Source organism: Streptomyces sp. WAC05374 (assembly GCF_004353505.1).
GTDB lineage: Bacteria > Actinomycetota > Actinomycetes > Streptomycetales > Streptomycetaceae > Streptomyces.
Map to the genome: position 1 here is coordinate 1 of NZ_SMNQ01000027.1, position 57,671 is coordinate 57,671.

Consider the following 57,671-nt stretch of genomic DNA (forward strand, 5'->3'; position numbering starts at 1 on the left):
CCCCTCCCGGCGCTTTTCCGGGCGGGCGCGGGGGGGGCCGGGGTGGGCAGGGCCGGGGGCTTGGGGGGCGCGGCGGGGGTGGCCATGGGCGGCGTGGCGCGGGTGGGCGCGGGCGGGGCCGCCGGTGACGGCGGCGCGGCCGGGGCCTCGCGCACGGGCCGCAGCCGGGCCGTGCTCTCGGCGCTCTCAGCGCTTTCGGCCCCGGGCTCCCGGCGGGTGCCGGCGGGCCGGGGGGCGGGCGACGAGGCGCCTGGCCCCGGAACCTCGGGGGCCGGGGCGGCGGGCCTGGGGACTGCGGGCTCCGGCCGGGTGTCCTGCGCGGGGGCCGGGACCCGTGTGCCGGACTTCGGGGCCGGGGCGGGGGTCGTGGGAGCCGGGCCGGGGGCGGTGTTGACGGCCGGCGGTATCGCGGGGGGCGGCGGGGTGCGGGCGGTGTCCGGGACGCGGGAGGAAGGGTGTCGTGCCTCGGTGCTCATCCGCCCCCCTCGGTGTCGTCCGGATCGCCTTGCGGGGCAGGCCCGTTCGTCAGCGCGTGCGGGTAACTCTACGGGCTGCGGACACCGGGACGGGAACGAGGCCGCAGGTCGGGGCGGATCTGACCGGAACATCCCCCTACCCCCGGGTAGACAGGTCTGGCAGGCTCTGGCCATGACTCCGCGTGCCGCTGACCGGGCCCGGTACGACCGGGCCACCGCCCACCTCGACGCGCCCGTCGCCGTCGTCGACCTGGAGGCGTTCGACGCGAACGCCGACGACCTGGTCCGCCGCGCCGGCGGGAAGCCGGTACGGGTGGCGAGCAAGTCCGTACGCTGCCGGGCGCTGCTGGAGCGGGTGCTGGCGCGGGACGGGTTCGCGGGGATCATGTCGTACACCCTCGACGAGTCGCTGTGGCTGGCGCGCGCCGGGTTCGAGGACGTCCTGCTGGCGTACCCCTCGGCCGACCGGGCCGGTTTCGGGGAGCTGGCGCGGGACGCCAAGCTCGCGGGCGCGGTGACCGTGATGGTCGACGACCCGGCGCAGCTCGACCTGATCGACCGGGCCCGGGACGGCGGCACGGAGGAGGTCCGGGTCTGCCTGGAGCTCGATACGTCGCTGCACCTGCTGGGCGGCCGGGTACGGGTCGGGGCCCGGCGTTCGCCGCTGCGGACCCCGGCGCAGGTGGCGGAGGTGGCACGGTCGGTGGTGCGGCGGCCGGGGTTCCGGCTCGTCGGGCTGATGGCGTACGAGGGCCATGTCGCCGGGGTCGGTGACGCGATCGCGGGGCGGCCGGTGCGGTCGCGGGCGGTGCGGTTGATGCAGGCGGCGGCCCGCCGGGAGCTGGCGGCGCGGCGGGCGGCCGTGGTGGCGGCGGTGCGGGCGGTGGCACCCGGCCTGGAGTTCGTCAACGGGGGCGGGACGGGCAGCGTCCAGCACACGGCCGCCGAGGACGCGGTCACCGAGATAGCGGCCGGGTCGGGGCTGTTCGTCCCGCGGCTGTTCGACAACTACACGTCGTTCACGGGCCGTCCGGCGGCGCTGTTCGCGCAGCCCGTGGTCCGGCGGCCGGGTGTGGGCGTGGTGACCGTGCTGGGCGGCGGCTACCCGGCGTCGGGTGCGGCGGGCCGGGACCGGCTGCCGGTCCCGTACCTGCCGGAGGGCCTGCGCTACGACCCGCAGGAGGGCGCCGGCGAGGTGCAGACCCCGCTGCTGGGTTCCCCCGCCGACGACCTGCTGATCGGGGACAAGGTGTGGTTCCGGCACGCGAAGGCGGGTGAGCTGTGCGAGCGGTTCGACGCGCTGCACCTGATCGAGGGTGACCGGGTCACGGCGACCGTACCGACGTACCGGGGCGAGGGCCGCACGTTCCTGTAGGGGCCCTCCGGCCGTCACGGCCCGATGGTGCTGCCCACTCCCCCGCCGGTCGAGCTGCCGATGGGCCGGATGCCCTTCGTGATCTCGTCCATGACGGACGGCGGCGGCGCGCCGGGCCCGGCGGAGAGGACGAACCGCACGATGACCGGCGACTCGCTGCCCAGGGAGGACGGGAAGACGAGGGACTGGACGTAGCCGCCGGGGCCCTGGTTGGTGGTGACCCGCCAGCGGACCAGGTGCCCGGTGCGTCCGGCGACGACGGCGGGCCGGTCGGCGACCACGGTGTGGGAGCGGATGCCGCCGTGGGGCCGGACGCCGAGGGCGTCCTCCTCGAAGGCGCTGTCGGCGGCCTTTCCGATGTCCTTCCGGGCGATGGCCTTCGGGTCGCTGTCGCCGGTCGCCGTGGCGGTGAGCGAGACGACCGAGCCGTGCTCGCAGGAGCGGCTGGGCGCGGCCGGGCACGGGTCGGCGGCGACCGTCGACACGGTCGGGAGGTCGCCGCTGGTGAACTCCGGGTTCTCCCAGCCTTCGAGGATGGGGAGGGTGATGCCGTTGAGCTGGTCGGTGACGACCGTGGGGTCCTCCTCGCCGGGCGACGGGGACGCGGGCGGGGAGCTCGCGGGCGCGGGGCCGGCGGCCGGGGGCGCGGACGTGTGCCCGGTGGCAGCGGGGGGCTCGTCGCCGGAGTCCAGGGCGACCACCGCCGTGGCGGCCACGGCCACGGCCGCGACGACCGCCGCCGCGACGGCGATCGGCCGGCCGGACCGCCTCGCCGGAGGCGGGGCGGCGACGACCGTCGCGGGGGAGGCGAACCGGGTGTGCCCGGTCCAGGCGGTGCCGTCCCACCAGTGCTCGACGGCGGGGTTGCCCGGAGCGGGGTACCAGCCTGCGGGTCCCCCCGCGCCGCCGGGCGCGGAGGGAGGGGGCGTCATGCTCATGCGGCCACTCTAGGGGGCGTGCACGGTGTCCCACTGGTCCGGTACGACGCTGCCGTCGCCCCGCAGCACGGGGCCGCGGCTGCCGTCGGCGGCGGTGTGACCGGAGGTGGCGCACGGGTACGGGGTGACCTTGCGCGGCTTGGGCTGGAGGAACATGGGGTTGACGATCCAGCGGCCGTCGGCGTTGTCGTACGCCCGGCACATCACCTCGTCCTTGTTGCGGTTGACGACCAGGCGCAGGGCGGTCGCGTCGCGCAGGAAGGAGACGTCGGTGTCGGAGTCGCCGGCGGCGAACACCTGCCTGCGGTGGGCGGGCTGGACCTGTTCGGCCGCCGGGCCGCGTACGCCGAGGATCTCCCGGTTGATCCAGCAGCGTTTGCCGTCGATGTACGTGATCATCGTGTCCTCGCCGTCGCGGACGGTGCCGCAGCCCTGGAGCCGGGCGGTGAGGCGGCCTCCTCGCGTCACGTTGCGGATGCCGATGGCGCGGGAGGGCGTGACGCCGACGCCCTTGGCCCAGACGTCGACGACCGGTTCGGGCGAGGCGGAGACGATCCACACGTCGAACCCGGCCTTGTGGAGCGTGGCGATGAGGTCGCGCTGCTGGTCGTAGTGGCGTATCCAGCCGGTGGCCGTGCCGCTGCCGACGCGCTGCGCGGCACCGATCGGCGCGGCGAGGTTCTCGCCGCGGGCGGCGGCGGCGAACGCCTCGGCCTGGCGGGTGGTCCAGCCGTTGAGGAGCTGGGCGAGCCAGGCGTACCGCGGCTCCGTGCGCCGGTGGTCGAACCCGGTGAAGGCCGGCTCGCCGCGGGTGGTCTCGCCGTCCTCGTACACGCTTCTGATCTCGTCGGCGCAGTCGGTGTCGGTGGCGGTGGGGAGGGTGTGTACGCCGGTGGGGCAGGCGGCGGCGAGGGAGGTGGCGGCCGCGTCGGTGAGGTGGCGGCTGGTGGTGTGCCAGTCGCCGGCGCGGGGCGGGCGGATGCGGCTGTTGCGGAGGAGCCAGTACATGGTGGCGTCGCCGACGTCGTTCTTGATGACGGTGTTGTCCCAGTCGAAGACGGCCAGGGGCCGTGCGCCGTCCGTACGGTTGCCTCCGCACCGGCCGTGACGGTCGATCAGTTCCTGGAGGCGGGCCCCGTTGTCGCCGTGCCAGCCGTCGGTGGCGGTGAGCACCGGGCAGCGCGGGGCGTCGGCCCGCGCGGTCGCCGAGGCGGCGGTGAGGCCGGTGACGGTCAGGGTGAGGGCGGCCGCGGCGGCGGCCCAGCGGCGTATGTCTGTCACGTACACGCTCCTGGTCTACGCAGGACAGCCGGGCGTCGTGCGACGCCCGGCTGTCGGGAGGGTGGATGCGGGGTGAACGGCGGGGGCTACAGGGGGGTGACGTACGCGCCGGAGATGCCGCCGTCGACGAGGAAGTCGGTGGCGTTGATGAACGAGGAGTCGTCGCTGGCCAGGAACGCGACGGCGGCGGCGATCTCCTCGGCCTCGGCGAAGCGGCCGGCCGGGATGTGGACCAGGCGGCGGGCGGCGCGCTCGGGGTCCTTGGCGAACAGTTCCTGGAGGAGCGGGGTGTTCACCGGCCCGGGGCACAGGGCGTTGACGCGGATGCCCTCGCGGGCGAACTGCACGCCCAGTTCGCGGGACATGGCGAGGACGCCGCCCTTGGAGGCGGTGTACGAGATCTGGCTGGTGGCGGCGCCCATGATGGCCACGAAGGAGGCCGTGTTGATGATGGAGCCCCTGCCCTGGCGCTGCATGTAGGGGATGGCGGCCTTGCAGCACAGGTAGACGGAGGTGAGGTTGACTTCCTGGACGCGCTTCCAGGCCTCCAGGCCGGTGGTGAGGATGGAGTCGTCGTCGGGCGGCGAGATGCCCGCGTTGTTGAAGGCGATGTCCACGCTGCCGTAGGTGTCGTACGCGGTCTTGAAGAGCGCCTCGACCTGCTCGGCGTCCGTGACGTCGACGCGGACGAAGGTGCCGCCGACCTCGTCGGCCGCCGCCTTGCCGGCCATCTCGTCGATGTCGCCGCAGACGACGTGCGCGCCCTCGGAGGCGAGGCGGCGGGCGGTGGCGAGGCCGATGCCGCTGCCGGCGCCGGTGATGACGGCGGTACGGCCCACGAGGCGGCGGCACACAGGGGTTTCGGTCATGGTGGTCAGGCCTCCGTGCTGATGAAGACGTTCTTGGTTTCGGTGAAGGCGGTGAGGGCGTCGGGGCCGAGTTCGCGGCCGAGGCCGGACTGCTTGTAGCCGCCGAACGGGGTCCAGTAGCGGACGCTGGAGTGGGAGTTGACGGAGAGGTTCCCGGCCCGGACGGCGCCGGAGACGCGCAGGGCTCGGCCGACGTCACGGGTCCAGATGGAGCCGGACAGACCGTACTCGGTGGCGTTGGCGAGGCGTACGGCGTCCTCCTCGTCGTCGAAGGGCAGGACGACGGCGACGGGGCCGAAGACCTCCTCGACGGCGGCGGGCGCGTCGGGCGGGAGGCCGGTGAGGACGGTGGGCGGGAACCAGAAGCCGGGGCCCTCGGGGGCCTTGCCTCGGATGCCGGCGGCGTCCTCGGGGACGTACGAGCGGACCCGTTCGAGCTGTACCCGGGAGATCAGCGGGCCCATCTGCGTCTTCTCGTCGGACGGGTCGCCGACGACGATCTCCTCGATGGCGGGGGTGAGGAGTTCCAGGAACCGGTCGTAGGCGCCGCGCTGGACGAGGATGCGGGTGCGGGCGCAGCAGTCCTGGCCGGCGTTGTCCAGGAAGGACAGGGGGGCGGCGGCCGCCGCGGCCTCGATGTCGGCGTCGGCGAAGACGATGTTGGGGCTCTTGCCGCCGAGTTCGAGCGTCACGCGCTTCACGCGGTCGGCGCAGGTGGCCATGATGCGCTTGCCGACGCGGGTGGAGCCGGTGAAGACGATCTTCGCGACTCCGGGGTGCTCGACGAGGGCGTTGCCGGCGACCGCGCCCTCGCCCGGCAGGACCTGGAACAGCCCTTCGGGGAGTCCGGCCTCCAGAGCGAGTCCGGCGAGCCGGAGGGCGGTGAGCGGGGTCGTCTCGGCGGGCTTGAGGATGACCGCGTTGCCGGCCGCGAGGGCGGGGGCGGTGCCCCACGCGGCGATCGGCATGGGGAAGTTCCATGGGGCGATCACGCCGATGACGCCGAGCGGTTCCAGGAGGGTGACGTCCAGGCCGCCGGGTACGGGGATCTGGCGGCCGTTGAGGCGTTCGACTCCCCCGGCCGCGTAGTCGAGCAGGTCGCGGACGTTGCCGGCCTCCCAGCGGGCGTTGCCGAGGGTGTGGCCGGCCTCGCGGACCTCCAGCCGGGCCAGTTCCTCGACGTGCTCGTCGACGACGGTGGCGAAGCGGCGCAGCAGGCGGGCGCGGTCGGCGGGTGCGGCGGCCGCCCAGCCGCGCTGGGCCTCGGCGGCACGGGTGACGGCGGCGTCGACGTCGGCGGGGGTGGCGGCCGGGACGGTCGCGACGACCTCTTCGGTGGCCGGGTTGAGTACGAGGTGCTCGGTGGTCAAGACAGGGGCCTCACATGCGTTCGAAGGAGCGGCGCAGCTCCCAGTCGGTCACCGCGGCGTCGAACGCTTCGAGCTCGACGCGCGCCATGTTGCGGTAGTGGGCGACGACCTCGTCCCCGAAGGCGGCCTTGGCGATGGGGCTGGTCTCCCACAGCTCGGCGGCCTCGCGCAGGGTGGTGGGGACGTGGGCGTAGTCGGCGGTGTACGCGTTGCCGTCGCACGGCTCGGGGAGCTCCAGCTCCTGTTCGATGCCGTACAGGCCGGCCGCGATCAGGCCCGCGACGGCGAGGTACGGGTTGACGTCGCCGCCGGGGAGGCGGTTCTCGAAGCGCATCGAGCGGCCGTGGCCGACGACCCGCAGGGAGCAGGTGCGGTTGTCGTAGCCCCAGGCGACGGCGGTCGGTGCGAAGGAGCCGGGCTGGAAGCGCTTGTAGGAGTTGATGTTGGGCGCGTAGAGGAGGGAGAAGTCGCGGAGGGCGGCGAGCTGTCCGGCGAGGAAGTGCCGCATGACCGGCGACATGCCGCCCGGCCCGTCCCCCGCCATGACGTTGCGGCCGTCGGCGTCCTGCAGCGACAGGTGGATGTGACAGGAGTTGCCCTCGCGCTCGTTGTACTTCGCCATGAAGGTGAGCGAGACGCCCTCCTGGGAGGCGATCTCCTTGGCGCCGGTCTTGTAGATGGCGTGCTGGTCGCAGGTGACCAGGGCCTCGTCGTACTTGAACGCGATCTCGTGCTGGCCGGGGTTGCACTCGCCCTTGGCGGACTCGACGGTCAGCCCGGCGGCGGCCATCTCGTTGCGGATGCGGCGCAGGAGCGGCTCGATGCGGCCGGTGCCGAGGATCGAATAGTCGATGTTGTACTGGTTGGCCGGGGTCAGGTCGCGGTAGTCCGCGTTCCAGGCCTGTTCGTAGGTGTCCTTGAAGACGATGAACTCGAGCTCGGTGCCGACGTGGGCGGTGTAGCCGTGCGCGGCGAGCCGCTCGAGCTGGCGGCGCAGGATCTGGCGCGGCGCGGCGACGACGGGTGAGCCGTCGTTCCAGGTCAGGTCGGCGACGAGCATGGCCGTGCCCTCGTTCCAGGGGACGCGGCGCAGGGTCGACAGGTCGGGGCGCATGGCGAAGTCGCCGTAGCCCTTGGCCCACGAGGACATGTCGTAGCCGTCGACGGTGTTGAGCTCCACGTCGACGGCGAGGAGGTAGTTGCAGCCCTCCGTGCCGTGCTCCAGTACCTCGTCGAGGAAGAACGGTGCGGCGAACCGCTTGCCCTGGAGCCGCCCTTGCATATCGGGGAAGGCCAGGACCACTGTGTCGATCTCACCGCTCGCGACGAGGGCACGCAGCTCCTCGACACCGAGCGGGGGTTTGCGGTCTGCCACGGGATTGCTCCTCCTTCGGTCAGCCGGAAGCCATAAGGTATTGCGGAAGACCATTGCTTGGGAAGGGGAAACCGCGAGGTGGCGAAGAAGAGCCCGGGACGTGAGCCCGGGGACCGGCTGGCGCCCGTGCTGCGCCCCGTGCGGGCGGGCAACGGCTTCGAGGAGGCGCTGGAGCAGATCCTCCAGGTCGTCCGGCTCGGCCTGGTGCCCGGCGGCGAGCGGCTGCCGGCGGAGCGGGAGCTGGCGGACCGGATGGGCATCAGCCGCGTGACGCTGCGCGAGGTGCTCAAGGTGCTCCAGGAGCAGGGCCTGGTGGAGAGCCGGCGCGGCCGCTACGGCGGAACGTTTGTGCTGCACCGGGACCGCACGGCCGGTGACAGCGGCGAGGAGGAGCTGCGGCGCCGGATCGCGTCCGTGGACGTGGAGGACACGCTGCGCTTCCGCGAGGTCCTGGAGGTGGGCGCGGCGGGGCTGTGCGCGGCGCACGGGCTGTCCGAGGAGGGTGCCGAGCGGCTGCGCGCGGCGCTGCGGGCGACGCACGACGCACCGCTGGAGGACTACCGCCGCCACGACACGCTGCTGCACCTGACGCTGGCGGAACTGTCCGGCTCCCCCACGCTGACCGCGCAGTACGCGGCGGTGCGGGCGTCGGTGAACGACCTGCTGGACTGCATCCCCCTGCTCGTACGCAACCTGGAGCACTCGCAGCACCAGCACACCGCGCTGGTGGAGGCGGTTCTCGAGGGGGACGCGGACGCGGCGCGCGAGGTGATGCGGGAGCACTGCGCGGGGACGGCGGCGCTGCTGCGCGGCTTCCTGACGTAGCGCGGCCGGGCCGGCGGCGTAACCCGAAAGTAACGCAAGGGCCTTGCGTTCCCGGCCACCCACCGCAAAGGTATGGGTCCATTCCATTGGGTCCCGACCGACGCGGGAGCACTGCTGCCATGACGCTGGAAGAAACCAAGGACACATCCCTCGCCGCGGACGACTACCTCAAGCGCCGGGCCCTGCGGCAGGGCAGCGCCGGCTGGCTGCTCCTCACCGGGCTCGGCGTCGGGTACGTCGTCTCGGGCGACTTCTCCGGCTGGAACATCGGCCTCGCCGAGGGCGGTTTCGGCGGGCTGGCGATCGCCACCCTCCTGATGGGCGTGATGTACGCCTGTCTCGTCCACGCCCTCGCCGAACTGTCCGCCATCCTGCCCGCGGCGGGCGGCGGCTACGGCTTCGCGCGCCGCGCGCTCGGCACCTGGGGCGGGTTCCTGACGGGGACGGCCATCCTCATCGAGTACATCCTCGCCCCGGCCGCCATCTCCATCTTCATCGGCGACTACGTCGAATCCCTGGGCCTGTTCGGCCTGGAGTCGGGCTGGCCCGTCTACCTGGCCTGCTTCGTCGTCTTCATCGGCATCCACCTGTGGGGCGTCGGCGAGGCCCTGCGCTTCAGCCTGATCGTGACGGCCATCGCGGTGGCGGCGCTGCTCATCTTCGCGGCCGGCGCGTTCACGGATTTCCACGTGGACGGGCTCGACGACATCCCGGCCGACCCGGCGGCGTTCGGGTCGAACTCCTGGCTGCCGTACGGCCTGCTGGGCATCTGGGCCGCGTTCCCCTTCGGGATGTGGTTCTTCCTGGGCGTGGAGGGCGTGCCGCTGGCCGCCGAGGAGGCGAAGGACCCGGTGCGGTCCATGCCGCGGGCGCTGTCGCTGTCGATGCTGATCCTGGTGCTGCTCGCCGTGGTGACGTTCTTCGCCTCGACGGGCGTACGCGGGTCGGCCGCCATCCAGGACGCCGGCAACCCCCTGGTGGTGGCCCTCCAGGGGGACGGCGACCCGACCGCGCTGAGCCGGTTCGTCAACTACGCGGGGCTCGCGGGCCTGGTGGCGTCGTTCTTCTCGCTGATCTACGCGGGCTCCCGCCAGCTCTTCGCCCTGTCCCGGGCGGGGTACCTGCCCCGCGTGCTGTCGCTGACCAGCCGCCGCAAGTCCCCGTACCTGGGCCTGCTGATCCCCGGGGCGATCGGCTTCGCGCTGGCCGCGGGGACCGGGAACGGCGGGCGGATGCTGAACATCGCGGTGTTCGGCGCCACCATCAGTTACGCCCTGATGGCCCTGTCCCACATCGTGCTGCGGCGCCGGGAGCCGGACCTGCCGCGCCCGTACCGCACGCCCGGCGGGGTCGTGACGTCCTCGGTCGCCCTCGTCCTGGCCCTGTCCGCGCTGGTGGCGACGTTCCTGGTGGACAAGGACGCGGCGTTCATCGCGCTCGGGGTCTATGTGGTCGCCCTCGCCTACTTCGCCTTCTACAGTCGTCACCGTCTCGTCGCGAGCGCGCCCGAGGAGGAGTTCGCGGCGCTGGCCGCGGCCGAGGCCGAGCTCGAACGCAACTGAGAGGAACCGCCGTGCCGAAGCCGCTCATCGGCGTCACCACCTACCTGGACCCCGCGAAGTGGGGCGTGTGGGAGATGCCCGCCGCCCTCCTCCCGGAGGCGTACCCCCGCCTGGTCCAGGCGTCGGGCGGCCTCGCCGCGATGCTCCCGCCGGACGCGCCGTCGGTCGCCGCCGAGGTGGTCGCCCGCCTCGACGGCCTGGTCGTCGCCGGCGGGGCGGACGTCGACCCGTCCCGGTACGGCGCCGACCGCGACCCCCGTACGGGCCCGGCGGCGACGGCACGGGACGACTGGGAGCTCGCCCTGATCGGGGCCGCCCTGGAGAAGGGCACCCCCGTGCTGGGCATCTGCCGCGGCATGCAGCTCCTGAACGTGGCGCTCGGCGGCACCCTGCTCCAGCACCTGGACGGACACACCGGCGGCGTCGGCGTCCTGGGCGCCCACACCGTGAAGCCGGTCCCCGGCACCCGGTACGCCTCCCTGGTCGGCGAGGCCACCACGGTCCCCACCTACCACCACCAGGCCGTGGACCGCCTGGGCGAGGGCCTGGTGGAGTGCGCCCACGCCGAGGACGGCACCGTGGAGGCCCTCGAACTCCCCGGCGCCCCCTGGGCCCTGGGCGTCCAGTGGCACCCGGAGATGGGCGACGACCTCCGCGTCATGCGGGGCCTGGTGGCTGCCTCCTCCTGACCCCCCGAAAGGCCCGGCTCACCGGAAGGTGCGCCGGGCCTTTCACGCGCCTGAGGCGGCCGGGAGGCGGGGCGGTTCCTTCACCCGTACGGACAAGCACATGATCGACGTTCCGGACGGGAACGGACTCGGCGCGCCCGTAACACGTCAAAGGGTGACTCCGGACGCGGAGTTGAGGCACCCACCCGGGCGGCTCAGCCCCGTGCCAGGGAGAGGAGGTCGCGGGCCGGGCCGGTGGGGAGGGGGCCGGTGGGCCAGACCGCGCGGAGGGCGCGGTGGAGCTGGACGCCCTCCACGGGGACCTCGACGAGGCGGCGGGAGGTGAGTTCCTCGGTGACCGCGAGTTCGCTGAGCACCGCCGGGCCCGCGCCCGTCACCGCGGCCGCCTTCACGGCCGTCGTGGAGGCGAGCTCCAGCAGCGGGTCGGCGAGGCCCCCGTGCTCGGCCAGCGCCGCGTCCAGCACCTGGCGGGTGCCCGAGCCGTACTCGCGCAGCACCAGGGGGGTGGCGGCCAGCTCGGCGGGGGTCAGCGGGGCGCGGCGGCGCGCCCAGCGGTGGGAGGGCGCCGCGACCACCACCAGCCGGTCGTGGGCCACGACCACCGCGTCCAGGCCCTCCGGGACGGTGAGACCCTCGACGTACCCCAGGTCCGCCTCCCCGGCGAGCAGGCTGGCCGCGACGGCGGTCGAGTTGCCCGCCCGGAGCGAGACGGCCGTGTCGGGGCGCTCGGCGCGCAGCGCGATGAGCCAGCCGGGCAGCAGGTACTCGGCGATGGTCATGGACGCGGCGACGCGCAGCCGGGAGTCGCGCCGGTCGCGCAGCGCCTGGGCGCCCGCGTCGAACGCCTCGGCCGCCTCGACCACGCGCCGCGCCCAGTCCGTGACCAGCGCGCCCGCGTCGGTGAGGCGGGAGCCGCGCGGGGAGCGGTCCACCAGGGCGACCCCCAGTTGCCGCTCCATGGACCGGATGCGGCTGCTGGCGGCGGGCTGGGTGATGCCGACCTCGCGCGCGGCCCGGCCCAGGCTGCCGTGCCGGGCGACGGCGAGGAGCAGTTCCAGGGCCCCGAGATCGGGCACACGATGCGAGACGCTCATAAGTTCAGTTTATGGGGTCATAGGGACATGATCTCTGGTGGGGGGCATCCGCGCAGGTCAGGCTGGGGCCCATGGCCCTTCTCGCGCAGCACCCACCACTCCCCCGCGTCCGCCGTACCCCGGGCGTCCGGCACCTCGGACCCAACTGGTACGCGACGGTGATGGGTACCGCGATCGTCGCCAACGCGGGCGCCACCCTGCCCCTGCGGGTACCCGGTCTGCGCGCCGTGTGCGCCGCCGTGTGGGCGCTGTCGCTGGTGATGCTGCTCGCCCTGCTCGCGGCGCGGGCGCTGCACTGGACGCTCCACCGCGACCAGGCGCGGGCCCACCTCCTGGACCCGGCCGTCGCCCCGTTCTACGGGTGCCTGGCCATGGCGCTGGTCTCGGTAGGCGGCGGTGCCCTCATCGTCGGCGGGGACCTGATCGGGGCGGACGCTGCGGTCGCCCTCGACACGGTGCTGTTCGTGGCGGGGACGGCCGTCGGCCTGACGGTGGCGGTGACGATCCCGTACCTGATGGTGGTCAACCACCGGGCCGACTCCGCCTCACCGGTGTGGCTGCTGCCCGTCGTGGCGCCCATGGTGTCCGCGGCGCTCGGCCCGCTCCTCGTGCCGCACCTGCCGCCGGGCCAGTGGCAGCGGACGCTGCTGATCGCCTGCTACGCGATGTTCGGGCTGAGCCTGTTCGCGACGCTGGTGATGCTGCCGCTGGTCTTCGGCCGGCTGATGACCGGCGGGCCGCTGCCGCTCGCCCTGACGCCGACGCTGCTGCTGGTGCTGGGGCCGCTGGGGCAGTCCACGACGGCCGCCACCAAGTTCGCCGACGCGGCACCGGGCGTGGCGTACGCCGGGGAGATCGCCGTCCTGTACGGGGTGCCCGTCATGGGCTTCGCCATGATGTGGCTGGCGCTGGCCGGGGCGATGGTGCTGCGGGCCCGGCGGCGGGGCATGGGCTTCGCGATGACGTGGTGGGCCTTCACCTTCCCGGTGGGGACGTGCGTGACCGGTGCGGCGGGGCTGGCCCAGCACACCGGGCTGGCGGCGCTGCGGTGGCTGGCGGTGGTGCTGTACGCGCTGCTGGTGGCGGCCTGGCTGACGGCGGCCGTCAGGACGGCCCGGGGGCTGCTCGGCGGAGCGCTGCTCGCAGCGCCTCCGGTGCCGTCGCGAGGGACGGTCCGTACCAGGTGAGGTACCGCCCGTCGACGAGGGCGGCGGGCAGCCCGTCGAACGCCTCGGGTCCGTCGTCGGCGGTGAAGCGGTACGGCTCGTCCGGCAGGACGACGAGGTCGGCGCCGCACGCGCGCAGCTCCTCCAGCGGGACGCGCGGGTAGCGCTCGGCGTGCCCGGCGTACGCGTTGCCGACGCCGAGGCGGGCCAGCAGGTCGCCCGCGAAGGTGTCGCGGCCCAGCACCATCCAGGGGCGGCGCCAGACGGGCACGACGGCGCGGCGGTACGGGTCCGGTGTCACCGCCGCCCAGGCCGCCCGCGCCTCCTCCAGCCACGGCGGCCGGGCGCCGACCCCGCAGGCGCGCAGCACCCGGTCCAGTTCGGCGAGCGCCTGGTCGAGGTTGCGGATGTCGGTGACCAGGACGTCCAGCCCGGCGGCGCGCAGGGCGGCGAGGTCCGGGGCGCGGTTCTCCTCCTCGTTGGCGATCACCAGGTCGGGGCGGAGGGCGACGATCGCGGGAACGTCGGGGTTCTTGGTGCCGCCGATACGGGTGACGTCGAGCCCGGCCGGGTGGGTGCACCAGTTCGTGGCACCGACCAGCAGGCCGGGGGCCGTGACGGCGACGGCCTCGGTGAGGGAGGGGACGAGCGAGACGACCCGCATCAGGTGGAGATCTCGATGTGCTCGGCGACCGAGACGACGAGGAGGCGGGTGTGCGGGTCGCCGGCCCGCCAGCGGTGGCGCACCCCGCCGGACAGGTACAGGGTGTCGCCGCGCTCCAGCCGGTACGCCCGGCCCTCGGCCTCCACCTGGGCGGCGCCGTCGGCGACGTACAGCATGGCGTCGTTGCGCAGTACCAGCTCCCGTCCGGCGTCGTGCTCGCCGGTGAACTCCTCGGCGTGCATCTGGTGCTGGCCGCGCACCAGCGCCCGGGCGCCGGGCCGGCCGGGGTCGTCGGCGGCGCGTACGACGTCGACGGTGCGCGCCGGGTCGGCGGCGTCGAGCAGCGCCACGGTCGTGGTCTCCAGCGCGTCGGCGATCTGCTGGAGCGAGCGCTCGCTGGGGCGGGCGCGCTCGTTCTCGATCTGGCTCAGGAAGGGCACGGACAGTCCGCTGCGCTCGGCCACCGCGGCGAGGGTGAGCGCCATGGCTCTTCGCCGCCTGCGGACGGCCACGCCGACCCGAAGCGTTTCCTTGTCGTCCATCTCCTCGGCTCCCTCCCTCTGCGACCACCTTACGCAGCGGCGGTACCACCGAGTAGCGCAACGGGAGGGAAAGCCGCGGCGGGACGCGACCCGTGCGGCGTTCACGGGGCGTGGCGCCGGGTGCGGTGCGCTGTCAGTGGGGTGCGGCATGATCGGGGGTGTGACGCGACGCCTGATGCTCCTCGACACCGCTTCCCTGTACTTCCGCGCCTACTTCGGGGTGCCCGACTCCGTGAGGGCGCCGGACGGCACGCCGGTCAACGCCGTGCGCGGGCTGCTGGACTTCATCGCCCGGCTGGTGCAGGACCGGCGGCCGGACGACCTGGTGGCCTGCATGGACGCGGACTGGCGGCCCGCGTGGCGGGTGGAGCTGATCCCGTCGTACAAGGCGCACCGCGTCGCCGAGGAGACGGAGACGGGGCCGGACGAGGAGGAGATCCCGGACACGCTGTCGCCCCAGGTCCCGGTGATCGAGGCGGTGCTGGACGCGCTGGGCATCGCGCGCGTGGGCGTCGCGGGGTACGAGGCGGACGACGTGATCGGGACGCTGACCGGGCGGGCGGCGGGGCCGGTGGACATCGTGACCGGCGACCGGGACCTGTACCAGCTCGTGGACGACGCCCGGGGCGTGCGGGTGCTGTATCCGCTCAAGGGCGTGGGCACGCTCCAGGTCACGGACGAGGCGTGGCTGCGGGCGAAGTACGGGGTGGACGGGCCGGGGTACGCGGACCTGGCGCTGCTGCGCGGCGACCCGAGCGACGGGCTGCCGGGCGTGCCGGGCATCGGGGAGAAGACGGCGGCCAAGCTGCTCGACGCGTACGGCGACCTGGCCGGGATCATGGCGGCGGTGGACGACCCGCGGTCGCGGCTGACGCCCGCGCAGCGCCGGCGCCTGGACGAGTCGCGGGAGTACGTGGCGGTGGCGCCGAAGGTGGTGCGGGTGGCCGGGGACGTGCCGCTGCCCCGGTTCGACCCCGCGCTGCCCGCTCAGCCGCGTGACGCGGCGGAGCTGGAGCGGCTGGCGGCGCGGTGGGGGCTGGGGGGCTCCCTGGAGCGGCTTCTGACCACTCTTCGAGGCTGAGGTGTTAGCTTAGGTAAGCCTAAGCAACCCAACTCCCGGGAGACCACCGTGGCGGAACAGCCGGCCCGTAAGGCGCCCAAGGCACAGGAGGCACGTGTCGTACGCACCGAACGGCTCACGCCGCACATGGTGCGCATCGTCCTCGGCGGCGAGGGGCTGGCCGACTTCGCCGCGGACGAGTTCACGGACCACTACATCAAGCTGATCTTCCCGGCGCCGGGCGTGACCTATCCGGAGCCGTTCGACATGACGCGCATCCGGGAGGAGTTCCCCCGCGAGCAGTGGCCCACGACGCGTACGTACACCGTGCGGGCGTGGGACTCCGCCCAGCGCGAGCTGACCGTCGACTTCGTCGTCCACGGCGACGAGGGCCTGGCCGGCCCGTGGGCGGCGCGGGCCGAGGTGGGCGAGACGGTGCGCTTCCTGGGGCCGGGCGGCGGATACGCGCCGGACCCGGCGGCCGACTGGCACCTGCTGGTGGGCGACGAGAGCGCCCTGCCCGCGATCGCCGCGTCGCTGGAGCGGCTTCCGGAGGGTGCCGTGGGGCACGCCTTCATCGAGGTGGAGTCCCCCGCCGAGGAGCAGAAGATCGCCCTGCCGGCCGGTGTGGAGCTCCGCTGGCTGCACCGCTCCGGGCGCCCGGTCGGCGACGCGCTGCTGGCCGCCGTCCAGGCCCTGGACTTCCCGCCCGGCGACGTCCACGCCTTCGTCCACGGCGAGGCGGGCTTCGTGAAGGACCTGCGCCGCCACCTGCGTCTGGAGCGCCAGGTGCCGCGCGAGCGCCTGTCCATCTCGGGTTACTGGCGCCTGGGCAAGACGGACGAGGCCTGGCGGGCCATCAAGCGCGACTGGAACGAGCAGGTGGAGCGGGAGCAGGAGACCCGCCCCACCGCCGCCTGACGCACGGCGCCGGGACCGGCCCCCGCGCGGACGCGAGGGCCTCGTCGCCGGCCACGCGACGCCGACGGACGCGAGGGCCCGGCCGGGAATGCCCCGGCCGGGCCCTCGTGGCGTACGCGACGGGCGCGTCAGCCCACCGAGCTGTAGGCGACGACGCCCCGCAGCAGCGCGTCGACCGCCTTGCGGGCGTTCCTGGCGACCGTGCTGCCCTCGGACGGGGCGGCCGCCGCGATCTGGCCCAGGACGTCGATGACCTGCTTGCACCAGCGCACGAAGTCGCCCGCCGGCATCTCGGCCTCGCGCAGCACCTCGTCGAGGCCCTTGTCGGAGGCCCACTGGTTCGCGGCCCAGGCGAAGCCCAGGTCCGGTTCGCGCTGGCCGACGCCCTCGGCCTGGTTGATCCGGAACTCCTCCTCCAGGGCGTCCAGCCGTCCCCAGATCCGCACCATCTCGCCGAGCGCCGCCTTGGCCTTGCCCGACGGCAGCTTCGGCGCCACCGCGTCGTCGGCCTGCCGGGCCTCGTAGACCAGCGCCGAGACGCACGCGGCCAGTTCGGCCGGGCTGAGCCCCTCCCAGACGCCGTCACGCAGGCATTCGCTGGCCAGCAGGTCCAGTTCGCCGTAGAGACGGGCGAGACGCTTGCCGTGCTCGGTGACCTCGTCGCCGCGCAGGTAGTCCATCTCGGTCAGGAGCGCGACGATCCGGTCGAAGGTGCGGGCGATGGTGTTCGTCCGCCCCTCGATGCGCCGCTCCAACTGCCGTGTGTCGCGCTGGAGACGGTGGTACCGCTCGGCCCACCGCGCGTGGTCCTCCCGCTCGTCGCACCCGTGGCAGGGGTGGGCGCGCAGGGCGGCGCGCAGGCGGGTGATCTCGCGGTCGTCGGCGGCCGGGGAGCGCCCCTTGCGGTGCCGCTCCGGCACGATGTGCCCGGCCTTCGTGCGCAGGGCGGACGCCAGGTCGCGCCGTGACTGCGGGGAGCGCGGGTTGAACGACTTGGGGATGCGCATCCGCTCCAGCGGCTCGACCGGCACCGGGAAGTCGATCGACGCCAGCCGCTTGACCTGCCGTTCGGCGGTGAGCACCAGCGGGCGCGGCCCGTCGACGTGCTCGAAGCCGCGGTGGCCGTTGGACCGCCCGGCCGGCAGGCCCGGGTCCAGCACCAGGGCCAGCCCGGCGAACTTGCCGGTCGGCACATGGATGACGTCACCCGGCTTGAGCCGCTCCAGGGACGTGGCGGCGGCCACCCGGCGCTGTGCGGCGCCCTGCTTGGCCAGTTCCGTCTCACGGTCCTTCAGGTCGCGGCGCAGCCGGGCGTACTCCTCGAAGTCGCCGAGGTGGCAGGTCATGCCCTCCCGGTAGCCCTCGAGTCCCTCCTCGTTGCGCTGGACCTGGCGCGAGATGCCGACGACCGACCGGTCCGCCTGGAACTGCGCGAACGACGTCTCCAGCAGCTCGCGCGAGCGGTGCCGGCCGAACTGGTCGACCAGGTTGACCGCCATGTTGTACGAGGGCTTGAAGCTGGAGCGCAGCGGGTAGGTCCGCGTGCCGGCGAGGCCCGCGAGGTGGCCGGGGTCCATGCCGCGCTGCCAGAGGACGACCGCGTGGCCCTCGACGTCGATGCCGCGCCGCCCCGCGCGCCCGGTGAGCTGGGTGTACTCGCCCGGGGTGATGTCGGCGTGCTGCTCGCCGTTCCACTTGACGAGCTTCTCCAACACCACGGAGCGGGCGGGCATGTTGATGCCCAGCGCCAGGGTCTCGGTGGCGAACACGGCCTTGACCAGGCCCTTGACGAAGAGCTCCTCGACGACCTCCTTGAAGGTCGGCAGCATGCCGGCGTGGTGCGCGGCGATGCCCCGCTCCAGGCCCTCGAGCCATTCGTAGTAGCCCAGGACGTGCAGGTCCTCGGTGGGGATCGAGGCGGTGCGCTCCTCGACTATCTCCCGGACCCGGGCGCGTCCCTCCTCGTCGTTGAGCCGGAGCCCGGCGTACAGGCACTGCTGGACGGCGGCCTCGCAGCCGGCCCGGCTGAAGATGAACGTGATGGCGGGGAGCAGCCCCTCGGCGTCGAGCCGCTCGATGACCTCGGGCCGCCCGGGCGTCCAGATCCGGGACCGCTGGCGCCGCTCCCGCTCGCGGTCGGCCTCCCGGCCCCGGCGCCGGTCGCGGCCGTTGAACGACGGGCGCGTGTTCTCCATGCGCGCCAGGCGGACCAGGTCGGGATTGACCTCGCGCCTGGTGGAGCCGCGGCCGCCGTGGTCGGTCTCCTCCTCGAAGAGGTCGTAGATCCGGCGTCCCGCCAGGACGTGCTGCCACAGCGGCACGGGCCGGCTCTCGGAGACGATCACCTCCGTGTCGCCACGGACGGTGTCGAGCCAGTCACCGAACTCCTCGGCGTTTGACACCGTGGCGGAGAGTGACACGAGGGTCACCGACTCGGGGAGGTGAATGATCACTTCCTCCCAGACGGCCCCGCGGAACCGGTCGGAGAGGTAGTGCACCTCGTCCATCACCACGTAACCCAGGCCGCGCAGGGACTGGGAGCCCGCGTACAGCATGTTGCGGAGGACCTCGGTGGTCATGACGACGACCGGTGCCTCGGAATTGACGCTGTTGTCACCGGTGAGCAGGCCGACCCTGCCCGGTCCGTACCGCTTGACCAGGTCGGCGTACTTCTGGTTCGACAGGGCCTTGATGGGCGTGGTGTAGAAGCACTTGCGCCCCTGCTCCAGGGCGAGGTGCACGGCGAACTCACCGACGATGGTCTTGCCCGAGCCGGTGGGCGCCGCGACGAGTACTCCCTTGCCGGCTTCGAGGGCGCGGCAGGCCTCGACCTGGAACGGGTCCAGCTCGAAGTCGTAGAGGGCGCGGAATGCGGCGAGCGCGGTGGCCTGCTCGGCGGCGCGGAGCCTGGCGGCCGCGTACGCCTCCGCGGGTGTGAGTTCTTCTGTCATCTTGCTATCGAGCCTACCCGTCGGCACTGACAGTCAGCCGATCTTTATCGCGTGAAGCACCCCGTGACCGGGGGGTCACGGGGGGAGAACGGCCGAAGGCCCACCAGGAGTTCCTGGTGGGCCTTCGTTCCGCATGGGTGTGCGCCGGGGGCGCACCGGTCAGGTGATGTCGTCGTACCCGTTCACCCGCTGTGAGCGGCTGCCGTCCGCCTGCTCGGGCAGTGCCGGGGCGGAGGGGACGGGTTCGACCGCTCCGATCGGCTCGGGCGTGAGGTCCAGCTCGGAGGCCTCGTCGTCGCTCAGGCCGGCGTCCCGGTTGCGACGCCGCCGGCGCTTGTCGTTGAGCAGCGAGATGCCGGTGGCCAGGAAGTACAGCACGGCGAGCGGCCCGGCGAGCAGCAGCATGGAGAGCGGTTCGCCGCCGGGGGTCGCGATGGCCGCGAAGGCGGTGAGCCCGATGATCATGCCCCGCCACCAGCCGAGCATCCGCTGTCCGGTGAGGACGCCCGTCATGTTGAGGGCGATGAGCAGGAGCGGGAGCTCGAAGGCGAGGCCGAAGACCACGACCATCCGCGTGATCAGGTCCAGATAGTCGTCGAGCGCGATCTGGTTCTGCGTGTCGGCCGGGGTGAAGCTCAGCATGATCGCGGCGGTCTGCGGCAGGATCGCGTACGCCAGGTACGCGCCCGCCACGAAGAGGGGGACGCCGACGGCCACGAAGGCGTAGGCGTACCGCTTCTCGTGCCGGTGGAGGCCCGGCGCCACGAAGGCCCAGAGCTGGTACAGCCACACCGGGGTCGCGACCAGCAGGCCGGCCATCAGCGCGACCTTGAGGGCGATGGTGAAGGGGGAGATGAGCGTGTCGGTCTTCATGATCGCGCACGGCTGGCCGTTCTTCTGAACGACGACGCCGCCCTCGCAGCCGACCGAGCTGATGATCGGCTTCATGAGGAACTCGAAGATGTCCTTCTGGAAGAAGGCCGCGACGACCGTGACGATGAGGATCGCCAGCACCGACTTCATCAGCCGGTTGCGCAGTTCACGCAGGTGATCGGCGAGGGGCATCCGCCCCTCGTCGTTCTTCTCCCGCTTGCGGGCAGACTTGAGCAACCCACTTCCCTTGTCTCGTGCGATGTGCGGCAGCCGTCGGCGCGTAACGCGGCGCGTGACCCGCGCGCGCGTGCGTCAGCTCTTGGTGGTGTTCTGCTCCGCGACGGGGCGGGCGCTGCTCACGTCACCGGGCGCGGCCTGGATCGTGCGGGGGGCGGGCTGCTGCTGGGCAGCCGAGTCCGTGGTGGACGCGGGAGCCGACTCGGCGTCGTCCTTCTTCATGGCCTTCGCCTCGCTCTTGAGGATGCGGGCCGACTTGCCCAGCGAACGCGCCATCTCGGGAAGCTTCTTGGCACCGAAGAGCAGCAGGATCACTACGATGATCAGTACGATCTCGAGGGGCTTCAGATTGCCGATCATGTGCGACTTCCTTCTCACCGAGGCGGCTGGGGGAGGGGTACCTACCTGTGCGACCGGACGGCTGTCCAGCCCCATGCTGCAAGGATCGTAACTCCCACGGGTAAACGTCGGGCAATCCCCGTGCATACTCCGCGTTCCGGGCAGGCGCCTGGGCACCGACGCCTGATCAGCAGCGTACCTCCCGCACCTGCGTGCGAGGAGACCGCGCGTCAGCGCAAGCTGTCGCCGGTACGGGCGAGACGGGTGGCCGCCCGCTCCAGGTCCTCGGCGGCACGATTGATGCGCTGTGTGGTGTCCGTCACTTGACGGCCGAGGCGTTGAGCCTCGACGAACACCCGGATGCCGAGGACGCCGAGCACGGCGATACCGAGGAACCCCAGGGCGATGGCGAGCATGGGCCAGAACATGCGCAGAGCCTAGACGACGGTCAGACGGTGGAGTGCAGGCGCAGCGTCCGCACGCCGCCGCCGGTGAGGAGTTCGACGATCCGCTCCCCGGCGGGCTTGCGCACGGCGGAGCCGCAGGCGGGACAGGTGAAGGAGTAGAAGGTGGTACGGCGGCTGGCGCCGATGGCGAGCCGCAGGGAACCGGGCGAGAGCTCGAAGCGGGCCTGACACTCGGGGCAGGCGGCCTTGAAGAGGACTGGAGCCGACGGCGACGAGACGATTCCGGTCATCACGGGCAAATCCCTCAATTCCTTCACTACCCTCAACGGCTGCCCGTGCGCGGGCCTGTACCGCGGCTCAAGCGTTTCTCCGCCGTCACGCCATGATCCGCCGGACACTCCCTAGCCCTGAACGTCGTACGCGGCGAGCGCCTCGCACGCCGCCTGCCGGGCGCTCCCGGCCAGCTCGGGCGGGGACACGATCCGGCCGTCCCTGCCCAGGCGCAGCGCGAGCCGCCGCAGCGACGCCGGGTCCGGCGTACGCAGCGTGATGCGCAGGCCCCCGTCGGGGAGTTCCTCCGCGCTGTCGTGGGGGTAGTACTCGGCGACCCACCGGCCGCCCGGCCCCACCTCGACCACGACCTCGGGGTCCTCGGCCGAGGGCTGGACCAGTCCCTCGGACAGGTCGCGCAGCTCGATCTCCGGCGGCGCCGACGGCTCGTCCAGCAGCCGGATCTCTGCCACCCGGTCGAGGCGGAACGTCCGCCGCGCCTCGGACAGGCGGCACCAGGCCTCCATGTACGTGTGGCCGACGGCGAAGAGCCGGATCGGGTCGACCTCGCGCTCGGTCAGCTCGTCCCGCGCGGGCGAGTAGTAGCGCAGCCACAGCCGCCGCCGCTCCGAGATGGCGCGGTCGACCTCGGCGAACACACCGCCCTCGGACTCGAAGGTCACCGACAGCCGGGAGCTTGCACCGGCGGCCTCGCCGGCCGCCGCCTCCAGCTTCGCGGTGGCGCGCAGCAGCGCCTCCCGGTCCCCCTCGCGCAGCCCCGGCAGGGTGGCGACGGCCCGCGCCGCGACGAGCAGCGCGGTCGCCTCGTCGGCGGCGAGCCGCAGCGGCTCGGCGACGTCGTCGGGGTTGTGCCACCAGATCTGCTCGCCGTCCGTGTCGATGTCGAGCAGGTCGCCGCCGCGGAAGCTGGTCCCGCACATCGGCAGCACGTCGAGGTCCGAGATCAGCTCGTCCTCGGTGATGCCGAACGCCCGGGCGACGTCCCCGACATGGGCGCCGGGGCGCTCCCGCAGGTAGGTCACCAGGGACAGCATCCGCCTGGTCTGGTCGATCGCGTTCGCGGCCATCGTCTTTCCGTCCCCCTCAGCCCTTGGCCACGGCACGCAGCCGGTCCACCACATCGGCCCGCAGATCGGCCGGTTCCAGTACGACGACGTCCGGGCCGAACTCGACCAGCCAGGCGTCCAGTCCGTGCCCGTACGGAATCTCCAGCTCGTCCCAGCCGTCCCCCAGCTCGCGCACCGACAGGGCGCGGGCGCGCAGCGGGTAGCCGGAGTCGGCGCGCAGCCGGATGCGGGCGGAACGGGTCGCCGTCTCCCCCGCCCAGCTCTCGACCGTCTCGCGCACGGTGGACACGTCCGGGACGGGCGCGGTGAACGCCCCGGCCCGGGAGCGGACCTTGCCGGTGATCCGGGAGAGCCGGAAGACGCGCTCGGCGCCCCGCCCCCGGTCCCAGCCGGCCAGGTACCAGTGGCCGCGCCAGCACTCCAGCGTCCACGGCTCGACGTGCCGGGTCTCGGGGCGGGCGGCGTTGCCCTTGCGGTACTCGAAGACGACGGGGCGCCGGTCGCGGCAGGCCAGCATCAGCGGTTCGAAGGCGGCCTCGTGGACCGGGATGCGCGGTTCGAGGGCGCTGTGCGGGATGTCGTACGCGTCCTCCGCCTCGGGCATGCCGGCGGCGCGCAGCTTCTGGAGGGCGCCGCTGGCGGCTCCGGCGAGGCGGGCCTGCTGCCAGACCTTGGCGGCGAGGCCCAGGGCGGCGGCCTCCTCGGCGTCGAGCTGGATGGGGGGCAGCCGGTTGGAGTCGCGCCGGGCGAGGTAACCGGTCTCGCCGTCCAGGTTCTCCACGGTCTCGATGACCAGACCGAGCTCGCGCAGGTCGTCCTTGTCGCGCTCGAACATGCGGTTGAAGGAGTCGTCGGACCCGGCTTCCAGGTAGGCCTCGATCGAACTGCGCAGTTCCCGCTTGCTGAGCGGGCGCCGGGTCCCCAGCAGGCACAGCGCCAGATTCATCAGCCGCTCGGCCTTGGCAATGGCCATCGACGCCCTGCACCTCTTCTTATGGAGTCACTTTTCCCGCTCAACGTACCGCCCCGGGGTGTCGTGGCAAAAGTCGCGGCGGGGCCCCGGACCCGGGGCATGCCCGAGGGCCCGTGCCCGGGCGGGCACGGACCCTCGGAGTGATCCGGTCAGACGCCCATCAGGTCGCAGACGAAGATCAGCGTCTCGCCGGGCGCGATGCGGCCGCCACCGGCGCCGCGGTCGCCGTAGGCGAGGTGCGCGGGGATGGTCAGCTTGCGGCGCCCGCCGACCTTCATGCCCTGCACGCCCTGGTCCCAGCCCGCGATGACCTGGCCGGCACCGAGCTTGAACTCCAGCGGGGTGCCGCGGTTCCAGGACGCGTCGAACTCCTCGCCGGTGGAGAAGGCCACGCCCACGTAGTGGACCTTGACCATGTCACCGGCCTTGGCCTCGGGACCGTTGCCCTCCCAGATCTCGTCGATCTGGAGCTCGGTCGGCGCCGGGCCTTCGGGGAAGTCGATCTCGGGCTTGTCGATGTTCACGGAAAACAGTGCTCCTCAGAGATGTACAGATCAACCGGGACAGTCTTACATCACGGCGAGGATGTCGAGGGAGAAGACCAGGGTCGAGTTGGCGGGGATGTCCCCGGACGCCTGGGCACCGTAGCCGAGCTCCGGCGGGACGACGAGCATCACGCGGCTGCCGACCTTCTTGCCCTTCAGGCCCTGCTGCCAGCCCTGGATGAGGCTCTGGAGCGGGAACTCGGCGAGCTCGCCCCGCTTGTAGCTGGCGTCGAACTCCTTGCCGCCCTCCCACAGGACGCCCTTGTACTGGAGCAGCAGCTTGTCCGTGGGCTTGACCGCCGGGCCGTCGCCCTCCAGGACGTACTTCGACACGAGCTTCTTGGGCGCCGGCTTCTTCGGTACGTCGATGGAGGGCGCCTTGCCGTCGGTGTTGGTGCCGACCTTGGGCAGGTCGATGTTGTCCTGGGCGACCTCGCGGCCCTTGGCGGAGCTCTTGCCGTTGAAGGTGCCGCGGATGTCGACGACGAACACCAGGGTGTCGGTGCCCTTGATGCCGCCCTGCGGGTTGCCCTGGGTGCCGTAGCCCAGCGCCGGCGGGATGGCCAGCTCGACACGGCTGCCCACCTTCTTGCCGGGCAGCGCCTGGTCCCAGCCCGGGATGAGCTGGCCGACGCCGATCCGCGAGGTGAGCGGTGCGCCCCGGTCGTAGGAGTTGTCGAAGACCTTCGCCGTGTCCCAGATCTGCCCGAGGTAGTCGAACTGGAGGAAGTCGCCCTTGGCGACCGTCTCGCCCTTGCCCGCCACGACCGTCTTGACCGCGAGGTTGGGCGACGGCTTGCCCGGTCCCTTGGCCACGGTCGGCTTCTGGCCGAACGCCGTCCCGGCGGTGATGGCCGGCAGCGGACCGTCGACGATCTTCGCGGACGGCTCCTGGGACGTGGACGGGCTCTCGTCGGTCTTGGCCTGGTCGGCCTTGTCGTCACCGCAGCCCGCGAGGGTGAGCAGGCCGGCGGGGACGGCGAGGAGGAGGGAGCGACGGCGCACGGAATGCCTCTATCTGGTCGGGGTCTGGTGATCTGCTGGTCTTCGCTGTCGAGTTCGCGAGGGGTGTCGCGTCACTCTACGGCGTGACTGTACGGCGTGGGCGAGGCGCCGTACGAGCAACGCACGGCGCCTCCCAGCGCAGATCCCGGCCGACACGCTCCCGGACGGTCCACGGAGCGTTACATTCCGGCGATGAGCTTCTCCACCCGGTCGTCGACCGACCGGAAGGGGTCCTTGCACAGCACGGTGCGCTGCGCCTGGTCGTTGAGCTTGAGGTGCACCCAGTCGACGGTGAAGTCCCGCCGCTGCTCCTGCGCGCGGCGGATGAAGTCGCCGCGCAGCCGGGCCCTGGTGGTCTGCGGGGGCACCGACTTGCCCTCGAAGATCTTCAGGTCGTTGCAGATCCGGGCGGCCTGTCCCTTCTTCTCCAGCAGGTAGTAGAGCCCGCGACGGCGGTGGATGTCGTGGTACGCGAGGTCTATCTGGGCGACCCTCGGGTGCGACATGGTCATGTTGTGCTTGGCGCGGTACCGCTCCAGCAGCTTGTACTTCATGACCCAGTCGATCTCGGTGTCGATGCGGTCGAGGTCCTCCTCCTCGATGGCGTCGAGCGTGCGGCCCCACAGCTCCAGGACCTGCGCGACCGTGCCCGTACGGATGCCGCGCCGGTCGACGAAGTCGGCCGCCTTCTCGTAGTACTCCCGCTGGACCTCCAGGGCGGAGGCTTCGCGTCCGCTGGCGAGCCGGACCTTGCGCTGGCCGGTGATGTCGTGGCTGACCTCGCGGATCGCCCGGATCGGGTTCTCCAGGGTGAGGTCGCGCATCACCGTGCCCGCCTCGATCATGCGCAGGACGAGGTCGGTGGCGCCGACCTTCAGCAGCATGGTCGTCTCGGACATGTTGGAGTCACCGACGATGACGTGCAGACGGCGGTACCGCTCGGCGTCCGCGTGCGGCTCGTCCCGGGTGTTGATGATGGGCCGGGAGCGGGTCGTCGCCGAGCTGACGCCCTCCCAGATGTGCTCGGCGCGCTGGCTGACGCAGTAGACGGCGCCGCGCGGCGTCTGGAGCACCTTTCCGGCACCGCACAGGAGCTGCCGGGTGACCAGGAACGGAATGAGGATGTCCGCGAGCCGCGAGAACTCTCCGTGACGGGCGACGAGGTAGTTCTCGTGGCATCCGTAGGAGTTTCCCGCCGAGTCGGTGTTGTTCTTGAAGAGATAGACGTCGCCCGCGATTCCCTCCTCGTGCAGGCGGCGTTCGGCGTCGACGAGCAGGCCCTCGAGAATGCGCTCGCCCGCTTTGTCGTGGGTGACCAGTTCGGTCACGTTGTCGCATTCGGGAGTTGCGTATTCCGGATGCGATCCCACGTCGAGGTAGAGGCGGGCGCCGTTCCGCAGGAAGACATTGCTGCTGCGGCCCCATGACACGACACGGCGGAAGAGGTAGCGCGCCACTTCGTCAGGAGACAGTCGGCGCTGTCCCCTGAACGTGCACGTGACGCCGTACTCGTTCTCCAGCCCGAAAATGCGGCGGTCCATGACTGAACATTACGCCTGATGGCCTGTGCTGAAACCGGGTTCGACAGCACCGTTTCGATCATTTTCCGATGTCGCCACGACATCACCGGTGTGCACCGCTCCACGACGGGGAACCGCCAGGACGCGCTGGGTGGCCAGGAGGACCAGCAGGGCGACGAATCCGCCGGCGCTCGCCACGGCGAAGCTCGCGGGGGTGCCGGAGAGCTGGACCACCGGTCCGGCCACGGCCGTTCCGGCCGCGGCTCCCACGCCGAAGGTGGTGACCAGCCAGGAGAACGCCTCGGTGACCGTGCCGCGCGGGGCGTGCCGGTCCACGACGAGGAACGCGCACGCGATGGCGGGCGCCAGGAACACGCCCGCCAGGGCCGCCAGGGCCGTCATGGCCGCCACGCCCGGGGTGAGCATCAGGGGCAGGTAGCCGAGCGCCAGCAGCCCGACCAGGACGCGCAGGCGGCGCTCCGGGGCGCCCGCCCAGTGCCGGGCGCCGTACACCGCGCCGCCGATCAGCGCGCCGAGGCCCAGGGCGGCCATCAGCCAGCCGTACACGGAGGCGTTGCCGTGGTCCTCGGCGTACGCGATGCCGGCGACCGTGATGGAGCCGAGCGCGAGGCCCACGAAGAAGAACGAGGCCAGCAGGGCGAGCAGCCCGGGTGAGCGCAGCGCGCCGAGCCAGTGGGCCTCGCGGGGTGCGGAGCGCCAGGCGCGGGAGGGCTCCGAGAGCACGACGGACAGGGCGCCGAGCACGCCGATGGCGTTGATGACGAGCAGGGCGGCGGCGGGCGACCAGAGCGCGACGAACAGCGTGACCAGCAGCGGGCCGACGGTGAACATCACCTCCTGGGCGACCGCGTCCATGGCGTACGCCCGGTGGACCCGGTCCTCCCGGCCCAGGACGCTCGGCCACAGGGCACGCAGGCCGCCCTCCAGGGGCGGGGTGAACAGGCCGGCGACGGCGACGGCCCCGTACGCCAGAACCAGGGGGTCGGTGCCGGCCAGGACGAGCAGGGCCATGCCCAGGGCGGACACCACGGCGGCCGGGAGCTGGACGCGGGGCTGGCCGTACAGGTCGACGGCGCGGCCGAGGAGGGGCTGGCCGATGGCGTTGCCGATGCCGTACACGGCGGCGAGGGCGCCGGCGAGGCTGTAGCTGCCGCCCTCGGCACGGATGAACACCATGATCGCGATGGGTCCGGTGCCATTGGGGAGGCGCCCTATGAGGGTGCCTATGAGGAGCCTGGCGGCATGGGGTGCCTTCAGGATGTCGGCGTATCCGCCCGGTGCGGCGGCCATGTGCTGCCCCTCTCCCCCGGCACCAGGCCGAGGTTTTACGTATAACGTCCTTCGTCATACGTACCATGACCGCATCCCGCGGGTCCACCCCCGCGGTCCTGATCGTCGAAGCGGAGGCGTGCGTGCACCACCCGGACCCAGCGGTTCCCGACCCCGCGCCCCGCCCGGCGCGGCCCACCAGCCGGGACGTGGCCCGGGCCGCCGGGGTGTCGCAGGCCACCGTGTCCCTGGTGCTCGGCGACAAGTGGCGCGGGCGGGTCTCGGAGCGCACGGCCCACCTGGTGCGGGAGGCCGCCGGCGAGCTCGGCTACCGGCCCAACCTCGCGGCGCGCAACCTGCGCCTCGGCCGCACCAGGACCGCCCTGCTGGTGGTGCCCGCCCTCACCAACGAGTTCTTCGCCCGCGTCTACACGGGCGCCGCCAGGATCGCCGCCGAGCACGACTTCGGCGTGGTCCTCTACCCCTCCCCCGAGGGCGTCGGCCCGGCGAGGGACCCGTTCGCCTCGGCCCGGGCGTCACTGGACGGGGTGATCGCCTCCTCCATGGCCGCCGGCGCGCTGCGGGCGATCCGCGGCACGGACCTGCCGCTGGTCATGCTGGACAGCGACCCCGCCGACCCGGGCGCCGCCGCGCACGTGAACCTCGACATCGCCGACGGCGTACGGCAGGTGACGGACCATCTGCTGGCGCTGGGCCACCGCCGTTTCGCGCACCTGGCGTCGGCCGTGCCGTCCTGGACCTTCGAGGTGCGCGGCCGGGCCATGGACGCCTGCCTGGGCGGCCTTTCCGGTGTGTCCGTGCGCACCGTTCCGGCGCCGCTGGAGGTGGACGGCGCCCGCGAGGCCGCCGAGCGCGCGCTGACCGCGCCGGGCGACCGGCCTACGGCGCTGATCTGCGACGACGACATCGTGGCGGCGGGCGCCTGCAAGGCGGTACGGCGCCTGGGGCTGCGGGTCCCCGAGGACGTGTCGGTCACCGGCTTCGACGACCTGGCGCTCGCCACGGCGGTGGAGCCCGAGCTGACCACGGTGCGGCTGCCCGCGGAGCGGATCGGCGAGCGCGGGATGGCGGCCCTGCTGGACGTCCTCGCCGGGCGCGACCCGGAGCGCGGCGACCTTCCGGTGACCCTGGTGCCCCGCGGCTCCTCGGGACCGCCTCCCGCCGCCTGACACGCCGCGCCGGCCGCTTGCGCGCCCCGGATCGCCACCGACGCGCCGCGGCCCGGCAGGTCCGCCCTCCCGGCGGCGCACGCGCCGGTGCCCCGGACCACCACGCAGGCGGTCCGGGGCACCGGGCAGGCGGGGCGGGCGGTCAGTCGTCCGTTCCGGCCGACTCCTCCGGCTCCTCGTCCGACGGCGCGTCCGTCGGGGTGGACGCGGCGGCGTCCGCCTCCAGGAGGCGGGAGAGCTGGCGGCCGACGATCCGCTTGAACTTCCGCTGCTGCGGGCGCGTGCGGTCCAGGATCGCCACCTCCAGCCGCTCCGCGGGGATCTCCCGCTCGCTGCCGTTGGTGTCCCGGGACAGCGCCTGCACGGCGAGCTTCAGCGCCTCGGCGAGCGACATCCCGTCACGGTGCCGCTGGTCGAGGAAGCTGCTGATCTGCTCGGCATTGCCACCGACCGCGACCGATCCGTGCTCGTCCACGATCGACCCGTCGTGCGGCAGCCGGTAGATCTGGTCGCCCTCGGGGGAGGTCCCGACCTCGGCGACGACCAGCTCCACCTCGTACGGCTTCTCGCCCGCGCTGGAGAAGATGGTGCCCAGCGTCTGGGCGTAGACGTTGGCGAGCCCACGGGCCGTCACGTCGTCGCGGTCGTAGGTGTAGCCACGCAGGTCCGCGTAGCGCACGCCGCCGATCCGCAGGTTCTCGTACTCGTTGTACTTACCGGCCGCGGCGAAACCGATCCGGTCGTAGATCTCGCTGAACTTGTGCAGCGCACGGGACGGGTTCTCACCGACGAAGACGATGCCGTCGGCGTACTGCAGCACAACCAGGCTGCGTCCACGGGCGATGCCCTTGCGGGCGTACTCCGCCCGGTCCTGCATGGCCTGTGCGGGCGAGACATAGAACGGCGTCGTCACCGGCTATCCGTCCCTTTCTTCAGGTGGACAAACATCAGAGCAGCGCGGCGCGCGGGCCGTCGGGCTGTTCGAGGCGGCGCTCCAGGATGGCGCGGGCGGTCTCGGAGGACTCCGCCTCGGTCAGCCGCCGGAAGCCCTCGTCGGTGATCACGGTGACGATCGGGTAGATCCGCCGGGCCACGTCCGGGCCGCCGGTCGCCGAGTCGTCGTCGGCCGCGTCGTACAGCGCCTGCACGACCAGGGTGATGGCCTGCTGCTCCGTGAGGTCGTCGCGGTAGAGCTTCTTCATGGCGCCCCGGGCGAAGATCGAGCCCGAGCCGGTGGCCGCGAAGCCGTGCTCCTCGGAACGGCCGCCCGTCACGTCGTAGCTGAAGATCCGGCCCTTCTCACGCTCGACGTCCCAGCCCGCGAAGAGCGGGACGACGGCCAGGCCCTGCATGGCCATGCCCAGATTGCTCCGGATCATGGTGGAGAGGCGGTTCGCCTTGCCCTCCAGGGAGAGCTGGGCGCCCTCGACCTTCTCGAAGTGCTCCAGCTCGAGCTGGAAAAGCTTGACCATCTCCACGGCGAGACCGGCGGTGCCCGCGATGCCCACGGCCGAGTACTCGTCGGCCGGGAACACCTTCTCGATGTCCCGCTGGGCGATCATGTTGCCCATCGTGGCGCGCCGGTCACCGGCGAGCACCACACCGCCGGGGAACGTGGTGGCGACGATGGTCGTGCCGTGCGGTGCCTCGATGGCGCCCTGCACGGGCGGCAGGGTCCGCTTGCCGGGCAGCAGCTCGGGCGAGTGGTCGGCCAGGAAGTCCATGAAGGACGAGGAGCCGGGCGTCAGGAAGGCTGCCGGCAGACGCCCGATGCTACGAGGGTTGGCTTCCACGCGTTTCCTTCCGAAATGAGGCGGCGGCCCGCCGCGGCGGCGGTCGGGCCGATCATGCGTGCTGTGCACGGACCTTACCCGTGCCGTCGCCGGTCATCCGTCCCGGTGCCGTCGGCTTTCGCCGACGGCACCGGGAGGGACAACGAGCGCTACTGTCCGCCCTTTTGCACGAAGCTTCGCACGAAGTCCTCGGCGTTCTCCTCGAGGACGTCGTCGATCTCGTCGAGTACGGAGTCGACGTCGTCGGACAGCTTCTCCTGGCGCTCCTTGAGGTCCTCGGATGCCTGCGCGTCCTGCGCCTGCTCCTCGACCTCCTCGGTGGAACGTGTGGCCTTCTGCTGCCCGCCGCCGGTGTCCTTGGTCGCCATATCCCTCACCCCGCTCGGTTTGCCCGCTTGGTTCGGTCTCTCAAGATCAGACCCTACAAGGACGGTCTGACATCGGCCCTGTACTTTCTTCACAACGTCCAGGGAGTATCACCATGATTCCCGGTGATCCCCGAGCCAAGCCCTTTTTCGTACGCGTACTCGGCCGGCGCTCAGTGGCCGGACAGCACGCGGACCAGGTCCTCGGCCGTGCGGCAGCGGTCCAGGAGCTCCTTGACGTGGTTACGTGTACCGCGCAACGGTTCCAGCGTGGGCACCCTCTGGAGCGAGTCCCGGCCGGGCAGGTCGAAGATCACCGAGTCCCAGGAGGCCGCGGCGACGTCGTCCGCGTACTGCTCCAGGCACCGGCCCCGGAAATAGGCCCTGGTGTCCTCCGGAGGCTTCGCCTGCGCCCGCGTGACGGCGTCCTCGTCCAGCAGCCGCTTCATCCGCCCGCGGGCCGCCAGACGGTTGTACAGGCCCTTGTCGGGCCGCACGTCGGCGTACTGCAGGTCCACGAGGTGGAGCCGTGCCGCGTCCCAGTCGACGCCGTCACGGCGCCGGTAGCCCTCCATGAGCTCCCGCTTCGCGACCCAGTCCAGCTCACCGGCGAGGCTCATCGGATCGTTCTCGAGCCGATTGAGGGTGTCCTCCCACCGGGACAGCACGTCCTTGGTCTGCTCGTCGGCGTCGGCGCCGAACCGCTCCTCCACGTACTTGCGCGCCAGCTCGAAGTACTCCATCTGGAGTTGTACGGCGGTGAGTGTCCGGCCGCTGCGCAGCGTGATCAGGTACTGGAGCGAGGGGTCGTGGGACACCTGGTGCAGGGTGCGCACGGGCTGGTCGACGGCGAGGTCGACCGTGATGAAGCCGTCCTCGATCATGGACAGCACCAGGGCCGTCGTGCCCAGCTTGAGGTAGGTCGAGATCTCGGAGAGGTTCGCGTCACCGATGATCACGTGGAGCCGCCGGTACTTCTCGGCGTCGGCGTGCGGCTCGTCCCGGGTGTTGATGATCGGCCGCTTGAGGGTCGTCTCGAGACCCACCTCGACCTCGAAGTAGTCGGCGCGCTGACTGATCTGGAAGCCGTGCTCACGGCCGTCCTGACCGATGCCGACGCGGCCGGCGCCCGTGACGACCTGCCGGGAGACGAAGAAGGGCGTCAGGTGGCGCACGATGTCCGAGAAGGGGGTCTCCCGCTTCATCAGGTAGTTCTCGTGCGTGCCGTAGGAGGCGCCCTTGTTGTCGGTGTTGTTCTTGTAGAGGTGGATCGGCTGGGCGCCCGGCAACTGGGCCGCCCGCTCCGCCGCCTCCGCCATGATCCGCTCACCGGCCTTGTCCCACAGCACGGCGTCCCGGGGATTGGTGACCTCGGGGGCGCTGTACTCCGGGTGGGCGTGGTCGACGTAGAGCCGGGCGCCATTGGTGAGGATCACATTGGCCAGGCCGATGTCCTCGTCCGTGAGCTGACTGGAGTCGGCGGCCTCACGGGCGAGGTCGAAGCCGCGGGCGTCCCGCAGCGGGTTCTCCTCCTCGAAGTCCCAGCGGGCGCGGCGCGCCCGGTGCATCGCCGCCGCGTAGGCGTTGACGATCTGGGACGAGGTGAGCATGGCATTGGCGTTCGGGTGGCCGGGGACGGAGATCCCGTACTCCGTCTCGATGCCCATTACTCGCCGTACAGTCATGCGGCCCTCCTTGCCCGGCGGCGCCCCCGCTCGGGAACGGCGCTCAAGTACCGCTTCTTCTCCGGTGCGTGTGCGGTGCCCGTCCCCGCACTGCGCGACTCGGCGGTACGGAAGAGCCTAGAACGCCTCCGCGCGGGTGGGGAGATCAATTGCGTCATTGCTGCGGTGTGGTCGGAATGATGGCCCAAGGCCGGTGAAAGCAACCGGCCGCGGATGCCCTCCCCCGCCGTGGGGCGGGGGACGCCCGGGCACCCGCAGCCGGAATGCGATCTACAGGTACTGACCGGTATTGGCCACCGTGTCGATGGACCGACCGGTGTCGGCGCCCTGCTTTCCGGTGACGAGGGTGCGGATGAAGACGATCCGCTCGCCCTTCTTTCCGGAGATCCGGGCCCAGTCGTCCGGGTTGGTGGTGTTGGGCAGGTCCTCGTTCTCCTTGAACTCGTCCACGCATGCCTGGAGGAGGTGGGAGACCCGAAGACCCTTCTGGTTGTGGTCGAGGAAGGCCTTGATGGCCATCTTCTTCGCCCGGTCCACGATGTTCTGGATCATCGCGCCGGAGTTGAAGTCCTTGAAGTACAGGACTTCCTTGTCACCGTTGGCGTACGTGACCTCGAGGAACCGGTTCTCCTCGGATTCCGCGTACATCTGCTCCACGACCGACTGGATCATCGCCTGGGCCGCGGCTTCCTTGGACCCATTGTGCTCGGCCAGGTCGTCCGCGTGCAGCGGCAGCGAAGGTGTCAGGTACTTGGCGAAGATGTCCTTGGCCGCCTCGGCGTCCGGACGCTCGATCTTGATCTTCACATCGAGCCGGCCCGGCCGCAGGATGGCGGGGTCGATCATGTCCTCGCGGTTGGAGGCGCCGATGACGATGACGTTCTCCAGGCCCTCCACACCGTCGATCTCGGCGAGGAGCTGCGGGACGATGGTGTTCTCCACGTCCGAGCTGACACCGGAGCCACGGGTGCGGAAGAGGGACTCCATCTCGTCGAAGAAGACGATCACCGGAGTGCCCTCGCTCGCCTTCTCACGAGCGCGCTGGAAGACCAGGCGGATGTGCCGCTCGGTCTCGCCGACGTACTTGTTGAGGAGCTCGGGGCCCTTGATGTTCAGGAAGTAGCTCTTCCCGGCGGGCTGCCCGGTCACCTCGGCGACCTTCTTCGCAAGGGAGTTGGCGACGGCCTTCGCGATCAGCGTCTTGCCGCAGCCGGGCGGGCCGTACAGAAGGATGCCCTTCGGCGGCCGCAGTTCGTGCTCCTGGAAGAGGTCGGGATAGAGGTACGGGAGCTCGACCGCGTCACGGATCAGCTCGATCTGGTTCCCCAGACCGCCGATCTTGGTGTAGTCGACGTCCGGGACCTCTTCGAGGACGAGCTCCTCGACCTCGCTCTTCGGGATCACCTCGTAGACGTAACCCGACCTGGGCTCGAGCAGGAGGGCGTCGCCGGGGCGGATGGTGATGTCCAGCAGCGGCTCGGCGAGCCTCACCACCCGTTCCTCGTCGGTGTGCCCGATGACCAGGGCGCGCTCGCCGTCCTCGAGGATCTCCTTGAGGGTGACGATGTCCCCGGCACGCTCGAACTCCATGGCCTCGACCACGTTGAGCGCTTCGTTGAGCATCAGTTCCTGGCCGCGCCGGAGCTCGTCGAGCTCGACGCTGGGGCTGACGTTCACCCGGAGCTTGCGGCCCCCGGTGAAGATGTCGCAGGTGCCGTCCTCGTTCGCCTGCAGGAAGACACCGAAGCCGGCCGGGGGCTGCGCGAGCCGGTCGACCTCCTCCTTGAGGGCCACGATCTGGTCGCGGGCCTCACGGAGCGTATTGGCGAGTCGCTCGTTCTGCGCGGACACGCCGGCCAGGTTGGTCTGCAGCTCGACGATCCGCTCCTCGAGAATCCTCGTGTGACGCGGAGAGTCGGCGAGCTTACGTCGCAGGACGGCGATTTCCTGCTCGAGATAGGCAACCTGGCCGGCAGGGTCTTCAGACCCCCGCCCCGGCCGGATGCCGCGGTTGATGTCGTCGTCGTGGGCTGCCACGGTCCTCACCTCCTCCAAGGGGAGCTGGACGCTTCCTGACCCTACCTGGGCTGGTGGTGATTGAAACCCCTAGATCACAAAGACTCTCGGGGTGTGTCCGATCTTCACCCTTGCGCTCTCCCTCGCACCAGGGGGATACCCACCCATCAACACTTGAAAGCGGGCGGTTGTATCGTCGGAGTGGTCAACACCCGTCAGGGTTGGCCCGACTTACACACCAGAGGCAGGAACATGACCGTGCAGCACGAGGCTGTGACCGCGGGCGCCGGCGAGGCCCTGGAGGTCTGGATCGACCAGGACCTCTGCACCGGCGACGGGATCTGCGCCCAGTACGCGCCGGAGGTCTTCGAGCTGGACATCGACGGCCTGGCGTACGTCAAGAGCACCGAGGACGAGCTGCTCCAGGACCCCGGCGCCACCACGCCCGTGCCACTGCCGCTGCTCCAGGACGTGGTCGACTCCGCCAAGGAGTGCCCCGGCGACTGCATTCACGTACGGCGCGTTTCGGACAAGGTGGAAGTCTACGGGCCTGACGCGGAGTGACCGCTCACGCACTCCGGGCTGCGGTGGCGGAGCGGACGAACTTGTCCCCCTCCCACCGCCACTTGACCGTCTCCCGCTGATCGGGGCAGCAGCTCGGCACGTCCGGTGAGGAGTAGCCGAACAGGGTCGCGCCGACCGCGCCGCCGCTCACCGAGACCTCGCTGACGCTGCGCCGCTCGCGGGGCTCCACCAGGGTGGCCACCACACGGGCTCCGGTGCCGGCACCCCGGGCGAGGACGTACAGGCCGCTCGGCGGGGTACCGGAACCCGCGCGGCAGTGCGCCGCCACGACCGTCTCCGGCCGGCCGTCGCCGTCGATGTCGCCCGTCGCCCGCTTCGCCACCACGCTGGGCGCTCCGGCGCAGTCGAGCGGATAGGTCACGGCGGCCGGGTCGGGAGCCGGTGCGGGGGCGGGCGCCGCCGCTGTCGTGATGCCGCCCGTCTGGGAGGCGGTGGCGGCTTCGGGCTGGAGCATCGCGGCGCCGGCGACCACCGCGGCCATCGCCGCTGCCGTGGCCAGCCAGTGGATCGGCCGGGCGTGGGTGTGCGCGAGGTCCGGGACGGCGGAGGTCTGCACGCGGGGTGTCTCCTGTGGCTGTGCGGTGGGGTGGCCAGCATCGTGCCATACGTCACACCGGGGGCGGAACAGGGGGGTCGGGCCGCGTTGTCCTTCGAGCGGGGCGGGTTCGGGGGCGCGTGCGCCGAACGTGGAGGCGCCGCCGTCGAGTTCCCCGCCGGGTGGCGGGAACTCGACGGCGGCGCCGGTGCGTTGTCGCGGCGTCAGGCCAAGGGGCCCCGGCCCGGGTATCAGCCCTTGTTGGGGCCTTCGTAGTCCTCGCCGTACGCGCCCTTGGCGGGACGGCGGCGGCGCATCGGGGGCTCCACGCCGTCGGCGAGGCGGCGGGCGGTGACCAGGAAGCCGGTGTGTCCGATCATCCGGTGGTCGGGCCGGACGGCCAGGCCCTCGACGTGCCAGTTGCGGATCATCGACTCCCAGGGCTGCGGCTCGGCGTAGCAGCCGATCTCGCGGATGGACTCGACGGTGCGCGCGAGCTGGGTGGTGGTCGCCACGTAGCAGCAGAGGATGCCGCCCGGGACGAGCGCCTTGGAGACGGCCTCCAGGCACTCCCAGGGGGCGAGCATGTCCAGGATCACGCGGTCGACGTCGGTGTCCGTCAGGTTGTCCTGGAGGTCGCCGACGGTGAGCTGCCAGGCGGGGTGCGGGCCGCCGAAGTACCGCTCGACGTTGCCCTTCGCGATCTCGGCGAAGTCCTCACGGCGCTCGTAGGAGTGCAGCATGCCGCTGTCGCCGATGGCGCGCAGCAGGAAGCTGCTGAGCGAGCCGGAGCCGACACCGGCCTCGACGACGCGTGCGCCGGGGAAGATGTCGGCGAACGCCAGGATCTGCCCCGCGTCCTTGGGGTAGACCACGGCGGCGCCGCGGGGCATGGACAGGACGTAGTCGGGGAGCAGGGGGCGCAGCGCGAGGTAGGCGACGTTTCCCGTGGTACGGACAACACTGCCCTCGGGAGCACCGATCAGCTCGTCGTGCGGGAAGGAACCCTTGTGGGTGTGGAAATTCTTCCCGGCCTCGAGCGTGAACGTGTAGTGGCGTCCCTTGGGGTCGGTGAGCTGGACCTGGTCCCCGACCTCGAAGGGCCCGCGACGGCGGGCGGCACCGGTCGGTTCGGACATGTGACCAGTGTATGGGCTTCAGGAACCCGGCCGTGCCATGGCCTGGACGAAGGCCCGCTCCACGTCCGCCGTGGACAGGACGCCATAGATCTCGCCGGACTCCTCGACCACCAGGTACTCGGTGGCCGGATTCGCGCGGAGCCGGTCCAGGAGTGCCTCGCCTGCCAGGTCCGCGGGGACCCTCATGCCGTCGGTGAGCTCCTGGGCGAGGCCGCTGACGGCGACCCAGGGGCGGCGGTGCTGGGGGACGCCCACGATGGCGGTCTCGCGGACCAGGGCCTGCGGCTCGCCCTGGCCGTCGACGACGACGAGGGCGCGGGCGCCGGCGTCGTTGGCGCGGCGGAGGGCCTCGGAGAGGGGGGTGTCGGACTCGACGGGGACGGCGCGCCGGGTGAGGGTGCGGGCGCGCAGTTCGGGCAGGTGCTCGCGCAACCGGGCCATGCGGAGGCTGTTGCCCGCTCCGGTCCAGATGATCGCGGCGAGGATGGCGGCGAGGAGCGCGTCCATCACGGTCGTCAGGCCGCTGATCTCGTGGGTCTCGTTGCCCAGCGCCCCGGTGTGGGTGAGCAGCGGGAGGCCGATGAGGACGGTGACGGCCAGGGCGCGGCCGACCCAGGCGGCGGCGACGGTGCCGCTCATGGGCTTGCCGGTGACCTTCCAGACGACGGCGCGCAGCATGCGGCCGCCGTCGAGCGGCAGGCCGGGCAGGAGGTTGAAGGCCGCGACGATGAGGTTGGAGATCATCAGGCCGGCGAGCAGGACACCGGGCACGGTGCCGGGCTCGACGGCGTACATCGCGCCGTAGAAGACCGCCGCGAGGGCCAGCGAGAGCAGCGGGCCGACGAAGGCGAGCACGAACTCCCGGCCGGGGGTCTCGCACTCCTTCTCGATCTCGGAGACGCCCCCGAAGAACTGGAGCTGGATGCGGCGCACCGGCAGCTTGAAGCGGAGCGCGGCGATGGTGTGCGCCAGCTCGTGCACGAGGACGGAGGCGTAGAAGGCGACCGCGAAGAACAGGGAGACCAGGTAGCGGGCGCCGCCGAGCTCGGGCAGGACTCTCTCGATCTGGTCGCCGAAGACCCAGGTGATGAGGGCCGCGACCAAAAACCAGCTCGGGGCGACGTAGACGGGCACGCCGAAGAGGCGGCCCATCAGGATGCCGCCGCCTTCCCGTGGCCGCCGCGGTTTTCCGCTGTCGGGAGCGGCTCCGGCCGGGTCGGACCGCGGGCGGGGGTGCTCGCCGCTCTCGTCGTCCTTGTTCACAGGTTCCCTTCGGTGTGAAGCGTCACACGACGATCATGCAGTGTGGGAGGGTCTGGCGTCGATGGTATGCCGATCGGTGTCAGTGCCGGGCCGTAGGGTTCTGTGCCATGACCACGAGCCCCTCCAGCTCCCCGAGCCCGTCCTCCGCCCCGAGCCCGGCCGGCCCGTCCGGCGCGGGCGACGACCCGACGGGCGCGGCAGGCCCGACGGGCCCGGCAGGCCCGGCCGACCCGGTCGCGACAGCCGACCCGGTCGCGGCCGGCGCGCCCCAGCAGGCCGGACCGGCCGGTGACGGCGGGCCCGTGGGCGCGCGGCCGCCCGCCTCGCTGTCGCCGTCGCGGGCGAGCGACTTCATGCAGTGCCCGCTGCTGTACCGGTTCCGGGTGATCGACAAGCTGCCGGAGAAGCCCAGTGCGGCGGCGACGCGCGGCACGCTGGTGCACGCCGTGCTGGAGCGGCTCTTCGACGACCCGGCGGTGGAGCGGACCGTGCCGCGGGCGAAGGCGATGGTGCCGGGGCAGTGGACGCGGCTGCTGGAGTCCAGGCCGGAGCTCGGGGAGCTGTTCGCGGGGGACGCGGACGGGGAGCTGCTGGCGCGCTGGCTGTCGGAGGCGGAGCAGCTCGTCGAGCGGTGGTTCACGCTGGAGGACCCGACGCGGCTGGAGCCGGCGGAGCGGGAGCTGTTCGTGGAGACCGAGCTGGAGTCGGGGCTGCGGCTGCGGGGGGTGATCGACCGGGTCGACGTGGCGCCGACGGGCGAGGTGCGGATCGTCGACTACAAGACGGGCAAGGCACCGCGTCCGGAGTACAGCGAGGGCGCGCTGTTCCAGATGAAGTTCTACGCCCTGGTGGTCTGGCGGCTGAAGGGTGTGGTGCCGCGCCGGCTCCAGCTCGTGTACCTGGGCAGCGGTGACGTGCTGACGTACGACCCGGTGGAGGCGGGCCTGCTGCGGGTGGAGCGCAAGCTCCAGGCGTTGTGGGAGGCGATCGCCCACGCCACCGCCACGGGCGACTGGCGGCCGCGTCCGACGAAGCTGTGCGGGTGGTGCGACCACCAGTCGGTCTGCCCCGAGTTCGGTGGCACTCCCCCGGTGTATCCGCTGCCCGTCGTCCCGGCGCCACGGCCGGAGTGAGGCGGCTCGGTCCGGGTGGGACGGTCAGGGCAGAATGGGCCGGACAGCCGAGCCTTGGAGGAGTACCTGTGGCCATCCGCGTCCTACTGGTCGACGACCAGCCGCTGCTGCGCACCGGTTTCCGGATGATTCTCGAGGCGGAGCAGGACATCGCGGTCGTCGGTGAGGCCGGCGACGGCCTCCAGGCGCTCGACCAGGTGCGGGCGCTCCAGCCCGATGTCGTGCTGATGGACATCCGGATGCCCCGGATGGACGGTGTGGAGGCGACCCGGCAGATCACCGGGCCGGGCCGGGACGGTCCGGCGAAGGTGCTGGTGCTGACGACGTTCGACCTCGACGAGTACGTGGTGGAGGCGCTGCGTGCCGGGGCCAGCGGCTTCCTGCTGAAGGACGCGCCGGCCAATGAGCTGGTGCAGGCGATCCGGGTGGTCGCGGCGGGCGAGGCGATGCTCGCGCCGAGCATCACGCGCCGGCTGCTCGACAAGTACGCGGACCACCTGCCGTCGGGCGAGGAGCCCGTGCCGGACGCGCTGAACACGCTGACGGACCGTGAGGTCGAGGTGCTGAAGCTGGTGGCGCGCGGCCTGTCGAACGCGGAGATCGCCGCGGACCTGTTCGTCAGCGAGACGACGGTCAAGACGCATGTGGGCCATGTGCTGACCAAGCTGGGCCTGCGTGACCGCGTCCAGGCCGCCGTGTACGCGTACGAGAGCGGTCTGGTGCGCCCCGGCGCCCAGTGAGCCGCCCCGGGTGCGGTGAGCCGGCCGGCTCGCGGTGAGCCGGCCGCCGTGCGACGACGGAAAAGCGGGGTGCCCGACCGGTGGTCGGGCACCCCGCTGACGTGTCGGGCGGGTCAGCCCTTCTTGATCTCCCAGAAGCGGAAGACGGTGGACGCGTCCAGCGTCCACTCCAGGCCCGTGACGCCGTCGCGGGCGACCGCGTACTGCTTGCCCTGCCACAGCGGGAGGATCGGCAGGTCCTGGGCCACCAGGTCCTGGAGCTTGCCGAAGTCCTCGCCCGCGGCGGTGCGGTCGGGGGTCGCGGCGGTGCGCGGGACGAGGGTGCCGCTGATCTTCTTGTTGTCGTAGTTGTTGTTGAGGACGTTGCCCTCACCGAAGAACGGCTGCGTGAAGTTGTCGGGGTCCGGGTAGTCGGGGACCCAGCCCTTCACGTACACGCCGTACTTGCCGGCCTTGATGTCCTTCTCGTACTGCCCGAACTCGACCGACTTGACGGTGGCGTTGAACAGGCCGCTGTCGTTGAGCTGCTTGGCGATGGCCTTCAGCTCCTCGTCGGTGGAGGGGCCGTAACGGCTGGGCGTCGACCACAGGGTGAGGTCGACCTTGCCGTTGACGTCGGCCGAGCGCAGCGCCTGCTTGGCCTTCTCGGGCTGCGGCTGGTCGCCGTACTCGTTGACGAAGGCGGTGTTGTGGCCGACGATGCCCGCCGGGATGATCGAGTACAGCGGGGTGGCGGTCGACCGGTAGATGTTGTTTACGAGGGCGTCGCGGTCGACGAGGTAGGCGATGGCCTTGCGGACGCCCAGCTTGCCGACGACCGGGTCGTCGACGTTGAACACCAGGTGCTGGACCTCGGCGCTGGAGCCCTCGATGACCTCGAACTCGCTCTCGGCCGACGTGTCGGCCGCCTGGATCTCGGCGATGTCGGCCGCGGCGAGGCCACGGTACGCGACGTCGATCTCGCCCTTCTGCATGGCCGTGGCCAGCGCCTTGCGGTCGCCGTGGAAGAACTTCAGCTTGACGCCGCCGTTCTTGACCTTGGCCGTGCCCTGGTAGTTGGTGTTGGGCGAGAAGACGGCCTCGCCGTCGCCGAACGAGTCGAGCTTGTACGGGCCCGAGCCGACGGCCTTGCCGTCCGTGCGCAGCGCCCCGTCCTCGTACTCGCGGTGGTCGACGATGGAGCCGGCACCCGAGGCGATCTTGCTCGGGAAGGTGGCGTCGGGCACCTTCAGCGTGAAGACGACCGTCTTCTCGTCCGGTGTGTCGATCTTGCCGATGGTGGAGAGCAGCGGCGCGGGACCGTTCGGGTCGTTGATCTTCAGCGCCCGCTCGAAGGAGAACTTGACGTCCTCGGAGGTGAGGGGGTTGCCGTTGCTGAACTTCAGCCCGTCGCGCAGGGTGCAGCGGTAGACCTTGCTGCCGCCCTGGTCGAAGGAGCACTTGTCGGCCGCTTCCGGCTGGGGCACCGAGGCGCCCTTGGGGAAGCTGAGCAGGGACTGGAAGACGTTGTTGAACAGCAGCCACGAGCCCGGGTCGTAACCGGCGGCGGGGTCCGTCGCCAGAACCTCGTCGGACATGCCGACGGTCACCGAGCCGCCGGAGTCACCGGCGCCGCCGCTCTTCTCCTCGCCGCAGCCGCTCAGCAGTGCGGCCGCAAGCCCCGCTGCGAGCGGGGCCGTCAGCCACTTGTTGTGTGCCTTCACAGGAACCTTGCCTCTGGATCTCTTCGCCGGCCGAGCCCGTGTGCCCGGCCGGATTACCGCAGGTCAGGCGATACCTCGGCCCAGCTCCCAGAGCTGGAGGTCCGAGGAGGTGTTCAGCGCCCACTCGACACCGGTCACATCGTCGCGGGCGGCGACGTACTGCTTGCCCTGCCACAGCGGCAGCACGGGCACGTCGGTGGCGACGATGTCCTGGATCTGCGCGAAGGCGGACGAAGCGGCGTTGCGGTCGGCCGCGCGGCGCGACTCGGGAAGGAGCCGGCTGCGCGTGGCGCTGTTGACGTAGGGGGTGTTCAGGAAGTTGTCCGCGTCGAGGAACGGCGCGATGTAGTTGTCGGGGTCCGGGAAGTCGGGGAACCAGCCGAGGCCGTACACGGCGTACTCACCGCGCTTCTGGGCGGGGCGGAACTCGGACCACTTGGCGCCTTCGGTGGTGACGTCGAAGAGGCCGGTGGCGTTGAGCTGGTCGCGCAGGGCGGCGAACTCCTTGGCGGTGCCGGCGCCGTAGTGGTCGCTGGTGTAGTGCAGCGTCAGCTTCACCGGGGTGCTGATGCCGGCGTCGCGCAGGATGCCGGCGGCCTTCTTGCTGTTGGGCTCGCCGTACTTGTTGAAGAAGGAGTTGGTGTGGGCGGTGATGCTGGAGGGGATCAGCGAGTACAGCGGGGTGGCCGTCGACCCGTACACCGACCGGGCGAGCCGGTTGCGGTCGACGACGGCCGCCATGGCCTGGCGGACCGCCTTGTCCTTGACGGACGGGGCCTCGGTGTTGAAGCCGAGGTAGCGGATCTCCAGGCCGGGGACCTCGGTGATCCTGATGCCCGGCTTGGGGTTGTCGTTGAGGTCCTTGACCTGCTCGGGCGACATCGTCCGGGTCATCATGTGGATGTCGCCGGACTCCAGGGCCTTGCCCATGGCGGTGGCGTCGTCGAAGGACCGCAGTACGACCTTGTCGTTGCGGACCTTGATGTCGCCCTTGTAGTTCTCGTTCTTGGTGAACACGACCTTGGTGACGCGTTCGCCGCTGACGTCGGCCTGCATGGTGTACGGGCCGGAACCGTCGACCTGGAAGCCGTCGCGGAGCTTGCCGGCCTCGTACTTCTCGCTGCTGAGGATGCCGGCGACGGGGGTGGAGAGCTTGTACGGGAACGTGGCGTCCGGGCTCTTCAGGTGGAAGACGACCTGGTCGTCGCCCTTGGTCTCGATCGTGTCGATGTTCGACAGGAGGCCGGCCGCGCCGTTGTCCGACTTGATGGCGAGGGCCCGCTCGATGGAGAACTTCACGTCCTTCGCGGTCAGCGCGGTGCCGTCGGCGAAGGTGAGGCCGGACCGGAGGGTGCAGCGGTAGCTCTCGCTCGCCCGGTCGGTGAAACCGCACTGGGAGGCGGCCTCGGGGACGGGGGCGCCACCGCCGCGCGGCACGTGCATCAGGGTCTGGACGGTCTGGCGGAGCACGTTCCAGACACCGGTGTCGTAGGCGAAGGCCGGGTCGAAGGGGGCGGAGGCGTCCTTGGTGGCGGCGAACTGGTCCGTGGTACCGACGACGATGGCGTCACCGCCGGAGCCGCCGCCGGTCCCGCCGCAGGCGGCGAGTACGGGGGCGAGCAGGCCGAGCACGGCCGGCAGCACCAAGGTCTTGCGGTTCATTCTGGACGTTCTCCTCATCCGGCACTGGGTACAGCGGCGTACGGACACTCCACCGCGTCCGCCCGGTCGGGGCGGAGCGATCGGGCCGGGATACAGAGCGATCGATCCTGTGTTCCCGTGGGCATGGTGGCCGGACGGGACACGCGGAAACTGCGGCGAAGTTCTCGGCAAGAGATTAGTCGGCGACGCCACACGCACAGGAACGGGGCCGAGTTGAGGCCTCATCAGACAGTGATCAGTAATGCGGGCGCATCTATCGCTATGCGCCGGAATGATTCGTACACCACTCCATGAATCCGGACACATGGACGGTGCCGAAGCGTTGCGTACCGGGCATGTGGGCGTTTCCGGCCATACGAAAAACGCCACGCTGAGTGACCAAGGTCACTCCCGGAAGCCGTTGTCTGCGTAACGGAAAATGCACGCTCCGGTGCTGTGGGTTTTCCCCGCTATTCCACGGCGCACGCTAAGTGTGCGATCAGTTCATTGACGTGATCAATGTCCGCAGAAATCGCAGGTCGACCTCTTCGAGCGACCGTACGACCACGCGGCCGTCGGCGGGCGCGATGGGGGCGACGGACGGTACGGCGACCACCCGGCAGCCCGCCGCCTCGGCGGCCGCGACACCGGTCGCGGTGTCCTCGACGACGGCGCATCTGCCCGGCTCGGCGCCGACCCCGCGCGCGGCCAGCAGGTACGGGTCCGGGTGCGGCTTCGTACGGGGCACCTCGTCGCCCGCCACGGTCAGCGTGAAGCGGTCGCGGCCGAGCGAGTGCAGGACGCGGTCGATGATGCGGCGGTGGGAGGCGGAGACCAGCGCGGTGGGCACGTTGTGCGCGGCGAGCTCGGCGAGCAGCCGCTCGGCGCCCGGCATGAGGGGGACGCCGCGGCCGATGCGGGCCTCGAAGCGGTCGTTGAGCAGCACGGTCAGCTCGGCGAGGGTGATGTCGGCGCCGGTGGCCTCGATGAGGTAGCCGGCGCTGCGGGTCATCGGCCCGCCGACCACGATGTCGCGCCACGACTCGTCGAGGGTGTGGCCCAGCTCGGCGAAGACCTCGACCTCCGCGTCCCACCAGAACCCCTCGGTGTCGACGAGGGTTCCGTCCATGTCGAGGAAGACGGCTTGCAGGGCGGAACCCCCGGCCGTGCGGGTCAGGGACGCGGGGACCGTACTGGTCATCCGGCACACCTCCATAGAGGGACGAGAAGGCCGATCGCTCTCCCCGGTGGGAGCCCCTGGTGGGAGCCCCGGCTGGGACGTCCCTGGAGGGAGTCCCGCGGGACCCCCGGGTTCTCCGCCCGGGGTCCCCGCCTGGGAAAGCGACCGGCCTGCGCTGGACCGACCAGTGTACGTCCCGTCGCCGCTCAGCGCGCGTTGAAGTACTTGGCCTCGGGGTGGTGGATGACGATGGCGTCGGTGGACTGTTCGGGGTGGAGCTGGAACTCCTCGGAGAGGTGGACCCCGATCCGCTCCGGCCGGAGCAGCTCGGCGATCTTGGCACGGTCCTCCAGGTCCGGGCAGGCGCCGTACCCGAGCGAGAACCGCGCCCCGCGGTACTTCAGCGCGAACATGTCCTCCACGTCGGCCGGGTCCTCGGCCGCGAAGCCCAGCTCGGCGCGGACGCGGGCGTGCCAGTACTCGGCGAGGGCCTCGGCGAGCTGGACGGACAGGCCGTGGAGTTCGAGGTAGTCGCGGTAGGAGTCGGAGGCGAACAGCTCGGCGGTGGCCTCGCCGATGCGGGAGCCGACGGTGACGACCTGGAGGCCGACGACATCGGTCTCGCCGGACTCCTCGGGGCGGAAGAAGTCCGCCAGGCACAGCCGGCGGCCACGGCGCTGGCGCGGGAAGGTGAACCGCGTGCGCTCGTTGCCGCTCTCGTCGAGGATGATCAGGTCGTCGCCCTTGGACACGCACGGGAAGTAGCCGTGAACGACGGCCGCCTCCAGCAGGTTCTGCGTGTGGAGCTGGTCCAGCCAGCCGCGCAGCCGGGGCCGCCCCTCGGTCTCGACGAGCTCCTCGTACGTCGGTCCGTCGCCGGTACGGGCCTGCTTCAGGCCCCACTGGCCCTTGAACAGCGCGCCTTCGTCGAGCCAGGAGGCGTACTCCTTGAGCTGGATGCCCTTGACGACCCGGGTGCCCCAGAAGGGCGGCGTGGGAACGGGGTTGTCGGTGGCCACGTCCGACCGGACGCCGTCCTCGGGGGCCTGCTCCTCGACCACGGCGCCGGCGGTCGGGCGCACCCTGCGCTGCTTGAGTTCGGGGAGGGTGGCGCCGGGGACGCCGCGCTTGACCGCGATGAGGGCGTCCATCAGGCGCAGGCCCTCGAACGCGTCGCGGGCGTAGCGCACTTCGCCCTGGTAGATCTCGTGCAGGTCCTGCTCGACATACGCCCGGGTCAGGGCCGCGCCGCCGAGGATGACGGGGTAGTCGGCGGCCAGGCCGCGCTGGTTGAGCTCCTCCAGGTTCTCCTTCATGATCACGGTCGACTTGACCAGGAGACCCGACATACCGATCACATCGGCCCTGTGCTCGTCCGCGGCTTCGAGGATCGCGGAGACGGGCTGCTTGATGCCGAGGTTGACGACGTTGTAGCCGTTGTTGGACAGGATGATGTCGACGAGGTTCTTGCCGATGTCGTGGACGTCGCCCCGCACCGTGGCCAGGACGATGGTGCCCTTGCCCTCGTCGTCCGACTTCTCCATGTGCGGTTCGAGGTGGGCGACCGCCGTCTTCATCACCTCGGCCGACTGCAGCACGAACGGCAACTGCATCTGGCCGGAGCCGAACAGCTCACCGACCACCTTCATGCCGTCCAGCAGCGTGTCGTTGACGATGTCGAGAGCCGGACGCGACTGGAGCGCCTCGTCCAGATCGGCCTCCAGGCCGTTGCGCTCACCGTCGATGATGCGCCGCTTCAGCCGCTCCTCCAGCGGCAGCGCCGCCAGCTCCTCCGCCTTGCCCGCCTTCAGCGACTTCGCGGTGGCACCCTCGAACAGCGCCATGAGCTTCTGCAGCGGGTCGTAGCCCTCGGCGCGCCGGTCGTAGATCAGGTCGAGGGCGGTGTTCACCTGCTCCTCGTCGAACCGGGCGATCGGCAGGATCTTCGACGCGTGCACGATCGCCGAGTCCAGGCCCGCCTTCACGCACTCGTCCAGGAACACGGAGTTCAGCAGGATACGGGCGGCCGGATTCAGACCGAAGGAGATGTTCGACAGACCGAGAGTGGTCTGGACGTCGGGGTGGCGCCGCTTCAGCTCCCGGATCGCCTCGATGGTGGCGATACCGTCCTTGCGCGACTCCTCCTGACCCGTACAGATGGTGAAGGTCAGGGTGTCGATGAGGATGTCCGACTCGTGGATGCCCCAGTTGCCGGTCAGGTCGGCGATCAGCCGCTCGGCGATCTCGACCTTCTTCTCCGGGGTACGGGCCTGGCCCTCCTCGTCGATGGTCAGCGCGATCAGCGCCGCACCGTGCTCCTTGGCCAGCGCGGTCACCTTGGCGAAGCGTGATTCGGGGCCGTCGCCGTCCTCGTAGTTGACCGAGTTGATCACCGCCCGGCCACCCAGCTTCTCCAGACCGGCCTGGAGCACGTCGACCTCGGTGGAGTCCAGCACGATCGGCAGCGTGGACGCGGTCGCGAACCGACCCGCCAGCTCCTCCATGTCCGCCACACCGTCACGGCCCACATAGTCCACGCACAGGTCCAGCATGTGGGCGCCCTCGCGGATCTGGTCACGGGCCATCTCCACACAGTCGTCCCAGCGGCCCTCCAGCATCGCCTCACGGAACTTCTTCGACCCGTTCGCGTTCGTCCGCTCACCGATCGCCATGTACGAGGTGTCCTGCCGGAACGGCACCGTCTGATACAACGACGCCGCACCCGGCTCCGGGTGGGGCCGGCGCTCGGCCGGCGTGAGGCCGCTGACCCGCTCGACGACCTGGCGCAGGTGCTCAGGCGTCGTACCGCAACACCCGCCCACCAGCGACAGCCCGTACTCGCGCACGAAGGCCTCCTGCGCGTCCGCCAGCTCCGGCGCCGTCAGCGGGTAGTGCGCGCCGTCCTTGCCCAGCACCGGCAGGCCCGCGTTCGGCATGCACGACAGCGGCACCCGCGAGTGGCGGGCCAGGTACCGCAGGTGCTCGCTCATCTCCGCCGGACCGGTCGCACAGTTCAGACCGATCATGTCGATGCCCAGCGGCTCCAACGCGGTGAGCGCCGCGCCGATCTCGGAGCCGAGCAGCATGGTGCCGGTGGTCTCGACGGTGACCGAACAGATCAGCGGCAGGTCGAGGCCGGCGATCTCCAGGGCGCGGCGGGCGCCGAGGATCGCGGCCTTGGTCTGGAGGAGGTCCTGGGTGGTCTCGACGAGGAGGGCGTCGGCGCCGCCGGCGATCAGGCCCTCCGCGTTCTGCTGGTAGGCGGCGCGGAGGGTGCCGTACGCCACGTGCCCCAGGGTGGGCAGCTTGGTGCCGGGGCCCATCGAGCCGAGCACCCAGCGCTGACGGCCGTCACCGGCGGTGAACCGGTCGGCGGTCTCGCGGGCGATCCGGGCGCCCGCCTCGGACAGCTCCAGGATGCGGTCGGAGATGTCGTACTCGCCGAGGGCGGAGAAGTTCGCGTTGAAGGTGTTGGTCCCCACGCAGTCGACGCCGGCGGAGAAGTACTCCTCATGGACCGTGCGGACGATGTCGGGCCGGGAGACGTTGAGGATCTCGTTGCAGCCCTCCAGGCCCTCGAAGTCCTCGAGCGTGGGGTCCTGCGCCTGGAGCATCGTGCCCATGGCTCCGTCGGACACGACCACGCGGGAGGCGAGCGCCTCCCGTAGGGCGGCGGCTCGGGTCCTGCTGTCAGCGGAAGGGGTCGGCGACGAGGCCATGGATGTGCTCCCTGGAGTGCGACGGCTGTCGGCTTTGCGTCTTCGGAGGAAGGCGCACCGGGCCAGAGTAACCGCGTACCCGCCGGGGTGGACATCTCGTTCCAGGGGGTGGACGGCATGCTGGGGGCCGCGACGTCCGTCCGCATGGGTACCGGGGGGTTCCCTCGATGTGGCTCAAGGTCGGCAACCACCGATAGTGTTCAGCATTGTCGAACAGAGGGAGAAGGGCCAGGCGATGCCGAAGAACATCCAGTCGCTGGAACGGGCGGCGGCGATGCTGCGTCTGCTGGCCGGCGGGGAGCGCCGCCTCGGGCTGTCGGACATCGCGTCCTCGCTGGACCTCGCCAAGGGCACCGCCCACGGCATCCTGCGCACCCTCCAGGCGGAGGGGTTCGTCGAGCAGGACGCGGCCTCGGGCCGCTACCAGCTCGGCGCGGAGCTGCTGCGCCTCGGCAACAGCTACCTGGACGTGCACGAGCTGCGGGCCCGCGCCCTGGTGTGGACGGACGACCTGGCCCGGTCCAGCGGCGAGAGCGTCCACCTGGGGGTGCTGCACCAGCACGGCGTGCTCGTCGTCCACCACGTCTTCCGGCCCGACGACAGCCGTCAAGTGCTGGAGGTCGGCGCCATGCAGCCGCTGCACTCCACGGCGCTGGGCAAGGTGCTGTCCGCGTACGACCCGGTGGCCCACACCGAGGCCCTGGAGGTGGAGCGGGAGGCGTTCACGCCGCGCACCATCACGGACCTGGAGGACTTCGAGGCCGTGCTGGACCTGACCAGGGCGCGCGGCTGGGCGGCGGACGTGGAGGAGACCTGGGAGGGCGTGGCCTCGGTGGCCGCCCCCATCCACGACCGGCGCCGGATGCCCGTCGGCGCGGTGGCCATCACGGGCGCCGTGGAGCGGGTCTGCGGCGACGGCGGCGAGCTCCGCTCCCACCTGGTCGCGGCGGTGCGCGACTGCGCCCGCGCGGTCTCGCGGGACCTGGGCGCCGGGCGCTTCTGACGCCCCGGGCGCACCATCGGTAACGAACGCATTTCGGCCAACAGAACTCTTGACGCCACGTTTACGAGGGGGCAAAACTGCCGTTCATCGGTCGGCATTGTCGAACACCTACCGGCAATACGCGCTAGAGTGTGGCAACGCCAGGAGGCCGGTTATCGCCCTCACCGAGGGCACGGACCACCGGAGGGACCCGGGGTTCGCCTTCCCCTGGACGAAGGACAAAGGAGTCGCGGGTGTCCAGCTCCGACATCTTCATCGGCGAGATCATTGGTACCGCCGTACTCATCCTGCTCGGCGGTGGCGTGGTCGCCGCCGTCGTACTCAAGCGCTCGAAGGCGCAGAACGCCGGCTGGCTGGCCATCACCTTCGGGTGGGGCTTCGCGGTCCTGACCGCGGTGTACATGACCGGCTCGCTCTCCGGCGCCCACCTCAACCCCGCCGTCACGGTCGGCATCGCGGTCAAGGACGGGGACTGGAAGAACGTCCCCGTCTACTTCGCGGGCCAGCTCCTCGGCGCCATGATCGGCGCGGCGCTGGTCTGGATCGCGTACTACGGCCAGTTCCACGCGCACCTGACCGACCGCGAGATCGTGGGAGACCCGGCCGAGAAGGCCATCGAGGGCCCGCACGACGAGGCCAAGAGCCACGCCGGCCCGGTCCTGGGCGTCTTCTCCACCGGCCCCGAGATCCGCAACGTCTGGCAGAACCTCGCCACCGAGATCATCGGCACCGTGGTGCTCGTCCTCGCGGTCCTCACCCAGGGCCTCAACGACAGCGGCAAGGGCCTCGGCGTCCTGGGCGGACTGATGGTCGCCCTGGTCGTGGTCGGCATCGGTCTGTCGCTCGGTGGCCCGACCGGGTACGCCATCAACCCGGCCCGTGACCTCGGACCGCGCATCGTGCACGCCCTGCTCCCGCTGCCGAACAAGGGCGGCTCCGACTGGGGCTACGCCTGGATTCCCGTCGCCGGACCGCTGATCGGCGGAGCCCTCGCCGCGGGTATCTACAACATCGCGTTCGCCTGAGCCGTCCTTCTCACCGACTTACGGAGCTACCGTGACCGACGCACACACCACCGGCCCCTTCATCGCCGCCATCGACCAGGGCACCACCTCCAGCCGCTGCATCGTCTTCGACCGCGACGGACGCATCGTCTCCGTCGACCAGAAGGAGCACGAGCAGATCTTCCCCAAGCCCGGCTGGGTCGAGCACAACGCGACCGAGATCTGGACCAACGTCCAGGAGGTCGTCGCCGGCGCCATCGAGAAGGCCGGCATCACCGCGGCCGACGTCAAGGCCATCGGCATCACCAACCAGCGCGAGACCACGCTGCTGTGGGACAAGAACACCGGTGAGCCCGTCCACAACGCCATCGTCTGGCAGGACACCCGCACCGACGCCCTCTGCAAGGAGCTCGGCCGCAACGTCGGCCAGGACCGCTTCCGCCGCGAGACCGGCCTGCCGCTCGCGTCCTACTTCGCCGGTCCGAAGATCCGCTGGATGCTCGACAACGTCGAGGGCCTGCGCGAGCGCGCCGAGCGCGGCGAGATCCTCTTCGGCACCATGGACTCCTGGGTCATCTGGAACCTGACGGGCGGTGTCGAGGGCGGTCACCACGTCACCGACGTCACCAACGCCTCCCGCACCATGCTGATGAACCTGCACACCATGGAGTGGGACCAGAAGATCCTGGAGTCCATGGACGTCCCGGCGGCCGTGCTGCCGGAGATCCGCTCCTCCGCCGAGGTCTACGGCCACGTCAAGGGCGGCGTCCTGGACGGCGTCCCGGTCGCCTCGGCGCTCGGCGACCAGCAGGCGGCGCTGTTCGGCCAGACCTGCTTCGCCGAGGGCGAGGCCAAGTCGACGTACGGCACCGGCACCTTCCTGCTGCTGAACACCGGCGAGAAGATCATCAACTCGTACTCGGGTCTGATCACCACCGTCGGCTACAAGATCGGCGATCAGGCCCCGGTGTACGCGCTGGAGGGCTCCATCGCCGTCACCGGCTCGCTGGTGCAGTGGATGCGCGACCAGATGGGCCTGATCAACTCCGCCGCGGAGATCGAGACCCTCGCGTCGTCGGTCGACGACAACGGCGGCGCGTACTTCGTACCGGCCTTCTCCGGCCTGTTCGCCCCGTACTGGCGCTCCGACGCCCGCGGTGTGATCGCCGGCCTCACCCGGTACGTCACCAAGGCGCACATCGCGCGCGCCGTGCTCGAGGCCACCGCCTGGCAGACCCGCGAGATCACCGACGCCATGACGAAGGACTCCGGCGTCGAACTGGCCGCGCTCAAGGTCGACGGCGGCATGACCTCCAACAACCTGCTGATGCAGACCCTCTCGGACTTCCTGGACGCACCCGTGGTGCGCCCGATGGTCGCCGAGACGACCTGCCTCGGCGCCGCCTACGCCGCCGGCCTGGCCGTCGGCTTCTGGCCCGACACCGACGCGCTGCGCGCCAACTGGCGCAGGGCCGCCGAGTGGACCCCCCGCATGGACGCTGACAAGCGTGACAGCGAGTACAAGAACTGGCTCAAGGCCGTCGAGCGGACCATGGGCTGGATCGAGGACGAGGAGTAAATCGACATGACCACCCTGCAGAGCGTCCCCACCCTCGGGACGCACCCGGCTGCCGGTTCCCTGCCGAGCCGTGCCGAGACGCGGGAGCAGCTCTCCAAGGCCACCTACGACCTCCTGGTGATCGGCGGCGGCATCCTGGGCATCTCCACGGCCTGGCACGCCGCGCAGTCCGGGCTGCGGGTGGCCCTGGTGGACGCCGGCGACTTCGCCGGCGCCACCTCCTCCGCCTCCTCCAAGCTGCTCCACGGCGGTCTGCGCTACCTGCAGACCGGCGCGGTGAAGCTGGTGGCGGAGAACCACTTCGAGCGCCGTGCGGTCTCCCGCCAGGTCGCCCCGCACCTGGCGAACCCGCTGACCTTCTATCTGCCGGTCTACAAGGGCGGACCGCACGGCGCCGCCAAGCTCGGCGCGGGCGTCTTCGCGTACTCGGCGCTCTCGGCCTTCGGTGACGGCGTCGGCCACCTGCTGAGCCCCGCCAAGGCCGCCCAGGACGTGCCGGAGCTGCGCACGGAGAACCTCAAGGCCGTGGCCGTCTACGGCGACGACCAGATGAACGACGCGCGCATGGCCCTGATGACGGTCCGCGCCGCCGTCGACGCGGGCGCCACCGTCCTCAACCACGCCGAGGTCACCGGCCTCCGCTTCACCAAGGGCCGGGTCACCGGCGCGGACCTGCGGGACCGCACCAGCGGGGACGAGTTCGGCGTCGACGCCCGCCTGGTCCTCAACGCCACCGGCCCCTGGGTCGACCACCTGCGCCGCATGGAGGACCCGAACGCGGCCCCCTCCATCCGCCTCTCCAAGGGCGCGCACCTCGTCCTCAAGCGCACCTCCCCCTGGAAGGCCGCGCTGGCCACCCCCATCGACAAGTACCGCATCACCTTCGCCCTCCCCTGGGAGGACATGCTGCTGCTCGGTACGACGGACGAGGAGTACGAGGGCGACCCCGGCGAGGTCGCGGTCAACGAGAAGGACACCGCCCAGATCCTGGACGAGGCCGCCTTCTCCATCCGCGACCAGCAGCTCTCCCGGGACCTGATCACCTACGCGTTCGCCGGTCTCCGGGTGCTGCCGGGCGGGCCCGGCGACACCTCCAAGGCCAAGCGCGAGACGGTCGTCACCGAGGGTCGCGGCGGGATGCTGTCGGTGGCCGGCGGCAAGTGGACGACCTTCCGCCACATCGGCCGTACGGTGATGAACAAGCTGGCCTCCCTGCCGGGCCGGCCGCTGGGCGAGGACATGGAGCCGATCTCCCAGCTCCCCAAGAAGCTGCCGCTGCCCGGCATAGCCAACCCGAACGCGGTCGCCCACCGGCTGCTGGTCGACGGCGGTACGCCCGGCCCGCGGATGGCCGCCGACACCGCCCGCCACCTGGCCACGCACTACGGCTCGCTCTCCTTCGACATCGCGCGCCTGGCCAACGACAACCCCGAGCTGGCCGAGCGCATCCACCCGGACGCGCCGGAGATCTGGGCCCAGGTCGCGTACGCACGCGACCACGAGTGGGCCGAGACGGCGGACGACGTGCTGCGCCGCCGCACCACCCTGACGATCCGGGGCCTGGCGACGGACGAGATCCGCACCAGGGTCGAGGACATGCTCGGCAAGAAGGCCTGACCGCACGCGCGACCGGGTCATGAGGGCGGCTCCCGCGGGAGCCGCCCTCGCTGTACGCTCAGACATCGGATGTATGGACACCGGGGGACGCCATGGCCGTGACCGACGAGGCGATCGAGAAGATCAAGGGGATGATCGTCTCGGGCGCGCTGCGCCCCGGCGACCGGCTCCCCAGGGAGAGCGAACTGGCGGCCCGGCTCGGCCTGTCGCGCAACTCCCTGCGCGAGGCGGTGCGCGCCCTGTCGCTGATCCGCATCCTCGACGTGCGCCAGGGCGACGGCACGTACGTCACGAGCCTGGACCCGCAACTGCTGCTGGCGGCGCTCGGCTTCGTCGTGGACTTCCACCGCGACGACACGGCGCTGGAGTTCCTCGCCGTACGCCGCCTCCTGGAGCCCGCCGCGACCGCCCTGGCCGCGAGCCGGATCACCGAGGCGGAGCTGGACGAGCTGGACGCCCGGCTGGACGCGCTGGGCGATGACCCGTCCGCCGGGGAACTGGCCGCCGCCGACCTGGAGTTCCACCGGACCGTCGTCCGGGCGGGCGGCAACACCGTCCTCAGCTCCCTGCTGGACGGCCTGTCCGGCCCGGCGACCCGGGACCGGATCTGGCACGGCCTGGCCGCGGAGGGCACGGCCCGCCGCGCGCTCGACGAGCACCGGGCGATCCTGGCGGCGCTCCGCGACCGGGACGCCGAGGCGGCCCGCTCCTGGGCGACGGTGCACGTGGCCGGCGCGGAACGGTGGCTGCGGAGCGCGCCCGCCCGTGCGGCGCTCGGATGAATCGGCCGGTTTCCGGCCGTGTCCGCGCCGGTCGGCGTGGGTAGTGGCTCCCGGTCGGTACAGCACACGGACGTGTACAGGGGCTGCGGGCGGGGCCCCGGAAAGCCGTAAGGTTGGTCCGTACGCAAGGAACTTCGGAAGGAGGCCTGGGTGATCGAGCTCGAGGGGGTTCCCGAGCTGATCGACCCGGTCATGGTGGCCGCGTTCGAGGGCTGGAACGACGCCGGCGACGCCGCCTCCACCGCGGTCGCGCACCTGGAGCGGGAGTGGAAGGGCGAGGTGTTCGCGGCGCTCGACGCCGAGGACTACTACGACTTCCAGGTCAACCGGCCCACGGTGTACATGGACGGCGGGGTACGGAAGATCACCTGGCCCACCACCAGGCTGTCGGTGGTCCGGGTGGGCGGTGACAAGCCGCGCGATCTCGTGCTGGTCCGCGGCATCGAGCCGTCGATGCGGTGGCGCTCGTTCTGCAACGAGCTGCTCGGTTTCGCCCATGAACTGGGCGTGGAGATGGTGGTGATCCTCGGCGCGCTGCTCGGCGACACCCCGCACACCCGGCCGGTGCCGGTCAGCGGCGTCACGTCGGACCCGGACCTGGCGCGCACCATGGACCTGGAGGAGACCCGGTACGAAGGGCCGACGGGGATCGTCGGCATCCTTCAGGAGGCCTGCACGCACGCGGGCGTGCCGGCGGTGAGCCTGTGGGCGGCGGTGCCGCACTACGTGTCGCAGCCGCCGAACCCCAAGGCGACGCTGGCGCTGCTCAACCGGCTGGAGGACCTCATCGACCTGCGCATCCCGCTGGGTGAGCTGGCCGAGGACGCGCGGGCCTGGCAGGTCGGCGTGGACCAGCTCGCCTCGGAGGACAGCGAGGTCGCGGAGTACGTGCAGACGCTGGAGGAGGCCCGGGACACCGCGGAGCTGCCGGAGGCGTCGGGCGAGGCCATCGCCCGCGAGTTCGAGCGGTACCTGCGGCGGCGGGACGGCGGGCCGGGCGGGCAGGGGCACGCGACGGAGCTGGGCGACAGCTCGTACCTGCGTGACACGTCGAGCGGCCGGACCCGTCCGGCGAAGCCGCCGAAGGCCGGGGAGGCGGAGCCCGCCGGGCGCGAGGAGGGCGGCCTCGAGCAGCCGCCGGCGCCGGACGCGCCGGACCAGGACTCCCCCGCTCATGACTCCGGCCGGGAGACCCGGGGCCAGGACGCCCCGGGCCGGGACTCGCCCGGCTCGCCGGGTCCGGACGTGCCGGAGTCCCCGGATTCCTCCGAGGACTGAGGTCGTACGACGCCGGGGCGGCACCTTCGTGGAGGTGCCGCCCCGGCGTTTTCGCGGTGTGCGTTACAGCGCCACGCCCAGCAGGGCGTCGGCCGTGCGGGAGACGAGGCCGGGCGCGCCCTCGTCCGTGCCGCCCTCGGCGTCCTGGCGGGCGACCCAGCGGTCGACGGCCGCGAGGGCGGCGGGAGCGTCGAGGTCGTCGGCCAGGGCCTCGCGCACCTCTTCGACCAGCGCGTCGGCCGAGGGGCCGTCGGGGCGGGAGACCGCGGCACGCCAGCGGGCGAGGCGCTCCACGGCCTCCTGGAGGACCTCGTCGGTCCACTCCCAGTCGGCGCGGTAGTGGTGGGACAGCAGGGCGAGCCGGATGGCGGCCGGGTCGACGCCCTGGCGGCGCAGCGCGGAGACGAAGACCAGGTTGCCCTTGGACTTGGACATCTTCTCGCCGTGGAGGGCGACCATGCCGGCGTGGACGTACGCCTTGGCGAAGGGGTGCTCGCCGGTCAGCGCCTGGGCGTGCGAGGCGCCCATCTCGTGGTGCGGGAAGACCAGGTCGGAGCCGCCACCCTGGACGTCGAAGCCCATGCCGAGGTGGTCCAGCGCGATGGCCACGCACTCGATGTGCCAGCCGGGGCGGCCGGGGCCGAGGCTCGCGCCGTCCCAGCTCGGCTCGCCCTCGCGGGCGACCATCCAGAGCATGGGGTCGAGCGGGTTCTTCTTGCCGGGGCGGTCCGGGTCGCCGCCGCGCTCGGCGGACAGGGCCCGCATGAGCTCCGCGTCGTAGTGGGAGACCTCGCCGAAGTGCGGGTCGGCCTCGACGGAGAAGTAGATGTCGCCGTCGAGCTCGTACGCGGCGCCCGCGTCCCGGAGCCGCTCGACGAGCGGCACGATGCCGGGTATCGCCTCGACGGCGCCGATGTAGTGCTGTGGCGGGAGTATCCGCAGGGCGGTCATGTCCTCGCGGAAGAGGGCCGTCTCCTTCTCGGCGAGGGCGACCCAGTCGATGTCGTCGCGGACGGCCCGCTCCAGGAGGGGATCGTCCACGTCGGTGACGTTCTGGACGTAGTGGACCTGCCGCTTGGTGTCGAGCCACACGCGCTGAACGAGATCGAACGCGTTGTAGGTCGCCGCGTGACCGATGTGGGTCGCGTCGTACGGCGTGATGCCGCAGACGTAGATACGGGCGACGGGGCCGGGGTCGAGGGTCACTCGTCCACCGGTCGCGGTGTCGTGGATCCGGAGGTCGCGGCCCTTGCCGGGCAGGGCGGGGACCTCAGAAGCGGGCCAGGCATGCATGTCACGAGCGTAACCGGACGGGTGTTCCGGATACGAACCGGATGCGGGATCATGACCGGATAGGCACTCTTGCGCGGCCGGGCGGGATGTGCGGGGGCCGCTCAGACCGGAGGCCAGGGGATCGCGGGCCACTGACCTGAGGGTTCGGGGTGACGGCCGGAGGTGCGCAGGGCGCCGACCCGGGCGCGTACGGCGGCGACCTCGGCCGGGGTGATCAGCTCCGCCAGGCGGGTGGCGAGGGGCGCGCCGGGTGCCAGGGAGGCGTCCAGGCGGGCCAGGACGTCCAGGGCCTCCTGCGGGAGCGGCTCGCCCGCCCAGCCCCACAGGAGGGTGCGCAGCTTGTCGTCCACGTTGAAGGTCACACCGTGGTCGATGGCGTACAGCTTCCCGTCCGGCGCGGGCAGCAGGTGCCCGCCCTTGCGGTCACCGTTGTTGATCACCGCGTCCAGTACGGCGAGGCGCCGCAGCCGTACGTCGTCGGCGTGCACCAGCAGGGCGGTGCGGTCCTCGTCGACCTGCGCGAGGCCGACCGCCTTCCAGCCCTCGCCGGCCTCCTCGTCGTCGACGAGCGCCAGGAGGGAGACGCTGGGGTCGCCCTCCATCCAGAGCTGGACCATGCCGGGGCCGAACGGCCCGTCCCGCAGCACGGTCGGCGGGACCAGGCCCCAGCCGGTCGCCTCGGAGACCTCGTACGCGGCGACCTCGCGCTGTGCCAGTGTCCCG

The 57,671-nt window shown here is 71.6% G+C and carries 49 protein-coding genes and 1 pseudogene (1 of these 50 running past the window's edge); 17 read left to right on the plus strand and 33 right to left on the minus strand.

Annotated elements, in window-relative coordinates; translation table 11 throughout:
• The first annotated feature begins 648 nt into the window (after positions 1-648).
• Complete coding sequence (locus E2B92_RS30805) at positions 649-1,851, plus strand: amino acid deaminase/aldolase (RefSeq protein WP_126889565.1); 1,203 nt, start codon at positions 649-651, stop codon at positions 1,849-1,851.
• Between the two features lie 14 nt (positions 1,852-1,865).
• Here the strand turns inward: E2B92_RS30805 and E2B92_RS30810 are convergent, their stop codons facing one another.
• From E2B92_RS30810 to E2B92_RS30830, 5 genes are all read right to left on the minus strand, one after another.
• On the minus strand, positions 1,866-2,789 hold the full coding sequence (locus E2B92_RS30810; protein WP_133087773.1) for a DUF2510 domain-containing protein: 924 nt from the start codon (positions 2,787-2,789) through the stop codon (positions 1,866-1,868).
• A gap of 9 nt (positions 2,790-2,798) precedes the next feature.
• The gene (locus E2B92_RS30815) at positions 2,799-4,070 is read right to left on the minus strand and encodes an HAD family hydrolase (RefSeq protein ID WP_126884424.1); all 1,272 of its coding nucleotides are present in this window, start codon (positions 4,068-4,070) and stop codon (positions 2,799-2,801) included.
• Between the two features lie 86 nt (positions 4,071-4,156).
• Positions 4,157-4,939 carry a 3-oxoacyl-ACP reductase gene (locus E2B92_RS30820; protein ID WP_126884425.1) on the minus strand — a complete coding sequence of 261 codons (783 nt, stop codon included), beginning with the start codon at positions 4,937-4,939 and terminating at the stop codon, positions 4,157-4,159.
• A gap of 5 nt (positions 4,940-4,944) precedes the next feature.
• Complete coding sequence (locus tag E2B92_RS30825; protein WP_126884426.1) at positions 4,945-6,309, minus strand: aldehyde dehydrogenase family protein; 1,365 nt, start codon at positions 6,307-6,309, stop codon at positions 4,945-4,947.
• 10 nt (positions 6,310-6,319) lie between these two features.
• Entirely contained in the window at positions 6,320-7,684 is a 1,365-nt protein-coding gene (locus E2B92_RS30830) for a glutamine synthetase family protein (protein WP_126884427.1), read from the minus strand.
• 78 nt (positions 7,685-7,762) lie between these two features.
• Here E2B92_RS30830 and E2B92_RS30835 point away from each other — a divergent pair, with 78 nt between their 5' ends.
• From E2B92_RS30835 to E2B92_RS30845, 3 genes are all read left to right on the plus strand, one after another.
• Entirely contained in the window at positions 7,763-8,509 is a 747-nt protein-coding gene (locus E2B92_RS30835) for a FadR/GntR family transcriptional regulator (protein WP_126884428.1), read from the plus strand.
• 119 nt (positions 8,510-8,628) lie between these two features.
• Positions 8,629-10,071 carry an ethanolamine permease gene (gene eat, locus E2B92_RS30840; RefSeq protein WP_126884429.1) on the plus strand — a complete coding sequence of 481 codons (1,443 nt, stop codon included), beginning with the start codon at positions 8,629-8,631 and terminating at the stop codon, positions 10,069-10,071.
• A gap of 11 nt (positions 10,072-10,082) precedes the next feature.
• Positions 10,083-10,760, plus strand: coding sequence for a gamma-glutamyl-gamma-aminobutyrate hydrolase family protein (locus E2B92_RS30845; RefSeq protein WP_126884430.1), 678 nt, complete (start codon positions 10,083-10,085; stop codon positions 10,758-10,760).
• Between the two features lie 194 nt (positions 10,761-10,954).
• On the opposite strand, the gene E2B92_RS30850 is transcribed toward E2B92_RS30845, so the two are convergent.
• Positions 10,955-11,854 carry a LysR family transcriptional regulator gene (locus E2B92_RS30850; RefSeq protein ID WP_126884431.1) on the minus strand — a complete coding sequence of 300 codons (900 nt, stop codon included), beginning with the start codon at positions 11,852-11,854 and terminating at the stop codon, positions 10,955-10,957.
• A 71-nt stretch (positions 11,855-11,925) separates the two neighbouring features.
• On the opposite strand from E2B92_RS30850, the gene E2B92_RS30855 reads away from it, so the two are divergent.
• Positions 11,926-13,041, plus strand: coding sequence for a TDT family transporter (locus tag E2B92_RS30855; protein WP_126884432.1), 1,116 nt, complete (start codon positions 11,926-11,928; stop codon positions 13,039-13,041).
• On the opposite strand, the gene E2B92_RS30860 is transcribed toward E2B92_RS30855, so the two are convergent.
• Positions 12,959-13,684 (minus strand): helical backbone metal receptor, encoded by a 726-nt coding sequence (locus E2B92_RS30860; protein ID WP_126884433.1) that lies wholly within the window; start codon positions 13,682-13,684, stop codon positions 12,959-12,961. The two genes, E2B92_RS30855 and E2B92_RS30860, sit on opposite strands and share 83 nt — an antisense overlap.
• Positions 13,684-14,226 carry a helix-turn-helix domain-containing protein gene (locus E2B92_RS30865; RefSeq protein ID WP_126884434.1) on the minus strand — a complete coding sequence of 181 codons (543 nt, stop codon included), beginning with the start codon at positions 14,224-14,226 and terminating at the stop codon, positions 13,684-13,686. The genes E2B92_RS30860 and E2B92_RS30865 overlap by 1 nt, the downstream gene beginning before the upstream one ends.
• A 175-nt stretch (positions 14,227-14,401) precedes the next feature.
• Here E2B92_RS30865 and E2B92_RS30870 point away from each other — a divergent pair, with 175 nt between their 5' ends.
• On the plus strand, positions 14,402-15,307 hold the full coding sequence (locus E2B92_RS30870) for a 5'-3' exonuclease (RefSeq protein ID WP_126884458.1): 906 nt from the start codon (positions 14,402-14,404) through the stop codon (positions 15,305-15,307).
• A 48-nt stretch (positions 15,308-15,355) separates the two neighbouring features.
• Positions 15,356-16,207 (plus strand): siderophore-interacting protein, encoded by an 852-nt coding sequence (locus E2B92_RS30875; RefSeq protein WP_126884435.1) that lies wholly within the window; start codon positions 15,356-15,358, stop codon positions 16,205-16,207.
• Between the two features lie 128 nt (positions 16,208-16,335).
• On the opposite strand, the gene E2B92_RS30880 is transcribed toward E2B92_RS30875, so the two are convergent.
• The 11 genes from E2B92_RS30880 to E2B92_RS30930 form a co-directional block, all read right to left on the minus strand.
• Positions 16,336-19,158, minus strand: a complete 2,823-nt coding sequence (locus E2B92_RS30880; RefSeq protein ID WP_126884436.1) for a DEAD/DEAH box helicase — start codon at positions 19,156-19,158, stop codon at positions 16,336-16,338.
• 159 nt (positions 19,159-19,317) lie between these two features.
• Positions 19,318-20,268: a twin-arginine translocase subunit TatC gene (gene tatC, locus E2B92_RS30885; RefSeq protein ID WP_126884437.1), complete on the minus strand. Its 951-nt coding sequence runs from the start codon at positions 20,266-20,268 to the stop codon at positions 19,318-19,320.
• A 75-nt stretch (positions 20,269-20,343) separates the two neighbouring features.
• Complete coding sequence (gene tatA, locus E2B92_RS30890; RefSeq protein ID WP_126884438.1) at positions 20,344-20,628, minus strand: Sec-independent protein translocase subunit TatA; 285 nt, start codon at positions 20,626-20,628, stop codon at positions 20,344-20,346.
• 209 nt (positions 20,629-20,837) lie between these two features.
• On the minus strand, positions 20,838-21,035 hold the full coding sequence (locus tag E2B92_RS30895) for a hypothetical protein (RefSeq protein WP_126884439.1): 198 nt from the start codon (positions 21,033-21,035) through the stop codon (positions 20,838-20,840).
• Between the two features lie 20 nt (positions 21,036-21,055).
• Positions 21,056-21,304 (minus strand): hypothetical protein, encoded by a 249-nt coding sequence (locus E2B92_RS30900; RefSeq protein WP_185923543.1) that lies wholly within the window; start codon positions 21,302-21,304, stop codon positions 21,056-21,058.
• 111 nt (positions 21,305-21,415) lie between these two features.
• A complete protein-coding gene (locus E2B92_RS30905; RefSeq protein WP_126884441.1) occupies positions 21,416-22,372 on the minus strand; it encodes a helix-turn-helix transcriptional regulator in 957 nt (318 codons plus the stop codon).
• A gap of 16 nt (positions 22,373-22,388) precedes the next feature.
• Entirely contained in the window at positions 22,389-23,345 is a 957-nt protein-coding gene (locus E2B92_RS30910) for a helix-turn-helix transcriptional regulator (protein WP_126884442.1), read from the minus strand.
• Between the two features lie 149 nt (positions 23,346-23,494).
• The gene (locus E2B92_RS30915) at positions 23,495-23,869 is read right to left on the minus strand and encodes an FKBP-type peptidyl-prolyl cis-trans isomerase (RefSeq protein WP_126884443.1); all 375 of its coding nucleotides are present in this window, start codon (positions 23,867-23,869) and stop codon (positions 23,495-23,497) included.
• Between the two features lie 45 nt (positions 23,870-23,914).
• The gene (locus tag E2B92_RS30920) at positions 23,915-24,895 is read right to left on the minus strand and encodes an FKBP-type peptidyl-prolyl cis-trans isomerase (RefSeq protein WP_126884444.1); all 981 of its coding nucleotides are present in this window, start codon (positions 24,893-24,895) and stop codon (positions 23,915-23,917) included.
• A gap of 179 nt (positions 24,896-25,074) precedes the next feature.
• Entirely contained in the window at positions 25,075-26,436 is a 1,362-nt protein-coding gene (pafA, locus tag E2B92_RS30925) for a Pup--protein ligase (RefSeq protein WP_126884445.1), read from the minus strand.
• Positions 26,437-26,445: 9 nt separating this feature from the next.
• Positions 26,446-27,726 carry an MFS transporter gene (locus E2B92_RS30930; protein ID WP_126884446.1) on the minus strand — a complete coding sequence of 427 codons (1,281 nt, stop codon included), beginning with the start codon at positions 27,724-27,726 and terminating at the stop codon, positions 26,446-26,448.
• 65 nt (positions 27,727-27,791) lie between these two features.
• On the opposite strand from E2B92_RS30930, the gene E2B92_RS30935 reads away from it, so the two are divergent.
• The gene (locus E2B92_RS30935) at positions 27,792-28,895 is read left to right on the plus strand and encodes a LacI family DNA-binding transcriptional regulator (protein WP_126884447.1); all 1,104 of its coding nucleotides are present in this window, start codon (positions 27,792-27,794) and stop codon (positions 28,893-28,895) included.
• A gap of 142 nt (positions 28,896-29,037) precedes the next feature.
• On the opposite strand, the gene prcA is transcribed toward E2B92_RS30935, so the two are convergent.
• The 5 genes from prcA to arc all read right to left on the minus strand — a co-directional run bounded on the left by prcA (position 29,038) and on the right by arc (position 34,775).
• Complete coding sequence (gene prcA / locus E2B92_RS30940) at positions 29,038-29,808, minus strand: proteasome subunit alpha (RefSeq protein ID WP_126884448.1); 771 nt, start codon at positions 29,806-29,808, stop codon at positions 29,038-29,040.
• A gap of 34 nt (positions 29,809-29,842) precedes the next feature.
• The gene (gene prcB, locus E2B92_RS30945; RefSeq protein WP_126884449.1) at positions 29,843-30,688 is read right to left on the minus strand and encodes a proteasome subunit beta; all 846 of its coding nucleotides are present in this window, start codon (positions 30,686-30,688) and stop codon (positions 29,843-29,845) included.
• 149 nt (positions 30,689-30,837) lie between these two features.
• Complete coding sequence (locus E2B92_RS30950; protein WP_016325855.1) at positions 30,838-31,056, minus strand: ubiquitin-like protein Pup; 219 nt, start codon at positions 31,054-31,056, stop codon at positions 30,838-30,840.
• Between the two features lie 170 nt (positions 31,057-31,226).
• Positions 31,227-32,738: a depupylase/deamidase Dop gene (dop, locus tag E2B92_RS30955; RefSeq protein ID WP_126884450.1), complete on the minus strand. Its 1,512-nt coding sequence runs from the start codon at positions 32,736-32,738 to the stop codon at positions 31,227-31,229.
• Between the two features lie 270 nt (positions 32,739-33,008).
• Positions 33,009-34,775, minus strand: coding sequence for a proteasome ATPase (arc, locus tag E2B92_RS30960; protein ID WP_064069115.1), 1,767 nt, complete (start codon positions 34,773-34,775; stop codon positions 33,009-33,011).
• Between the two features lie 231 nt (positions 34,776-35,006).
• Between arc and E2B92_RS30965 the strand changes: the two genes are divergently transcribed.
• Positions 35,007-35,318: a ferredoxin gene (locus E2B92_RS30965; RefSeq protein ID WP_126884451.1), complete on the plus strand. Its 312-nt coding sequence runs from the start codon at positions 35,007-35,009 to the stop codon at positions 35,316-35,318.
• A 4-nt stretch (positions 35,319-35,322) separates the two neighbouring features.
• Here the strand turns inward: E2B92_RS30965 and E2B92_RS30970 are convergent, their stop codons facing one another.
• From E2B92_RS30970 to E2B92_RS30980, 3 genes are all read right to left on the minus strand, one after another.
• Positions 35,323-35,895 (minus strand): hypothetical protein, encoded by a 573-nt coding sequence (locus E2B92_RS30970; RefSeq protein ID WP_126884452.1) that lies wholly within the window; start codon positions 35,893-35,895, stop codon positions 35,323-35,325.
• Between the two features lie 230 nt (positions 35,896-36,125).
• Entirely contained in the window at positions 36,126-37,013 is an 888-nt protein-coding gene (locus tag E2B92_RS30975) for a tRNA (adenine-N1)-methyltransferase (RefSeq protein WP_126884453.1), read from the minus strand.
• 18 nt (positions 37,014-37,031) lie between these two features.
• On the minus strand, positions 37,032-38,276 hold the full coding sequence (locus tag E2B92_RS30980; RefSeq protein ID WP_126884454.1) for a site-2 protease family protein: 1,245 nt from the start codon (positions 38,274-38,276) through the stop codon (positions 37,032-37,034).
• 353 nt (positions 38,277-38,629) lie between these two features.
• On the opposite strand from E2B92_RS30980, the pseudogene E2B92_RS30985 reads away from it, so the two are divergent.
• Positions 38,630-39,385 (plus strand): annotated as a pseudogene (locus E2B92_RS30985) (RecB family exonuclease); the annotation flags it as partial.
• A gap of 92 nt (positions 39,386-39,477) precedes the next feature.
• Positions 39,478-40,149: a response regulator gene (locus tag E2B92_RS30990; RefSeq protein WP_064069109.1), complete on the plus strand. Its 672-nt coding sequence runs from the start codon at positions 39,478-39,480 to the stop codon at positions 40,147-40,149.
• Positions 40,150-40,262: 113 nt separating this feature from the next.
• On the opposite strand, the gene E2B92_RS30995 is transcribed toward E2B92_RS30990, so the two are convergent.
• The 4 genes from E2B92_RS30995 to metH form a co-directional block, all read right to left on the minus strand.
• Positions 40,263-41,852, minus strand: coding sequence for an ABC transporter substrate-binding protein (locus E2B92_RS30995; protein ID WP_126884455.1), 1,590 nt, complete (start codon positions 41,850-41,852; stop codon positions 40,263-40,265).
• Positions 41,853-41,915: 63 nt separating this feature from the next.
• Positions 41,916-43,514 (minus strand): ABC transporter substrate-binding protein, encoded by a 1,599-nt coding sequence (locus tag E2B92_RS31000; RefSeq protein ID WP_126884456.1) that lies wholly within the window; start codon positions 43,512-43,514, stop codon positions 41,916-41,918.
• A gap of 478 nt (positions 43,515-43,992) precedes the next feature.
• Entirely contained in the window at positions 43,993-44,694 is a 702-nt protein-coding gene (locus E2B92_RS31005) for an HAD family hydrolase (RefSeq protein WP_126884457.1), read from the minus strand.
• Positions 44,695-44,879: 185 nt separating this feature from the next.
• Positions 44,880-48,392 (minus strand): methionine synthase, encoded by a 3,513-nt coding sequence (gene metH / locus E2B92_RS31010; protein WP_133087774.1) that lies wholly within the window; start codon positions 48,390-48,392, stop codon positions 44,880-44,882.
• 235 nt (positions 48,393-48,627) lie between these two features.
• On the opposite strand from metH, the gene E2B92_RS31015 reads away from it, so the two are divergent.
• The 6 genes from E2B92_RS31015 (at position 48,628) to E2B92_RS31040 (ending at position 55,655) form a co-directional block, all read left to right on the plus strand.
• The gene (locus E2B92_RS31015; RefSeq protein ID WP_126886417.1) at positions 48,628-49,395 is read left to right on the plus strand and encodes an IclR family transcriptional regulator; all 768 of its coding nucleotides are present in this window, start codon (positions 48,628-48,630) and stop codon (positions 49,393-49,395) included.
• Between the two features lie 233 nt (positions 49,396-49,628).
• Positions 49,629-50,420 (plus strand): MIP/aquaporin family protein, encoded by a 792-nt coding sequence (locus E2B92_RS31020; protein ID WP_126886419.1) that lies wholly within the window; start codon positions 49,629-49,631, stop codon positions 50,418-50,420.
• 31 nt (positions 50,421-50,451) lie between these two features.
• Positions 50,452-51,978, plus strand: coding sequence for a glycerol kinase GlpK (gene glpK, locus E2B92_RS31025; protein WP_126886421.1), 1,527 nt, complete (start codon positions 50,452-50,454; stop codon positions 51,976-51,978).
• Positions 51,979-51,984: 6 nt separating this feature from the next.
• The gene (locus E2B92_RS31030; protein ID WP_126886423.1) at positions 51,985-53,595 is read left to right on the plus strand and encodes a glycerol-3-phosphate dehydrogenase/oxidase; all 1,611 of its coding nucleotides are present in this window, start codon (positions 51,985-51,987) and stop codon (positions 53,593-53,595) included.
• Positions 53,596-53,687: 92 nt separating this feature from the next.
• Positions 53,688-54,377, plus strand: coding sequence for a FadR/GntR family transcriptional regulator (locus E2B92_RS31035; RefSeq protein ID WP_126886425.1), 690 nt, complete (start codon positions 53,688-53,690; stop codon positions 54,375-54,377).
• Positions 54,378-54,527: 150 nt separating this feature from the next.
• Positions 54,528-55,655, plus strand: a complete 1,128-nt coding sequence (locus E2B92_RS31040; protein WP_126886427.1) for a PAC2 family protein — start codon at positions 54,528-54,530, stop codon at positions 55,653-55,655.
• 63 nt (positions 55,656-55,718) lie between these two features.
• Here E2B92_RS31040 and mshC read toward each other — a convergent pair whose 3' ends face one another.
• Complete coding sequence (gene mshC, locus E2B92_RS31045; protein WP_126886429.1) at positions 55,719-56,948, minus strand: cysteine--1-D-myo-inosityl 2-amino-2-deoxy-alpha-D-glucopyranoside ligase; 1,230 nt, start codon at positions 56,946-56,948, stop codon at positions 55,719-55,721.
• Between the two features lie 101 nt (positions 56,949-57,049).
• Positions 57,050-57,671, minus strand: partial view of an SCO1664 family protein gene (locus tag E2B92_RS31050; protein ID WP_126886431.1) — the 3' portion only. It continues 206 nt past the right edge of the window; 622 of the gene's 828 nt are visible here — the last part of the coding sequence; the start codon falls outside the window, past its right edge — the gene reads right to left on this strand; the stop codon is at positions 57,050-57,052.

What these genes read in the sequence shown, in the direction of transcription:
- E2B92_RS30860 (WP_126884433.1), bottom strand. Translation starts at nt 13,684, where the DNA reads ATGCGGGTCGTCTCGCTCGTCCCCTCCCTCACCGAGGCCGTCGCCGTC.
- E2B92_RS30950 (WP_016325855.1), bottom strand. Translation starts at nt 31,056, where the DNA reads ATGGCGACCAAGGACACCGGCGGCGGGCAGCAGAAGGCCACACGTTCC.
- E2B92_RS30880 (WP_126884436.1), bottom strand. Translation starts at nt 19,158, where the DNA reads ATGACAGAAGAACTCACACCCGCGGAGGCGTACGCGGCCGCCAGGCTC.
- E2B92_RS30910 (WP_126884442.1), bottom strand. Translation starts at nt 23,345, where the DNA reads ATGGCCATTGCCAAGGCCGAGCGGCTGATGAATCTGGCGCTGTGCCTG.
- E2B92_RS30865 (WP_126884434.1), bottom strand. Translation starts at nt 14,226, where the DNA reads ATGGACGACAAGGAAACGCTTCGGGTCGGCGTGGCCGTCCGCAGGCGG.
- E2B92_RS30930 (WP_126884446.1), bottom strand. Translation starts at nt 27,726, where the DNA reads ATGGCCGCCGCACCGGGCGGATACGCCGACATCCTGAAGGCACCCCAT.
- E2B92_RS30810 (WP_133087773.1), bottom strand. Translation starts at nt 2,789, where the DNA reads ATGAGCATGACGCCCCCTCCCTCCGCGCCCGGCGGCGCGGGGGGACCC.
- E2B92_RS30850 (WP_126884431.1), bottom strand. Translation starts at nt 11,854, where the DNA reads ATGAGCGTCTCGCATCGTGTGCCCGATCTCGGGGCCCTGGAACTGCTC.
- tatA (WP_126884438.1), bottom strand. Translation starts at nt 20,628, where the DNA reads ATGATCGGCAATCTGAAGCCCCTCGAGATCGTACTGATCATCGTAGTG.
- E2B92_RS31015 (WP_126886417.1), top strand. Translation starts at nt 48,628, where the DNA reads ATGCCGAAGAACATCCAGTCGCTGGAACGGGCGGCGGCGATGCTGCGT.
- metH (WP_133087774.1), bottom strand. Translation starts at nt 48,392, where the DNA reads ATGGCCTCGTCGCCGACCCCTTCCGCTGACAGCAGGACCCGAGCCGCC.
- E2B92_RS30820 (WP_126884425.1), bottom strand. Translation starts at nt 4,939, where the DNA reads ATGACCGAAACCCCTGTGTGCCGCCGCCTCGTGGGCCGTACCGCCGTC.
- E2B92_RS30905 (WP_126884441.1), bottom strand. Translation starts at nt 22,372, where the DNA reads ATGGCCGCGAACGCGATCGACCAGACCAGGCGGATGCTGTCCCTGGTG.
- E2B92_RS30975 (WP_126884453.1), bottom strand. Translation starts at nt 37,013, where the DNA reads ATGTCCGAACCGACCGGTGCCGCCCGCCGTCGCGGGCCCTTCGAGGTC.
- E2B92_RS30895 (WP_126884439.1), bottom strand. Translation starts at nt 21,035, where the DNA reads ATGTTCTGGCCCATGCTCGCCATCGCCCTGGGGTTCCTCGGTATCGCC.
- E2B92_RS31000 (WP_126884456.1), bottom strand. Translation starts at nt 43,514, where the DNA reads ATGAACCGCAAGACCTTGGTGCTGCCGGCCGTGCTCGGCCTGCTCGCC.
- E2B92_RS30965 (WP_126884451.1), top strand. Translation starts at nt 35,007, where the DNA reads ATGACCGTGCAGCACGAGGCTGTGACCGCGGGCGCCGGCGAGGCCCTG.
- pafA (WP_126884445.1), bottom strand. Translation starts at nt 26,436, where the DNA reads ATGGACCGCCGCATTTTCGGGCTGGAGAACGAGTACGGCGTCACGTGC.
- E2B92_RS31005 (WP_126884457.1), bottom strand. Translation starts at nt 44,694, where the DNA reads ATGACCAGTACGGTCCCCGCGTCCCTGACCCGCACGGCCGGGGGTTCC.
- E2B92_RS30870 (WP_126884458.1), top strand. Translation starts at nt 14,402, where the DNA reads ATGCTCCTCGACACCGCTTCCCTGTACTTCCGCGCCTACTTCGGGGTG.
- E2B92_RS30855 (WP_126884432.1), top strand. Translation starts at nt 11,926, where the DNA reads ATGGCCCTTCTCGCGCAGCACCCACCACTCCCCCGCGTCCGCCGTACC.
- dop (WP_126884450.1), bottom strand. Translation starts at nt 32,738, where the DNA reads ATGACTGTACGGCGAGTAATGGGCATCGAGACGGAGTACGGGATCTCC.
- mshC (WP_126886429.1), bottom strand. Translation starts at nt 56,948, where the DNA reads ATGCATGCCTGGCCCGCTTCTGAGGTCCCCGCCCTGCCCGGCAAGGGC.
- eat (WP_126884429.1), top strand. Translation starts at nt 8,629, where the DNA reads ATGACGCTGGAAGAAACCAAGGACACATCCCTCGCCGCGGACGACTAC.
- E2B92_RS31030 (WP_126886423.1), top strand. Translation starts at nt 51,985, where the DNA reads ATGACCACCCTGCAGAGCGTCCCCACCCTCGGGACGCACCCGGCTGCC.
- E2B92_RS30900 (WP_185923543.1), bottom strand. Translation starts at nt 21,304, where the DNA reads ATGACCGGAATCGTCTCGTCGCCGTCGGCTCCAGTCCTCTTCAAGGCC.
- E2B92_RS30935 (WP_126884447.1), top strand. Translation starts at nt 27,792, where the DNA reads ATGACCGCATCCCGCGGGTCCACCCCCGCGGTCCTGATCGTCGAAGCG.
- E2B92_RS31035 (WP_126886425.1), top strand. Translation starts at nt 53,688, where the DNA reads ATGGCCGTGACCGACGAGGCGATCGAGAAGATCAAGGGGATGATCGTC.
- E2B92_RS30805 (WP_126889565.1), top strand. Translation starts at nt 649, where the DNA reads ATGACTCCGCGTGCCGCTGACCGGGCCCGGTACGACCGGGCCACCGCC.